The organism is Methylomonas sp. LWB (assembly GCF_001856095.1).
Taxonomy (GTDB): domain Bacteria; phylum Pseudomonadota; class Gammaproteobacteria; order Methylococcales; family Methylomonadaceae; genus Methylomonas; species Methylomonas koyamae_A.
Window position 1 is genome coordinate 230,687 of record NZ_MKMC01000045.1, and the last position, 57,671, is coordinate 288,357.

A 57,671-nucleotide genomic window follows, 5' to 3' on the forward strand; every position below is an offset into this window, starting at 1 on the left:
GCGAACCACGTCGATGAAATACATCAGCCGATAGGGACTGACCGACTGGCAGCTCTGGGCGCGGAACGACGAAAAATCGTGCTCGCCGAGTAAATGTTGGGCGGCGCGGTGCATACGCTCGGCGTCGAGCGTTTGATAACACCAGGTCGCCTGGTCGCGCAGCAACGCCGACTTCATCGCCCGGTTCAGAATCACGTAGCGGTAAAAACGGGCGATGGCGCTGTAGCGGGCATGAAAATCATCGACGGCCGGCTTGGCCCAGGTGATGCGGATATCGTCCGGCAGATGGCTGTTGCCACCCATGACCCAGCCGCGCAAATCCCGCTCGACCGGGCAATCGAAATGCACGACTTGCTCCAGGGCATGCACGCCGGCGTCGGTGCGGCCGGCGCACAACACCGTCACCGGTTGCGCGGCAATGTTGGTCAGCGCCCGTTCCAACTCGCCTTGCACGGTGGCTTTACCAGCCTGAATCTGCCAACCGGCGTAGCGGCTACCGTCGTATTCGACACCGAGAACGATGCGGCTCACGCGCTACCGCTCAGGCGTGAATAAACACCCGGCAGCCGGGCGACACCATGTCGAACAATTCGATCATATCGGCATTGCGCATCCGGATGCAGCCGTGAGAAGCCGGCACCGCCTGCATCGCTTCGTCCGGACAGCCGTGGATGTAAATGTACCGCCAGGCGGTATCGACCTCGCCGTAGCGGTTCTTGCCCGGCTCCAGACCGCCCAGCCACAATATCCGGCTGAGTATCCAGTCGCGCTCGGGTTGGGTCAGTGCCAGTTCCGGCGTATAGATTTCGCCGGTCGGTCGCCGGCCGACGAACACGGTGTTGACCGGGGCCTCGGCGCCGATTTTGGCGCGAATCCGGTGCCAGCCGGTCGGCGTGCATTCGCTGCCTTTCAGCTCGCCGGGCCCATTCTTGGCGGTGGAGACCGCAAACACCCGCATCACGCTGTCGTCTTCGATCAACAGCAAACGCTGGTCGGCAAGCGATACGTCGATGTAACAATGTGGACTCATGGTTTGACGAATAATGCGATGGACTCGACATGGGCGGTCTGCGGGAACATATCCATCACGCCCGCCTTGACCAGTTGGTAACCCAATTCGTTGACCAGAATACCGGCATCGCGCGCCAATGTCGATGGATTGCAGGACACGTAGACGATGCGTTCAGGCCGCCAATGCTTGAAGTTGTGCAACACCTCGGATGCGCCGGCCCGCGACGGATCGAGCAACACCTTGGTGAATTTTTGCTGGCTCCAGGGCTGATCCCGAACGTCCTTGGTCAAATCGGCGACGTGAAATTCGACATTGTCCAGCCGGTTCAAGCGGGCATTTTCGCGGGCATGATTGACCAGCGGCGTGTCGCCTTCGATGCCGACCACGTAACCGGCGCGGGTCGCCAGCGGTAGCGTGAAATTGCCCAGCCCGCAAAACAAATCCAATACCCGGTCGGCCTTGGTCAATTCCAGCGCGGCCAACGCGCGGGCGATCATTTGCCGATTGATGTCGTAATTGACCTGGGTAAACATCGCCGGGCGAAAGTTGAATTTGACGCCGTATTCCGGCAAGGCGTAGCTTGGAATCACCTCCGGCTCGCCATCCAGCGGCACGATGCTGTCCGGTCCCTTGGGCTGCAGGCAAATGCTGATCTGGTGACGATGAGCAAATTCGCGCATCCGCTGCTTGTCCTCGGTAGTCGGCATTTCCAACACCCGAAACGCCAGCACGCATTCGCTATCGCCGATCGCGACTTCGATTTGCGGAATCTTGTCCTTGATGGTCAGGCCGGCGATCATGTCGCCGAGCAAGGTCAGTTTTTCGCCGACAATCGGGTGCATCACTTTACAGGCATCGATTTCAGCCAAATAGGGATTGCGGCGCTCGCGAAAACCGACCAGCACCCTGCCCTTTTTGGCGACCCATTTCACGCCCATCCGCGCCTTGGTGCGATAGCCCCAGTGCGGTCCGGTCAACGCTTCCCAAATCTGTGGAATCTCGACCTTGCCGATGCGGCGAAACTGCTCGCGCAGCAAATCTTCCTTGAAATGAATCTGCTCGGCGTCGTCGACATGCTGAAAACTGCAACCGCCACAACTGCCGAAGTGCGGACAGGCCGGATCGACGCGGTGTGGGTTGCGGTCGTGCAGTTTCACGACCATGCCTTCGGCGTAATCGCGGCGGCTGTCGGTATAGACGAAGTCCACGCTCTCGCCGGGCAAGGCTTCGTCGATGAACACCACCTTGCCGTTGACGTGGCTGATGCCGCGGCCGTCGTGGGACAAGGATTCGATGGTAACGGTAACCGGGTCTAACGGAAGTTTTTTCTTGTAAGCCATTATTCAATTAACGTGGGTCGGATCGGCGCATCGCGATCCGACGGGACGGCGGGGAACTTTGAGGTCGGGCGATTTAACCGACGCCTTGCGAATTTCAGGTCGGGAAGATCCCTGTGGACAAATAACGATCGCCTCGATCGCAGACTATCGCCACGATCAACGCATTTTCTACTTGCTGGGACAATTGCAGCGCCGCGTAAACCGCGCCGCCGGACGACACGCCGGCGAAAATGCCTTCCTCGGCGGCCAACGCGCGGGTGGTGTTCTCGGCGTTGATTTGGTTGACTTCGATAATTCTATCCACCCGGCTGTCGTCATAAATCTTCGGCAGGTATTCCTTAGGCCAGCGGCGAATGCCGGGAATCTTGGACTCGCCTTCCGGCTGCACCCCGACAATTTCAATGGCCGGATTTTGTTCCTTCAAATATTTGGAGGTCCCCATGATGGTGCCGGTGGTACCCATTGAGCTGACGAAATGAGTAATGGTGCCTTGAGTGTCGCGCCAAATTTCCGGGCCGGTGCCTTCGTAATGCGCCAGCGGATTGTCCGGATTGGCGAACTGATCGAGGATGCGGCCCTCGCCACGCGCTTCCATGGCCCGCGCCAGGTCTATCGCGCCCTCCATGCTGCCCTTGGCCGGAGTCAGGATGATTTCGGCGCCGTACGCCTTCATCGATGCGATCCTTTCCGCGCTCATATTATCCGGCATGATCAGCGTCATTTTATAACCCTTGATCGCCGCCGCCATCGCCAGCGCGATGCCGGTATTGCCGCTGGTGGCTTCGATCAGGCGGTCGCCCGGCTTGATCTCGCCGCGCGCTTCGGCGTGCTGAATCATGCTCAAGGCCGGCCTGTCCTTGACCGAGCCGGCCGGATTGTTGCCTTCCAGCTTGACCAAAATCGTGCAAGCATTCGCCACCGGCAATCGTTGCAACCGTACCAATGGCGTGTTTCCGACAAAAGCTTCTATCGTTGGAAAATTCATGAATCAAACATCCGATTAACGTTGGGCGGCGATTATAACAACTTCGGACGCTTAAACGCCGCCGTAACCTAAGGCCGAAGCATTTGCCTTATAATCGGCGCCAGACCGCCCCTTCCAGGACCGCCATGCAGCCAATCGAACTTAATAGCCCGGAGCTTTACATCAACCGCGAACTCAGCCTGTTGGAATTCAACGCCAGGGTCTTGGCGCAAGCGCTGGACGACAGCCTGCCGCTACTGGAGCGCCTCAACTATTTATGCATTTCCTGTTCCAATCTCGACGAATTCTACGAAGTGCGAGTGGCCAGCTTGCTGCAAATGGCCGAAATGGACGCCAATGTCATCAGCCCGGACGGACTGACGATCAACGAGCAACTGGATCGGCTGTCGGTCAAGGCCCACGATCTGGTCGCCGAACAATACCGGGTGCTCAACGAAGTCCTGATTCCCCGCTTGGAGGCCGACCATATCCGCTTCCTACGCCGCGACCGCTGGAGCGCGTCGCAAAAAGCCTGGCTGGAAAAATACTTTAACGAGGAGTTGCTACCGATTCTGACCCCGGTCGGGCTGGATTCCGCCCATCCGTTTCCGCGCATCCTCAACAAGAGTTTGAATTTCATCATCTCGCTGACCGGCAAGGACGCCTTCGGCCGGAATAGCGGCCGCGCCGTGCTGCAGGCGCCGCGCGCCTTGCCCCGCATCGTGCAACTGCCGCCGGCCGACACCGACAGCGGTCCGCACGATTTCGTGTTCCTGTCCTCGATTATCCACGCCTTCGTCAACGACTTGTTCAACGGCATGACCGTCAAGGGTTGCTACCAATTCCGGGTCACTCGCAACAGCGACTTCTTCGTCGACGACGATGCCATAGACGACTTGATGCTGGCTGTCGAAGGCGAATTGGCGATGCGCAATTACGGCGACGAGGTTCGCTTGGAGATCGACGCAAACTGTCCGGAAGAAACCGTCAACTTCCTGATGGCCCGCTTCGACCTGACCGCCGACCGGCTGTTTCTGGCCAACGGCCCGGTCAATCTGAGCCGGATTCAAGCGATTTACAGTCTGATCGAACGGCCCGAACTGAAGTTTCCGCCGTTCAAACCCAGCGTGCCCAGCGCCTTCGGCCGGAATAAGGATTTCTTCGCCAGCATCCGCAAACAAGATGTACTGCTGCATCACCCCTACGAATCGTTCACGCCGGTCGTCGACTTCATCAAGCAAGCTGCGGCCGATCCGGACGTGTTGGCGATCAAGCAAACCTTGTACCGTACCGGTGTCGATTCGCCGATCGTTGCCGCGCTGATCAAGGGCGCTCGCGCCGGCAAGGAAGTCACCGTGGTCATCGAGCTGCGCGCCCGCTTCGACGAAAAGGACAACATCGGCCTGGCCGCCAAGTTGCAGGAAGCCGGCGCCCACGTGGTGTACGGGGTGGTCGGCTACAAGACTCACGCCAAGATGTGCATGGTGTTGCGTAAGGAAAACAACACGCTGCGCAACTACGTGCATCTGGGTACCGGCAACTACCATCCCAAAACCGCCCGGCTGTACACCGACTACGGCTTATTCACGTGCGACAAGGAACTGGCCGAGGACGTGCGCCGGGTGTTCATGCAATTGACCAGTCTGGGCAAGGTCAGCAAATTGAACAAACTACTGCAATCGCCGTTTACGCTGCATCCCGGCCTGATGAAGATGATCGAAAAGGAGATAGACCAGGCCAAGAAGGGGAAGTCCGCCAAGATCATCATCAAGGTCAACGCGGTGGTCGAGGAACAAGCGATCCGCGCGCTGTACCGCGCTTCCCAGGCCGGTGTCGAAATCAAAATGATCGTGCGCGGCATGTGCTGTCTGAAGCCCGGCGTGCCGGGGGTTTCCGAAAACATCGAAGTCCGCTCCATCGTCGGCCGTTTTCTGGAACACACCCGGATTTACGCGTTCTACAACGGCGGCGATTGGGCGGTATACGCTTCCAGCGCGGATTTGATGAATCGCAATATGTTCCGGCGAGTGGAAGTGTGTTTCCCAATCGGCGACCGAAAAAACATCGACCGGATTCTGGCCGATCTGGAAGGCTATTTGAGCGACACGGCTCAAGCGTGGTTGCTTCAGAGCGACGGCCAGTACCGCCGCGCCGAACGTGGCGAACAAGCGGCTTACCAAGTGCAAACCGAATTGTTGAAAGCCTTCTGCGGCTAAGGAGCAACGATGAGCTCGCGCCAACACCGGCAAATCGTACTGGATACCGAAACCACCGGCATCAATCCCAAGGAAGGTCACAAGATTATCGAAATCGGTTGCGTCGAGCTAATCAACCGCCGGCTGACCCGCAACCACTTTCACGTCTATTTAAACCCGGACCGGGAAATCGATGCCGGCGCCATCGAAGTCCATGGCATCACCAACGAGTTCTTGCGAGACAAACCGCGCTTCGCCGACGTCGTCGAGGATTTCATGGCCTTTACCGCCGGCGCCGAGTTGATTATCCACAACGCGCCGTTCGACGTCGGCTTTTTAAATCACGAGCTGAGTTTGCTGCCGGGCGAGACCCGCACCGTCGAATCCAACAGCAGCGTATTCGACACCCTGCCCTTCGCTCGCAAAAAACACCCCGGCGCCCGCGCCAGCCTGGACGCCCTCTGCAAGCGCTACGGCATCGACAACAGCCACCGGGAACTGCACGGCGCGCTGTTGGACGCCGAGATTCTGGCCGACGTTTATCTATTGATGACCGGCGGCCAGTTTTCGTTGCTGGAAGACACCGAAACAGAGCGTAGCGGCGAACAAGCCATCGTCCAGCTCTCCGCCGACCGGCCGCACCTGAAAGTCATCGCCTGCAACGACGAAGAACAAACCGCCCACGAGCAGCGCCTAGCCAAAATCGCCAAAGTGTCCGGCAACTGCCTGTGGCTAGCGGAGCCGCCCGAGACCACTTAGGCTACGCAGCCCTACCCAACGAACTGCCTAAAACCGGCAATTTGCAAGAGCGATAACAATCAATAAGCTCACCCGCCACCCTTGAGTCGAAGGGCGGGGATTATTCATTCATGCGGTGATGGCGTTTGGGATAGAACGGCCACGAGCGGACCATCTCGCTTCCGCTTCTATGACCGCAGTGAAATGGATAGCCGCCTGAGGCTGTTTGAGATTGCACTACAGGGGCAGGTTTTGCGTAGCCTCGATGCAGCGTTAGCGGAATCGAGGATGTCGGCCATCCTTCATCAGACTAACATCGGCAATCTGTAATGGTGTTGGCCTTCGAATCCTCGATTCCATCGAGGCTACTTACTAAAGTCGTGCATCGCGTTTTGGTGAGGTCAAAGCTGTCGACCTTACCAAGCCGATTTTCGACAAAAAGAAATTAAGGCTTGGCGAAGAAGACAGCATCTACGAAGAAATTGTTAAGTTTGGGATAGATGCCTTAGGAAATCTTTTCCGCAAACGTTTTGCTACCATTCCAAGTTCCCAATCCATTTCTAAGCAATGCTCAACAAGTATTGCCGCCGTTCGGCTTGGTTTGCCGCCTTTGGCAAAGCAGGCTGACCAAGCATCTTCTGCCGCTTTGGGTTCCAGCATAGAAAGAATTCGGGTTAATCCCTCAGGCACATATTGTTCTAAAGTGCGAAGAAAAATATCTGCATCATCGAGAATGTTAGTTTGCTTTGATTGCAAAGATTCCGCAGCTTTTGACTCGTGAGGCGCAAGCAAATAAGGAACCAACTCTGGTCTCAGCTCACCAAATTGATGGATAACATAAACTGCGACTTTCCAGTTCAAAGACATATCTTCCCCTATGGCGATTTTCCCTCCCCGTTCTACTAGAGAGCAAGCAAGGCCAGGTGCCAAGATGGCTATTCGTGAAGGTAAAACTGTAATTTCATCTATATGGGACTGTATGACAGAAACAGCCTTCTTTCGTGACTCTTCATCCATAGATACTTGACAGATAAAAACTGTAGAATCGTGATCTAAAATCCCCCAATTATCTCCAATTGCTTTATCTATAGAATCCCAGTCAAGATGACGACACAAAATTGCAAATTGTTTTTTATTCAAGTTCCTGAAAATAGCGAGGAAATGCGCTGCGCTCTGGAATTCTCTTCGGGATACATTTGATATTTTTTCTGCTGCCTTTTTACAATCAATTTTCTTACACAATTCACGGGCAATTTCAACTCGTTGACGATCAGTTCTGTGCTTTCCCTTATTTACTCCGAGGGGATCAAAAACACGAAGAAAGCACATAAAAATGTCGTATTCAATCTGTCTAAAACTATTAACAGGATCAGCAGCTATAGTAACTTGTAGCCATGGTAAAGCGCACTTAATAATCTCAAAAGCAAAATCAAAATCATAAAAAGACAATGAGTAACAATATTTTCCGAAATCGCCAATATATTCATTTTCAGGCCATTTCTGAATAGTCTCTAAAATCCGACTCCGTTGCAACGCGGTATTGAACGAAGATTTCCATTCGTCACTACATACCAAAGCTACCCGATTAATCATTTCACCGATGGTATAAGCATTTTCAGGTGTAACTTCGCTGACTAACCAAGCAACCTTAATTGGATTGGCTGCTGATACGATTTGGGCAGCAAGTGTTTTGTCATTATTGTAAATATCGTTCAATAAACGACTTAAGCCAAAACCCATTGGATGAGTTGCCTCTGACAACCATTGTCCAAGTAGCTTAATCTCGCTGTCTTTTATCAGATGCTCCCAAGGTTCACCTATTTCTGCTATTAACAAACATGCAAACGTCTTGTCTTCTGCTGTAGATGCGTTCCAGCATCGTTGCATTAACGCTGTTCGGGTTTCCTCGTTAATCCATCGGCTGGGCCGTAGCTCATAGTACCAACGTAAGTCGAAACCAGTAAATCTCAGCTCATGAATCAAAATTCGCACACCAGCTAACGTTGTTGTCGAGCCTAAGACTATTTCTCTACAAACTTTGATAAATGAATTACGCTCAGACGCTTCTAAATTTGAGTAAATTCTGCCGATAATGGCGCTAGAAAAGCGTTGATGTGGACATCGCAAGTCACTCTCTGAAAGCAGAAGACGCTCAATTACCAACCAAGCCAATCCATTCTCGATTTTTTCAATAGTTAAACCAGCCAATATACCCAAGCGGAGCATGGTATCTTTTATTGTCGGTGAATCACGCGATGCCAATTGTTGAGCCGCAGCGATAGCAAAAATCAGGTCTGATTCATGCACTCGACTCGCGTCAGCAACTTCATTTGCCCGCCGCCAGCCACCACCTAAAATGAAGCAGAATTGCCAAGGAAATTCTGACGATGATTCTGCCGAATCAATGCGGCGTATCAAATCTTCATCAAATGATCCTTCTCCAACTCTATCATCGGCTCGCTTTACTGCTGCAAGGGTATTACTGAGATTCGTTTTTAGTTGTGCGGCAATTGTTTGAACTGCACGTTTTTGGTTAATTCGGATAGACCCACGATGCGTCTCTGTGCGATCCAACAACGTATGAATCGTAAGTAAAAATTTGCTTGGGCTCGTTTTATCTTCAATTTCCCTCAATACAGAAGCCTTCAACAGATGTGCATCATCGATTAAATATAATGTGTTGCGTTCATCGGCGAAATCTAAGCCCAAAAAATCAATATTAGGATTTGTGTCGTCAAGGCGCACAACAAACCAGCCTTCACATGCTAATGCGTATGCTGCTTGGTAGGCGCATACAGATTTACCGGAGCCTGGGTCACCAACAAGCCTTGTCGAATAAGCGCACTTTAGCTGCTGAATGATTATGCTAGTTTCAATTAATTTCGGGCAGGCAACCGCATCACTCGGGCCAAGTCCGCGCCCCATTAAGGCAGGCCCAAGATCACGGCTATTTGAAAAGCTAATAGAGTGCCATTTGTATTGTTTGATGTATGACGGTGTAATGGCTTGTATGATTGGAAGAATGCCTTTCGGTTGGATAACCTCTTCGGTAATTTGCTCAGATTGAGAATGTAATCCCACCTTTGCAAACGTATCATTTTGTTGCAACGTGGAAGTGGCTTTTCGATTAATCTCAAGTCTTTTTTAGAATGCGCTCAGCTACCATCTGCGAACTAAGACCTTTATATTCGATGTCGATATATCCGTCTCCTGATATTATTCCAAACTCAGATAAATCACCTGGGTTACCAAAGCTTAGAAAAAAAACTCGGTCACTATCTAATGTGGCTATCAATTGGCGTATATGCCGCCATTCCAGTCTGCACCAGCGTTTTTGAGGATATACAGGACACAGAAACAATACAATTAACTCTGATTCTGTTCGGTATAGATTCGGCAGGTAAACATCTAAATCTGGTCTAGCGAACTCAGCATCATGATAATCGTCATAGAGCACCCCGTCTTCGCCGAATTTTTCAGCCAAGATGTCGGCTACTTGTTTAACAAAAGTTCTATGTTCACCGGGAAAAGACAGGGCAATCGAAAAGCGGTGACTTTTGTTGAGAAAATTCATTGGTATTTTAGTAAAACTGGTTGGCGGGGTACTACGATAAGCCTAGATTTTAACTGATAATTTTCATTTAAATGCTGGGTATCGACTCTCTCAACCCAATCCACCGAAGCCATTCTCAATTTGCCGTCCGGTATGGCATTTCAACCGGACATTTTGGATAACTAAACGAACTACCGCAACGGGTCGTTCGCGTCAATTCGCCATTTCCAAAAGCCGTCATTCACTACTGGCGTAATGGTATCAGAATCGATGGCTAACTTTGGGTTGGAAAAGGCGGCCGCTTTGCGACCGGAATGCCTGGCGGTTTTGAAGTCGGAATCGCTGGGTGGTTTGACCGGAATATGCAAGAGTCCTATCGAAGCCTGAACGGCAACATACTTGCCGCTGTAAATGAAAATCCCCGTCCGTCCCGCTTTTTGCCTTGCGTTTATTGCTCGGAGCGTTGCGCGCAACTCTTTTAGTGTTGCGGGAATCACTATTTGCCTTGCCCGCAAGGCTTTTAGTGTTACGCACAAGGCTCGGAGCCTTGCGTATATTGCTCGGAGAATTGCGCGCAACTCTTTTAGCGTTGCGGGAATCACTATTTGCCTTGCGCGCAAGGCTATTAGTGTTACGCACAAGGCTCGGAGCCTTGCGTTTATTGCTCGGAGAATTGCGCGCAACTCTTTTAGTGTTGCGGGAATCACTATTTGCCTTGTGCGCAAGGCTTTTAGTGTTATGCGCAAGGCTTGGAGCCTTGCGTGTATTGCTCGAAGCGTTGCGAGAATCACTTTTAGTGTTGCGGGATAGACTTTTTGCGTTGCGATCGAGACTGGGAACCGCGTTAATTGCCGGATTTGCGTTGAAAGCGCTGCTCCGGCGGCCAGCCGGATATCCCATTAGCGGTCGCGGTGGGTTAGAGCGGTTTGCGGCGAGTCGCGGATACCCAGTTGATCTTTGGTTTGCCCCATAATCCATGCGCGAATCCTTTCGGCATGCTTGGCGCGAACGAATTCTTGATAAAGAAAGCGATCTTTATCCTGATCTGAAAGTTTGGCGACCTTTGCTTTGTAGTCAGGGCCGCTTTGCCCAGAGAAAAGCACCTGCTCACAAAAATCAGTGAACCCCGATTCAGGTTTTACTCTAGCATTGAACTCATCTTTAGGTGACCAACATCCCCATGTCGTGAAAGTAGACAGCAAGTACAATCATCAACCAATCGGCATCGCTCATCACCTTTTTAGTTTGTTCAGGAATAATCCAATCCAGATTTTTTAACATCTCATCAATCCGGGAATCTCCCTAGAAGTTCCGGGAATGACCCCGGCGACGTTTTAAGCATTTATTTTTCCGTCGGGAACGGTAAAAATGCCGGCTAGAGGACAACCAACGCCAAGACGCGCATCTGATTCGCGGCCGCGCGCACCCTCGGCCAGTCAGTCTCTTTCCCTTTCGGAGTGGCGAGCGCGTATGCGCCGAACCGGTGCAATTCATCGGCCGGGGCAGTTCGGTTCAGAATGTCTAGGACCGATCGATTAGGGACGTCGAGCTAAATTCCGATAGCCCTAACTGATCACTGATTTTAGAGCTGTAAGAAAACGGCGTGGTTTAATGGTAAGCGTCCTTTAAACAACGTCGTTGATTTTTTGAATAAAGCCGTACGAGCTTGATTAGACCGTTGGGTTGACGAGATGCCAAGGCAGCAGGGCTTCGAAGTCTTCGATGTTTTTTGCCAATGGCAATTGACGGAACAACGCGACAAGATAGATGCGCGGCTCGATGTCCACCTCATTATAAATGGGCACTATCTTCGCTTCTTTCGACCTATTGATATAGATGCTGTTAATAGACTGCTTACCAAACAGAGGCTAGAAATTTTGAATTTTAATTCAACGAGAATTTAGCGATCATATCTTGCTGGATGTTGCGGACTCGGGCATTGAACTGGTCGGAATTCAAATCAACGAATCTCAACGGATCGTTTTTACAAAGCACGAATTCGCGTATCGTGTCGCGATTCCAGCACTGATAATTATCATGCACGGCTCTTAATACCGACTTTAATTTATTCACCGCATACAGCATGTCATCTTCCCTATCCGCGAAAGAAAACGTCATTAACTCCGCGATGGCTGACCTGACTTGAGTAAACGCATTATTCGAGTCAAATTCGATACTTTGTTTCATTCGGTTTATCCCTCTAATCGTTAGAAATTTGAATTCGGTTCTATTAGAGAAAAATATCGCATCGGGCTCTTAACTCAAACTTAACGGCAAGCCATGCCTAGGTTGCTTGTTTTGCGGAAGACGGGCTTGAGGAGGGGCTTGATTCGCCATCCAACCAGTCGGGCTGTCTCGACATTCTGGCTACCCCGAACCTACCCCTGTCTGAACCGCTCGCATTCGGTCTGCTCGCACGGCTGTGCATTCACCGCCAAGAAGGCCGAATTCACTACGCCGGGCCGCCGGCCAAGCCGTTCGCGAAGCCCAATTTTTTAACGACTCGAGGACAGCTTTAGCAACGCGGGCTTGGAAGCCGCTGGCAAGCGGCTTGGAATCGGTTTAGTATTCAAGCAACGGTGACGATCGCGCCAATCGTTTCAACCACGACAGTCTGCTCTGCGCTGCAAACAGCAGCTGGACAAACCCGATTCGGAAGGTAGAAATGATCGCTCCCGACCTGATTTCCCAAACCGTATCAGGGTCGGACGGCCTTTCTACGATTCGCTCCGAACTATCCCGGTAAGATTCCGGCTCCGTTTTTTATGCATCAGACGTACGCCATTTGCCATTTTCACCATCAGTCAGTTTCTCAACCAATTTTAAAATGGACGTAATTCCCTTGGACGACCTGGACCGCATCGACCGGGCGGTCTGGAACGAACTGACCGGCGACGGCTACCCGTTTTTATGCCACGAGTTTCTGACGGCATTGGAACACAGCGGCTCGGTTAGCCCGCGCGGAGGCTGGCGGCCGCAGCATTTGTTGGCGCTGGAGAATGGCCGGCCGGTCGGCTTGTTGCCGCTGTATCGCAAATCGCATTCCTGGGGCGAATACGTATTCGACCAACAGTGGGCCGATGCCTATCGCCAACACGGGCTGGCCTATTATCCCAAATGGTTGACCGCGATTCCGTTCACGCCCTGTCAAGGGCCGCGTTGGGCCGTAGCGCCCGGTGTCGGAAACGAAACGGTGCTGACAAGCTGGATTGAATACCTGCAAGACCGAGCCGAACGGGAAGCGGTCTCGTCCTGGCATTGTTTGTTCCCGCGGCCCGACGAGGCCGACAGGTTGCGTGCGTTGGGCATGAGCATTCGAGAAGGTGTGCAATTTCAGTGGTTCAATCGCGAGTACCGCGATTTCGCCGACTTTCTCGATACGATGACCGCCGCCAAGCGCAAGATGGTCAAACGCGAGCGCCGTAAGGTAGAAGAGCAAGGCATCGTCATGCAACGCGTCGCCGGCGCCGACGTCACCGACGAGCAATGGCAAGCCTTTTACCGCTTCTACGCGGCGACCTACATCAAGCACCACTCGCAACCCTATTTGAATCTGGATTTCTTTCGAGAAATCGCGCTGACCATGCCGCAGCGAATATTGCTGATCCTGGCGATCAACGACGACCGCTATGTCGGCGCCGCGCTGAGCTTGATCGGCACCGATACCTTATACGGCCGTTATTGGGGTTGCGACGAAGAATTCAGCGGACTGCATTTCGAAGCCTGCTATTACCAGGGCATCGACTATTGCATCGCCAACGGCCTGAGCCGTTTCGATTCCGGCGCCCAGGGCGAACACAAGATTGCCAGAGGCTTCGAACCGATTACCACCTATTCCGCCCATTGGCTGCGCGATCCCGGCTTCGCGGACGCGGTGGAACGTTTTCTGGAACGGGAGAAGATCGGCATGCAGCGCTACAAACTCACCGCCCAAGGCTATCTGCCGTTCAAACACGCTGATCCGGATCGGCAGTAAACCTCCCCGCTGATCCAGCCTCGCTAGCCGAGCCATTGACCGCTTAGATTCGAATCGGCGATACTGCCTTTAACCGTGCAATTGTTATGGGAAATAGGTGCGCCGAGTGCGTTTTCCGATGGTTGCACTCGATTCGATATCAACAGAGGCATTCAAACTATGACAGATAAACTGATAGCCATCGCCGTGGACACCGATGGCCGCGTCGCTTCTCACGCGGGCAGAGCGTCGCGCTGGCTGGTCTACGTCGTCACCAAGGAGTCCCGCGCCGATCTGGCCTGGACGCTGGATTTGACCGACATCGGCAGTCTGCACGAATGGCATGTGCGTGGCGACGGCAATCGCCATCCCTTGCACACTGTCGATATCGCGATTGCCGGATCGGCCGGCGACGGCGTGATCCGCAATCTGGCGACCCGCTCTACCGAGTTGCTTACCACCGGCGAGACCTCGCCCGATCAAGCCTTGGCAGCCTATCTGGCCGGCACGCTGAGCGAAGGCCCGGCCCATGATGAACAACATTGCCTGAAAGATAACCATTGAGCCGGCGATTGCAAACCGCCCCGCTGGCCGCCAGCACGCCGCGACTTGCAAAGCCATCGCGGAAAAAACATGGCTTATTGCATTCGCGGGCCGGGTCCGCATCACTCGAATCCGCCCGGATTGCCGGCGGCCGCTGGGGCTGGCGTCGCTAGCCCGCGCCGGAATCGCTCTCCGTCAAACCTTGAATCGGTAGCCAACGCCCGATTCGGTTAACAGATGTTGCGGCTGAGTGGGATCGGCCTCCAGTTTTTGGCGCAATTGACTCATGTAGATCCGCAAGTAATGCGCGTTTTCTTGAGAGGACGGTCCCCAAACCTCTTTCAATATCTGCCGATGAGTCAGAACTTTACCGGCATGCTTGATCAATACCGCCAGCAAACGGTACTGAATAGGCGTCAGATGCACGTCCTCGTCCGCGACGCTAACCAGACGGTTTTGCAAATCCACCCGCAGGTTGCCGGCCGTAAACACTGCTTCTCCGGCACCTTCCGCGCCGCGATTAGCGTGTCTGAGCGCAACTCGAATCCTGGCCAACAACTCGCCGAAACCGAACGGTTTGGTCAGATAATCGTCGGCGCCGGCGTCCAACGCGTCGATCTTGTGTTGCTCGTTGCTGCGCGCCGACAACACGATGATAGGCACCGCCGACCAAGCCCGTAGCGCGCGAATCACGTCAACCCCGTCCATATCCGGCAGGCCCAAGTCCAAAATCAATAGATCCGGCTTGCGCACGCCAGCCTCGACCAGGCCTTGCTTGCCGGTCTCGGCCTCGAACACCGCGAAACCGTGCGTGGTCAAACCGGTGCGCAAAAACCGCCGTATCGACGGATCGTCCTCGACGACGATGATGACCGGCTCGATTTTAGCCATGCCGGCTTACGGTCGCTTCGACCATCATTCTTCTAACTCCAGGCTGGGCGGTGGTTGGTCCAGCGGCAGTATAAAGGTAAAAATCGCGCCGCCGCCAGACCGATTGCGGGCGAAAATCCGGCCGCCATGGACTTCGACGATGGCTCGACAAATCGCCAAACCCAAGCCGGCTCCGCTCTGGGCGGCTTCGTGGCGAACCTGGAAGAACTTTTCGAACAGCCGCTCTTCCTTGCCGGCCGGAATACCGGGCCCACGATCGGCGACGCTGAGCTCGACAGCCTGATCGCTGGTTTCCACGCGGATATCCAAATCGCTACCCACCGGCGTATAGCGCGCCGCGTTTTCCAGCAGATTGATCAACACTTGCTCGATCATCACCGCATCGGCGTAAACCATCGGAATACCGGCCGGCAGCGATACCCGCACCGGTCTGCCGGCCAGGCGTTTTTGCAGCACGGTCAATGCGGTGCCGACGATTTCCTCTAACGGATGCCATTGCCTGTTCAGTTCCAGCACGCCGGAATCCAGGCGGGCCATGTCCAGGATATTGTTAACCAAAGTCGACATCCGTTCGGCTTCGTCGACGATGGCCCGGCTTAATTCCAATTTATCCGACGGCTGCAACTGGCCGGCGTCTTCGGCCAATGTGGTCGCGGAGCCGATGATAGTCGCCAGCGGCGTGCGCAAATCGTGGGAAATCGCGCTCAGCAAGGAGTTGCGCAAACGTTCGGCCTCGACTTGCAACAGGGTCACGCGGGCCGTTTCCGCGAAGCGAATGCGGGCCACGGATTGGCCGATTTGGCGTAAAAAGGTTTCCAGCAACTTCTGCTGCTCCGGCAAAAACACCCGCCGCAGATTGACCGGCCGCATCGCCAGCACGCCGACGACTTTATCGTCGTTTTGAATCGGAAAATAAATCGCCTCGGCGCCGGCCAAGGTGTTGGTGCCCTGTCCGGCCATTTCGTTGTGATCGAAGACCCACTGCGCGATGCCCAGATCGGCGCCCGGCAGAGACTCCGCCAATGCGGCGCCGCGCGGATGCTCGATTCTATCCTCGGCGTTGGCAAACAAAATCGCGTTGCGGCTGCTGAATTCGGAATACAACTGGCGGACCGCGATTTTGACGACATCCGCTTCGTTCTGGGCGCCGGATAGTTCCTTGCTCATCGCGTATAAGGCCGCCGCCCGCCGTTCCCGGTGTGCCGCCACCTTAGCCTGCGAACGCACATTGACCATCAGATTGCTGATCACGATGCCGACCACCAGCATCGCCAGCAAAGTAATCAAATATTGGCTATCCGATACCGAAAAACTGTAAAACGGTTGAACGAACAAAATATCGAACACGCCGACACCCAGCACCGAAGCTAAAATCGATGGTCCCCGGCCGAAGCACGTGGCAACGAACACCACCCCCAATAGAAACACCATGACCAAGTTTGCCAGTTCGACGCTGCCGAACAATAAATAACCGACCGCGGTACTGAACGCCGTCACGCCGACCGCCCAGGCGTAACCCAGATAGCGCCGGCGCGTCTTGGCCGGGATGCGCTGCTTGAGTCCCGGCAGCGGGCTTTTTCTGAACAGCGACGGCTCCGCTTCCGGCGCATCCATCTCGCCGCGACGCGGACTACCCAACAAATAAATATTGATATTATGGGCTTGAGCGATCAACACATCGACGACCGACCCCAATAACCAGCGCCGCCAACCGCGCCGACTGGGCTTGCCCACGACGATTTTGTTGATATTGCGTTCCCGGGCAAAGCGGATGATCGCCTCGCTCATTGCCGGCGCGCTAAGCGTGACGGTTTCCGCGCCCAATTGCTCGGCTAGTCGCAAGATCCGTAACACCCCGTCGCGCTTGACCGCCGGCAGCCGGGCCAGCTCGGGCGTCTCGACATAAGCGACGATCCATTCGGCTCGCAACCCGGCCGCGAGGCGCTTGCCGGCCCGTACCAGCCGTTCGGCCAACGGATTGGGCCCTATGCACACCAGCAAGCGCTCGCCAACCTGCCAGACTTCACGGATCGCATTATCTTCTCGGTAATCCAGCATCTGCGCATCGACACGGCTCGCGGTCTGGCGGAGCGCCAGTTCGCGCAACGCAATCAAATTGCCTTTGCGGAAAAAATGCTGTATTGCCTGTTGCGCTTGTTGCGGCAGATAAATTTTGCCTTCCTTCAATCGGAGCAATAGCTCGTCCGGCGGTAAATCCACCAGTTCGACTTCATCGGCATCTTCGAATACCGTGTCCGGCACGGTTTCCCAAACCCGAATCCCGGAAATCTGACCGATGTCGTCGTTCAGGCTTTCCAGATGCTGCACGTTCAACGCGGTGTACACATCGATGCCGGCTTCCAGCAATTCATGAATGTCCTGCCAACGTTTCGGATGGCGGGAACCGGGCGCGTTGGTGTGGGCCAGTTCGTCGACCAAAATGATGGCCGGCCGCCGCTTCAGGGCCGCGTCGATATCGAATTCACGTAGAACCGTGCCCTTGTATGGTACCGGCCGGGTCGGCAAACGCTCCAAGCCGTCCAGCAAGGCCTCGGTTTCCTTCCGTCCGTGGGTTTCCACCAAGCCGACGATCACATCCAACTGCTCCGCGCGCCGCTCCCTGGCCGCCAACAGCATCGCGTAAGTCTTGCCAACTCCGGCCGCCGCGCCGAAGAATATCTTCAATCGGCCGCGCTTGGCCTTGGCCCGGTCGCGAGCAACGCGGGCCAGCAATTGGTCGGGATCCGGGCGTTCTGGATTCATTTGAAAATGTAGCGGATCTTGATTTGGGAGACAGCAATCAGTGTACGGACTAGCGGATAAAAATGCCGTAAAGATTCACGCCGCGCGCCGTTCACGACCCGCCACCCGCGCGATCCCCGCCGATATCGAACAAGTAGAGGGAGAAGCACCAACTAAATAGCGTTACCTCAACGCCCCCGGAGCAAAATCAAGCCCATCTTCACCTTATCGCGCAGCGTCTTTTGACTAAGACAGGTATGTAGGCATAACTTCTGGCAAACGATGGTTTCCTTCCTAATTTTACGGGCCACCGGACCGCGCCAGATCTGCTCGGCGCTCTGTTGCGTCAAATTTCCGATCACCGGGAAGTAGAAGCAGGTTTGGACATCGCCATTGGTCCGAATAAAAAAGTCGCGCATACCGACTCGGCAAGGCATGGCCTCGGGTGGCGCTTTTTCCTCGCGAAAATGTTTGACCATCTGGTCGATGACGGTTTCGCTATTCATGATCGGTTCTCCGGCGCGCTTGAGCTCGATCAGCGTGTTCTGCACCCGCGCGAGTTCCGGCCAGTCTGATTCTTCGATCCACAGTTCGTCGTAGGTTTCCGGGGTCCAGCGATCCAGAGGTTGCAAGTTCAGCGCGGTGGCGCCGACTTCTTTGACCCATTTCACCATTTCCGGCAACAAGCGGAAGTTTTTGGCATTCACCGTGGTTTTAATGACGATAGGAAAATTCAGCCCGGCCTTGTCGCGGGCATCGCGAACGTATCGAATACCGTTGACCAGCCTCTCGAATAGCGAGGGATAGCCGCGCAAGTAGTCGTGCAGTTCCGCACTCGGCGCGTCGCAGGAGATATTCAAATTGAACGGCTGGGTTTCCACCAGTCGGGCGGCGTTCTTCCGGTTCAGCGTCGATCCGTTAGTGGTTACTCCGCTATGAATCCCGTTTTTGCGGCAGAAATCCATCAAGTCCAGAAAGCCCGGCTTTAAAAAGGGTTCGCCGCCGCTGAAGTTGATGGAGTAGGTGCCGACGAACGCTCGAATACTCAACAACGCGGTTTGCCATTGCTCAATCGTCATTTCCGGCTTGTAGTCGGGCAAGCGCCAAAATTTGCAATAGCGACACTTCACGTTGCAGCGTTCGTTGATCAACGCGTAGAAGCTAACCGGCTTGGTCAAATCGGCGCCGCTCGAAAGGTACAAGGCCTCGGCCAAGTGGTTATAACCGTGTTTGATGGCCATATGGGCCAGCGAGGTCGTTTTCATCGTTCAAGCTCCAATTTGAACCGACCGGCAAATGGCACGAGCCGCCAGCGGGACCGAGAGATGCGTGTCGCCAAACGCGCGTCTAACGCCCTGACGGATTCACCACAGACTATAACTTGTTTAAGACAAACTCGCTATTTTCAGCCTACGTCCGGCGTATCTCGCCACCGCGATTAATGTCTAATTTTGTAGCCGCTCTTAAAGACCCACCAGACGAAGCTCAGACAAATCACCAGTAAACCGCAAATCATCCCGATACTGACCCCCACGTTGAGGTCGGCAACACCATAGAAACTCCAGCGAAAACCGCTGATCAAGTAGACCACGGGGTTGAACAAGGAAATCTTCTGCCACAGCGGCGGCAGCATGTTAATCGAGTAAAACGCGCCACCCAGAAAGGTCAACGGCGTGACGACCAACATCGGCACCACTTGCAATTTCTGAAAACTGTCGGCCCACAGACCGATGATAAAGCCGAACAAGCTAAAGGTAATCGCCGTCAGTAACAGAAATCCGACCATCCACAGCGGGTGAGCGATGTCGTAAGGCACGAAACAACGGGCCGTCGCCAAAATCAGCAAACCCAGCATCACCGATTTGGTCGCTGCCGCGCCGACGTAGCCGAGCAATACTTCGATCCAGGACACCGGCGCCGACAGCAATTCGTAAATCGTACCCGCCCATTTAGGCATGAAAATACCGAATGAAGCGTTGGAAATGCTCTCGTTCAGCAAATTCAGCATCACCAGACCCGGAATGATGAAGGCAGCGTAACTGACGCTGTCGATGTCGCCCATCCGCGACGCGATCGCCTTGCCGAACACGATGAAGTACAGCGACGTGGTGAGCACCGGCGCGGCGACGCTCTGGGCCAGTGTGCGAAACGTGCGCGCCATTTCAAAACGGTAAATCGCGCGAATGCCGTAAACGTTCATGCGCTAGCCTCCTTGGGCTGGTGAACCAGACTGACGAAGATATCTTCCAGCGAGCTTTCGCTGGAGCGCAGATCCCTGAATTCGATGCCGTGCTCGGCCAACGCGTTGAGCAGTTCGGCAATCCCGGTCTCCTCGGTCTGACTATCGAAGCTGTAAACCAAAGCCAGGCCGCTGTCGGCGATTTCCAGCGGCCAGTGACTCAAGCCGGCGGGAAGCTCGTCTATCGGCAAGCGTAGCGTTAACGTCAATTGTTTTTTGCCGAGCTTGCGCATCAACACGGCTTTATCCTCGACCACGATCAGTTCGCCCTTGCTGATAACACCAATGCGGTCGGCCATGTCTTCGGCCTCTTCGATGTAATGGGTGGTCAAAATGATGGTGGTGCCGCGCTCGCGCAATGCGCGCACCATGCGCCACATATCGTGCCTGAGCTCGACATCGACACCGGCGCTAGGCTCGTCCAGAAACAGAATCGACGGCTCGTGGGACAACGCCTTGGCGATCAGCACCCGCCGTTTCATGCCGCCGGATAAGGCCATGATTTTTTCGTTACGCTTATCCCACAACGACAGATCACGCAAGATCTTTTCTATGTAACCGGGGTCGGGCGGCTTGCCGAACAAGCCGCGACTGAAGGAGACCGTGGCCCACACCGACTCGAAGGCGTCGGTATGCAGTTCTTGCGGCACCAGGCCAATACTGGCCCGCGCCGCCCGATAATCGCGGGCGATATCGTGACCGTCGGCGACGACGCTGCCGGCCGAGGCTTTAACGATACCGCAAATGATGCCGATCAGCGTGGTTTTGCCGGCCCCGTTCGGACCGAGCAACGCGAATATTTCGCCGCGGCGGATATCCAGATCGACATTCTTTAAGGCTTGAAAACCCCCGGCATAGACTTTATTGACGCCGCGCACGGCCACGATAACGTTGGGGGACAGGGCTTCCGGCGGCGGGATGTTGGGCAAGGTCCGTGGCATGGATCGGTTCGATGGAAAGTGGTTGGGAAGGCAATCGACCAGTGATTCCGCTTCCGGGTTCCGGCAATTTAGCGAAGCGGCGGTCAACCGATCAGATCGAAGGAAGAGGTTGCAGCGAATTCAACACCTTAGGCTGCCTGACGATTCGCACCGCAACCGGCGCGTCTTGGGAAGAAAACAGACCGCAACTCATCGAGAGACAAGCGGAACGATGATGTTGGCCGTCGAGCGGCGCTCGACGGCCAACGTTACGAATCAGAGTTTTTTGTCGATCAAGACTTGGTCGTCGATAATCAGCTTGGAAACGCCGCCCAGCGACAAGTGCAAGGTGCAGGACGCGGTTTTAAAATTGGAGTCTTTCTCGCCGACCCATTCCATCGTCACGTAAGTAGCCTTATCCGTGGAGGTCTTGGACGGAAAGAACACTTGCGTGCCGGTTTTGTTCTCGATCAGTTTCGGGCATTTTTGGTTGGCCATTTCCTGCATCGCCACCAGGGCGCGGATTTGCGCCGCCGCCTCTTTTTCTTCGTTGGATTGATCCTTGCTGACGCCGACCAATATGAAGCCGACCACGAATACGCCTACCATAGCGATCATCAATTTCTGTGTCTCACCCATTGTAGCTCTCCTCTCTCTATTGTAATTATTTTCGGCGAATCCGAAGTATTGCCCTTCGGATTCTATGCTAAATGGCTGGCAGCGGCAATCGAAGTCGACCGCCGTTATTGCGGGTCGACCTGTTCTATCCAATTGCCCAGGTTATAGTAGTTGGTGATACGGGCGACCTTACCGTCGCGAATGTCGAAAAATGCGCCGGCCGGCAAGCGATAGGTCTGGCCGTTGGCTTCCGGCAGACCTTCGTCGGTGTTCAGGTATTCGCCCAAAACGACGAACTCGGCCGCGCCGCGGGTACCCGTTTCATTGGCCATCACCACCATGTCCACCAGTTGCTCTTTGTAGTGGTGATTCATTTTTTGCATGAACTGACCGAAGGCTTCCTTACCGGTTTCGCGATCGCCTTGGTTGATGTCGTGCACGACATCGTCGGTCAGCAGGCTCAGAAAGCGGTCCATGTCGCCATTGTTGAACGCTTGGTAGTAGTTCTGAATCAATTCGATCGCTTGCTTTTGCATGGCATTACCCGTCGGGAAAGGTGTTGAAAAGCCGGCGATTCTGCCAGAAAACCGCTTTTTTTTCAGCTTAAAATTCGACGCCCTGCTCGGCTTTGATGCCGGTTTCGTAAGCATGCTTGATCCGGGTCATTTCAGTGACGGTATCGGCGACCGCAATCACTTCCGGGGCCGCGTTGCGGCCGGTCAACACCAAATGCAGCCAAGCCGGTTTTTGGTTTTTTATGAAATCGGCGATTTCCGGGCCGCCGATCCAGCCGTAGCCGCAGCAATAATTAATTTCGTCGAGAATGACCAAATCGAACTCTTCCGAAAGGATTTTTTGCTTGGCGAATTCCCAAATGTCGCGGCTAGTCTTGATGTCCTGCTCGGGATTTTTGGTATCCCAGGTGAAGCCGTCGCCCAACGCGTGCCACTCGATATTGTCGAAACGTTCGGCCGCGCGTTGCTCGCCGGTCTGCCATTGCCCCTTGATGAATTGAATCACGCAAACCTTCATGCCCCAACCGGCCGCGCGGAACACCATCCCGAACGCGCTGGAGGATTTGCCCTTGCCCTCGCCGGTGTGAACCAACACCACACCCTGTCTTCTATCTCTGGTTTTCATGGTCTCTGCTTCGTGATCTCCCGGCGACGCCAGGGTTCACGTGCATTGTAACAATTAAACGGCGCGGGACGGACTGAGCTACCGGCTAACGCTTGAGCTGCTCACGAATGGAAACCGAACAAAACCAACGCCAAACATCCAGCAGAGAAACCCATCTAGCAAGCGACCGCCGGATCTCTAAAGTGCCTGGGTGGCTCGTCGTTTGTCGCTGACCAAGGTTCCGAATAGAGCCAATCCGCCGGCAAACAGCCAAGCCGCGGCCGGTAGCGGCACCGGCGCATAACCGTATCCGCTGTCGGTCAGCAACTGATAACGATTGTCGGCAATCCCCAAATACACCAATCCGGTGCTCCCGAAATTGGCGGACGATTGGGTCGCCGTGGGTTTGAAGTAGCTGCTGGCGCTCGCGCCCACTTCCAGGAAGGCATCCAGCGAAATCAAGGTATTCACCGGCACCGAAAACGTAGCGACGCCGGTGCAAGACGGCGTCCAAGAGCAGTTGAAACTGCGCGGCGTGTATCCATTCTCGGAGAACGAGATGCTATCGCCGGTACCGAGTTGGACGCTGCCGCGAGCGGTCGCGGAGCCGGACAATCCCCCGGATACCAGATAAGTTAAGGTCAAATCGATATTGCGGCCGCTCGGTCCCGCCACGCTAAAATGATCGGAAAACGACACCTTGCTGCTGCCGCTGGCGACATTGGCGGCATAAGCGGTCGCGCTGGCGCTGGCGGTGGCTTTCAAGATACCGGCGCTGACGAAGCCGCTGGCGGACGAGCGATAAGTTTCAAGGTTCGCGCCCGGACCGCTCCTCGGATCGGGTACTTGATACAGCGCATCGACCGCGTACGCGGAGGGGCCGTTAACGTTGTCTATCGCCTTGAAATCGGAATCGTAGGACGGGCTGCCATAGGCGGCATTGGCGCTAGCCGTCACGGTTAACGAGGTGTTGTAGGCATTGGCGGCCGGCGCGTAAAGCAATGGGGCGCACAACGGCAACAAGAGAACTAAGCGATTCATAAAAGACCTCGATATTGATGGTTAGTAATTGGAGATGGGATGACCGACAGGGCTTATGCGAGCAACGATTTCGGGAGCATCAAATCCGCACGGATGTAGAACGCTGCCGGAGACGAAGCCAGCCCGGCGCCAATAGTGCCGATCCGAACAGCCAGGCCGAGGCCGGTAGCGGCACTTGAGAAACGCCCGAGACGTTCGCATAGGCGTGGCTAGTCACCTTAAAGGAGATGCGGCCGATACTCGTGGTCGGTAGGGTGACCGATAAGGTCCCCGACGCCTGGGTCGGCACGTGTCCGACCAGATTGGCGTTCAGGAATAGATCCTTACGGCTGGACATAGCCTGGTTGGGGTCGCCGAAATCGTTGACCACCAGCAACACCCAAGCCGCCGCGACATCATTCATCCCGCTGCCCGGCACCAAGCCGATACTCATGCTGTAATCGACCGAAAAGGTGGTCGCCCCCGTTCCCGAACCGGTGAAACTGCCGGTGCGATAGCTCTCGGTCGTCACCGCGTCGCCATAGGCCGGATCGCTGTCCTGGGAATAGGCATGCAGCAAGTCCGGATCGACATCGGCTTTCGAGATCAGGGAACGAATCCCGCTCCCTGTTTGCAGGCTGGTTAACGGCGTCACCCAATCGGATGAATAGGTGCCATCGCCGTAAGGGGTGTCCAGGCGAGTATCGACGCGTGACGACCTGTCGTACCAAGCGATTCCGGCGTTGACATCGGTGCCGGACGTCACGCGAAAACTACGCCAGTCCACGCTGACCTCCGCGGTCGAGCTGGCGCTGCCGGCCGCGGCGCCGTGATTGAAGGCCATCAAACTCAGGATGGAAATTGCGAGTACGGTCTGTTTGAGTCTCATCGTATTGCCCTTGGTATAACCGTTAACGGTTGAATGGAAGCGAAAAGCCACCGCGCGATTAAGCGCTACGAATTTGGCATATCGTCGCGACTTTATCACTCAATTTGGTATCTATTTTAGATACCATAGAAATACCAGTTACAAATTTCGGTGTCAATCGTGGATTATTGATTTCGATCCGGTAATATTTCATGGATTCTTTTGCTGCTGGGGAGTAAGCGTGTCCATCCTGGTGTTAGGCAGTTACGTCCATGCCCATTGCCTGAACGTCGAACATTTGCCGGCGCCCGGCCAATCCCTGGCGGCCGAGAGCTTGCTTTCCGAACACGGCGGCAAGGGTTTGAACGTCGGCGTCGGCTTACATAGACTCGGCGCCGAAGTAAGTCTGCTACTGCCGCTAGGGCGCGACGCAGCAGCGGACAGCGCGTCGCGATGCTTGATCGCCGAAGGCATGAATGTGGACTGGCTATTGCGGATTGGCGACCAATCCGGATTTGGCGTGGGCTTTATCGGCCCGAGCGGCGAGAATTTTCTAGCGGTCTATCCCGGCGCCAACGCGCTGTTGGACGCCGGCCATGTCCGGCAAGCCATCGTCGCCCTGCCCGGTTTGGCGTTGATGTATGCCCAATTCGAAATTCAGGACGCGCCGATCCGCGCGGGATTCGAAATCGCCCGCCAACGCGGCATGGCAACGATGTTGAATCCGTCACCGTGGCGAGCGCTGGATCCTGAAATATTGGCGTTGACCGACATTCTGGTGCTGAACCAAACCGAAGCCGCCCATTTGTTTAATCTCAACAATGACGGGATAGAGCCGGCGCAATGCCTACTTGAATTGGCGACCAGGGCAAAACGAATCGGCTGGTCCGGCAAGTTGCTGATCGTGACCTTGGGCGACCAGGGTTGCGTGGCTTTGAGTGACGGCCGCATCTACCGGCAAGCGGCCTGGCCTATCGTTGCAGTGGATACCACCGGAGCCGGCGACGCCTTCAATGCCGGATTGGCGATCGGTTGGTTGGAAACGCATCGGGCGGAGGACGCGCTGTTCAAGGCTAGCGCGTGCGGCGCTTGGGTCGCGGCCCGCCCAGGCGTCCTGAAGAGTTTGCCGACCGGCGCTCAGATCGAGCGCTTTATCGCGACCAATCCGATACCAATAAACTAATTAGTCCGGCCGAATTTTTAGATTGACCCGATAGGTGTAGGCGTCGCCGCGAAAAGTGCCTTCGACATATTCAACGATCTGGCCGTTGTCGGCGTGGGTTTTCCGTTTCAACAGCAAACAGGGTGCCGGCTCGGCGAACCCGAACACCGCCGCTTCGACATCGTCGCAAAGCACCGCCTCAATGGTTTGCTCGGCGTGCACCAAACCCAAATCGCAAGCGGACTCCAAATACTGGTAGGCTGAACCTTCGCCATCCCAATCGGCCAACGCCGGCGCCACGGTTAAATCGTACCAGGCCACTTCGCGCGACAGCGGCATGCCGTCACCGAGGCGCACCCGTACCAAACGTAGAAACCGCGCCGATGCCGGCCGATTGAATAGCGAGGCGATGGTCCGATCGACAACGACCCGGTGTTCCAGGATTTGGGTGGACGGCGTGATGCCGAGCTCGCGCATTTCCTCGGTAAAGCCTTTCAACTTCCCCATCTCCGGATTGATACGCGCCGGCGCCTTGACTTTGGCGCCGGAACGGCCGTGACTGGCGATGCGATCCTGCGCCCGCAATTCTTCATAGCAGCGTCTGACCGTGGTCCGACTCAGCGCCAAGGCTTCGGCCAACGCGCGTTCGGACGGCAAACTGAAGCCGTCCGCCAATTCGCCGGACTGAATCATGTCGGCGATGCGTTTTTGCAATTGCTTGTATACCGGCTCCGATACGCCGGCATTCGGACGAATTTTCTCGATGAAGGCCGCACTGTCGTTGGCGGCCAAAGAACCGGTGCTGATGTCGCTGGACGCGATTGCCGCCATTCAGGCCTCCCGATACTTAGCGCTTGCCCGCCAGGTTTTGCAATTTGACCAACAATATCGACGCCGCCAAGACTAAGGTCACCGCATTGGCGGCAATAATCGCCACATTGCGCAAGTACACACCATAAATCAACCACATCAATACGCCCAGCGTGAACATGCTGTACATCCCCAACGATAGCGAGCCTGTATCGCGGGTTTTAATCGTCATGATCGCTTGCGGTAAAAACGACAGCGTGGTTAGCATCGCGGCCAGATAGCCGATGAATTCGTAGGAAAATGCCATGGAAACTTACGGTTTAAAACTTAGTGGAGTGTTGGTTGGAAAACGCGGCTTGAATCCTTCGACGGACAGACAAACTCGGGCGTGAATTTAAAGCTCGAACGCCGCCGCCACGATCTTGAATTTAAATGGGCGGCGGGAAAACGAACTGAAAACCTGTCGTGCGAAATATTACAGATATTCCCGGAGATAATAAGCACCGGCCAGCAGCACCAGCAGCGAAAACGCCACCAACCAGAAATAGCCGAAAAACATCATGACTTTAACCGGGGTTTCGACGGATTTGCGCCGGACAATCAACCAGCCCGCCAAACCGGCAAAGCCGGCCACGCCCAGAAAGCCGGCGATGGCGGGACTCATCGCGGCGGCGGCGCCAGCACTTCGCGGCTACCGTTGGTTTCCGGCGGCGTCACCACGCCGGCGTTCTCCATCTCCTCAATAATCCGCGCCGCCCGGTTGTAACCGATTTTGAAGCGGCGTTGCACGCTGGAAATCGACGCCTTGCGCGAATCGGTAACAAAAGCCACCGCTTCATCGTACAGCGGATCGGTTTCGCCGCCCTCGCCGTCCACGCCGGCGATTTCGCCGCTGTCGGTGCGTTCCTGGGTGATTTCGTCCAGATAATTGGTCGGCCCGGTTTTCTTCAAAAACTCGACGACGGCATGGACTTCGTGGTCGTCGACGAAGGCGCCGTGCGCCCGCAGCGGAATGCTGGTACCCGACGGCAGGAACAGCATGTCGCCGTTACCCAGCAAGGCTTCGGCGCCGCCTTGGTCGATGATGGTCCGCGAATCGATCCGCGACGACACCTGGAACGAGATCCGGGTCGGCACGTTGGCCTTGATCAAGCCGGTCAACACGTCCACCGACGGCCTTTGAGTCGCCAGAATCAAATGAATACCGGCGGCCCGAGCTTTTTGCGCCAGCCGGGCGATCAATTCCTCGACCTTTTTACCGACCACCATCATCATATCGGCCAGCTCGTCGATGACGATGACGATGCTGGGCAAGGTGGTCAACAACGGATAGTCGTCGGCTGGAATCGGCGTTTGCGGGTAAAACAGCGGATCGCGCAGCGGTTGGCCGGCGGCGTCGGCTTCCCGAACCGCATGATTGTAGCCGGCCAGATTGCGCACGCCGACCTTGGACATCAATTTGTAACGGCGCTCCATCTCGGCGACAGCCCAACGCAAGGCGTTTTGCGCGTCCTTCATATCGGTGACGACCGGCGTCAGCAAATGCGGAATGCCTTCGTAAACCGATAATTCCAGCATTTTCGGGTCGATCATAATCAAGCGCACATCTTCCGGCTTGGCTTTGTAGACCAGGCTCAAAATCATCGTATTGATCGCCACCGACTTACCGGAACCGGTGGTACCGGCCACCAGCGCATGCGGCATTTTGCCCAAATCGGCGACCACCGGCGTGCCGGAAATGTCCTTACCCATCGCCAGCGTCAATTTGGATTTGGCGCGGTCGAATTCGTCGGACACCAGCAAATCGCGCAAGGACACCATCTCGCGTTCCTGATTCGGAATCTCCAAGCCGATCACCGACTTGCCCTCGATCACTTCGACGATACGCACGCTGGTCACCGACAGGCCACGCGCCAAGTCCTTGGCCAGACTGCTGATCCGGCTGACCTTAACGCCGGCCGCCAAACGCAGTTCGAAACGGGTAATCACCGGGCCGGGCAACACGGCCTCGACCTCGGCGGCGATGCCGTAATCCTGCAATACATCCTCGACCTGGCGGGAAATTTCTTCCAACTCGACTTTGGAATAGCGCTTAACCTTGATGTCGCGTTTTTCCAGCAAGGATAGCGGCGGTAAGGCATTCAAAAATTCGCCGGGTTCGTAATTCTCCAGCGGCTTGGCGTCCTTGCGGCGAACCGGTTTAGTGGTCGCGGGCGCCGGAAGCGGGGTTTCGACCACCTGAATCTGCGGTTTGCGGGCGGTACGTTCTTCGGCTTTGCCGACGTCGGCGGGTTTGGCTTTGCGCTGAATTTCCGGACGATCCGGACGCTCGGTCGCCGGCCGTCCGCCACGATAGCGGCCGGGCGCGGCCACCGCCTGACGGCCCACCACCGAACAAGCGGCCATCGCACCCTTGCCGATCAAGGTCATCATCATCAGCCAGGACAAGCCGGTGAACAGGGTCACGCCGGTCATGAAGATCGCCAGCAGCAACAAGGTCGAACCGGAATTGCCTAGCAGATGCACCAGCGCGTCGCCGATTTCCCTGCCCAGAATACCGCCGGGACTTTCCGGCAGATCGACCTTGGTGCGCAGGAAATGCAGATGCAAGAATAAAATCGCGGAACCGGACAGCATCGTCGCCAGAAACCCGCTCCACCGCATCGCAATCAGCCACTGGCCGCCCGGCTGCTGTTTGCCGCCATGAAACAGGATGAAGCCGTACCAAAAAATCATCACCGGAATCAGGTAGGCCATCAAGCCGAGAAAACTCAACACGAAATCGGCCAACCACGCGCCGAACAGGCCGCAGGCATTGGCGATTTGTTGATAAGACGTGCTATGGCTCCAGCCGGGATCGTTGGAACTAAACGTCAATAGTGCAATCAGGAAAAACAACGCGCAACTGGTGCAGCCCAGCAAGGCGATTTCGCGATAACCTCGCGCGGCTTTTTCTTCAACAACGGCAACCATGACTAAAAGCTCTCAATAAAAGCGTCCCAAAACAGGATTATAGATGATAAACGTCGAGACCACATTAGATTGCCGGCAACCGCCCCAAGCAACCGGCCCCGAAACGGACTAACCACGCGGAAGTCTCTCCGAGCGATTTCAGTATACGCCGAGTTTCGCGAAAACCTAACGGCCGATAGCCGCCGCTGACCCCGCGTCGGTTCCGCCCGCTACAAACCCAGCAAAACCGCGGTTTCGCCACCTGCCAATAACCCTTATAATCCAATCATCCCCCACCCGACTCAATGGAGACCGTTAACATGGCCGAAGCCAAACATTGCAAATTGTTAATCCTGGGCTCAGGCCCCGCCGGCTACACCGCCGCCGTCTACGCCGCCCGCGCCAACCTGAATCCGGTGATGATCACCGGCATGCAACAAGGCGGCCAGCTAACCACGACCACCGAGGTCGACAACTGGCCCGGCGACGTAGACGGCGTGCAAGGACCGGAATTGATGGATCGGATGCTGCGCCATGCCGAACGCTTTAATACCGAAGTGATCTTCGACCACATCCACACCGCCGACCTGTCGAAAAAACCGTACACGCTGACCGGCGACTCCGGCGTTTACACCTGCGACGCACTGATCGTAGCTACCGGCGCCTCTGCAAAATATCTGGGCCTGCCGTCCGAGGAAGACTTCAAGGGCCGCGGCGTCTCGGCCTGCGCGACCTGCGACGGTTTCTTCTACCGCAACAAACCGGTCGCGGTGATCGGCGGCGGCAATACCGCGGTCGAGGAAGCCTTGTATCTGGCCAACATCGCCTCGGAGGTGATCGTGGTTCACCGCCGCGACAAGTTCCGCTCCGAGAAAATTCTGTCGGACAAACTGATCGAGAAATCCAAATCCGGCAACGTCAAAATCGAATGGAATTACCAGCTCGACGAAGTCCTGGGCGACGACATGGGCGTGACCGGCATTCGCATCAAAAGCACGGCCGACGGCAGCACCAAAGATATCGACGTACACGGCGTATTCATCGCGATCGGCCATACGCCGAATACCGACATCTTTACCGGTCAACTGGAGATGGACCACGGCTACATCGTCGTCAAGAGCGGCATACACGGCAACGCCACCGCGACCAACGTACCGGGCGTATTCGCGGCCGGCGACGTGATGGATTCGCACTACAAACAGGCGATCACCTCGGCCGGTGCCGGCTGCATGGCCGCGCTGGATGCCGAAAAGTACCTGGACGAACTAACCGGCTAAAGCCACTTCCGATCGCCCCGCTTTGAAAAGCACACCGTTCCGGCAGGGATAGCCGGAACTTGGCCTCCGACTTAGGCGCCCGAAGACCACTCACCCTGGCATTATTGGCGACTGGTATCATGGGGGACAGGCCGAAAATGGCAACGTAACTACTGGCTGTCGCACATTTTGGGATTACCGCTGGCAGCAGCAAATCATTCGCTGAAAATCTTGGAAACGGAGCGAAGGCGAAGTGAAGATTTTTAGTTCTCAATAGGCATAGCATCAGGCGGGTTTTCGCAATGAAGCGGAGAAAAGCCTCGCGAAACGCCGTCAAGTCATGCGAGAACCTATGTTTCGACCCCTTGTCGGGTCGAAACGACGCGACGAACGAATCGAGGCCGTAGCAGGCATAAGCGGTCGCGTCATTTTTACCTGATTTTTCGACCCAGGATACCCGAAAAATCTTTCGCAAAAATAGCGACTCCCCGGCAACAGAGGTTCGTCAGAAAAACCATCCATCCGAAATTGTCCAATTTTACCTTCAGTATAAAATCGCCGGCATCAATGCGATTACATTCAGTCGCGGTAACTGACGTTGTTGGCGATGTTAACCAGTAAAGGAGTAACGGCGTGTCCGGTGTAAACGGCGTCGGTTTCATCACGTTGGCGGTCGTGCAGCCAAAACCGTTGAGCGATCAAGCACCCTGCTCATTCGAAAGTATCCTTTCTGAGATTGCGGTAGGCCGCGACGGCATAGCCAGCCTCCAATGCGGCCGCCGCGGGGCTATCGGCGCTGACGCCGCCGGCGCCGGGCACCGGCGTAATCCGGCCGGCGTTCAGCCGATACACCATCGCCACCGAGATGCCATGATCCGGCGCGATCAGGCTGTAGCAGGTGTTCAGCCAATGCGGCTCGGTTGGCGGGCGGCCGTTCAGCAAATCGACCACGGCGCGCGCACAGACCTTGGCTTCGGAATTAGCGGCGAAGGCCGACTTAGGTATCGGTGCGTAGTCGGCGGCATCGCCGATTACGTGAATGAATTCGTTGAAGCGCGACCGGTTGGTCCAGGGATCGACCGGGCACCAGCCGCCGCCGTCGGTCAAGCCGGCTTGGGCGGCGATGCGGCCGGCGCGTTGCGGCGGGATGATGTTCAGCACGTCGCCGGTATAACGGTCGCCGAAATCGGTGACCACCGCTCGGCCGGCGGCCTCCAAGCGCACCACCGGATTGTTGGCGATCGACAGCCACTCGATGCTGGCGGCCGGCGTGCCGTAGCCGAAATGCCGGCGCCAGCCGGACTCGAACAATTTTTGTTTGGAGAAGCCGGTTTTGGGATCGAGTATCACCACCTTGGCGCGCGGCTTGTGTTGCTTCAGCCAGAACGCGATCAGGCTGGCCCGCTCGTAGGGGCCGGGCGGACAGCGGTAGGGATCGGGCGGCGCGCAAATCAGCACCCGGCCGCCGTCGGGCAGCGCCTGGATTTGGCGAATCAACAATTCGGTCTGCAGGCCGGCTTGCCAGGCGTGCGGAAAACGCTCGGCCATTTCGGCATCGTAACCAGCGATGGCTTGCCAGTCGAAATCGATGCCGGGCGCCAACACTAACCGGTCGTAGCGCAAGCTATCGCCATCGGCCAGCACCAGTTCACGCCGGTCGGCGTCGATCGCGGCCACTCGGTCACCGATCAGGCGAACTTGGTAATGATCGACCAAGGCCCGATAATCGACTTGCAACTGCGCCGGTTTCAACAGTCCGGCCAAAGTCCAGTTACTGGCCGGACAGGTGATATAAGCAGATTTGGGTTCGATTAACGTGACGTCGATCGTCGGGTCGTAGCAACGAATGAATTTGGCGGCGGTGGCGCCGGCAAAGCCGCCGCCCACGACCACGACATGCGCCCTTGCCGCGCCGCCGATCGTCCATGTTTGACAGGCGCTCAGCGAGCCGGCCGTCGCGACGGCACCAGTTCGCAGAAATCGTCGGCGCGACCAGTCCGCCATCTAGCGTTTTCCCAGGTAATCGGCCACCACCGCTAATTCGGTGTCGCTGTAGCCTTTGGCGATCCGATTCATCAAAGTCGCGGTTTTGCGGTCGTATTTGAAATCCAGCAAAGACTGACGAAGTTTTTCAGCCGACTGGTCCGCCAGCGCGGGCATGCCGGCGTCGCCGTCCTCTCGCGGATGGCAGATCGTGCAATTGGCGGCGATCGCCTCGGCGGCGAAATCGGCGCGCGCGGCGGTGGTCAACACTAGCAGCAGTAAGCCGACAGCCGCCCGCATTCGCTTAGTTCGCGGCTTTTTGCCGGAAAACCTCGTACAGCAACACGCCGGTCGCGACCGATACATTCAGGCTTTCCACTTGGCCCACCATCGGTATCTTTACCAGAAAGTCGCAATGCTGGCGGGTCAGATGGCGCAAACCGCTGCCTTCCGCGCCCATCACCAAAGCCAGCGGCATATCCAGTTTCATCTGGTAGACGGTTTGCTCGGCTTCGCCGGCCGCACCCATGATCCAAACATTTTGGTCCTTGAACCAGCGCAGCACCCGAGCCAGATTGGTAACCTGATAGACCGGCACCGTCTCGGCCGCGCCGCTGGCTACCTTGCACACGGTCGGCGTGATGCCGGCGGCATTGTCTTTGGTAACTACAACGCCATGCACGCCCACCGCGTCGGCGGTACGCAAGCACGCTCCGAGATTATGCGGGTCCTGAACTTGATCCAGAATCAAATAAAACGGCGTTTCGGTCAGCGCGTCGAAATCCTGTTTTAGCTGATCTTCGCTGCGCATCGCCGGCAATTCGACCGCGACCACGATGCCTTGGTGATTTTTGCCGTCGGCCATCCGCTCCAGCTTTTTGCGCTCGGTTTTCTCGGGATTGACACCCAACTCCGCCAACGCGTCGAGCAGCGGTTTCAAGCGGGCATCCTGGCGTTGGCCGTCGATCCAGGCGCGGCGGATTTTGTCTGGAGAATGTTCCAAGGCGGCCTGCACGGCGTGCACGCCGAAAAGCTGAGTCAAACTCATGATTTACGGCGCCGTCTGGATCGGGTGGATTTTTTGGCGGGCTCGGACTTGGCGGACTTGCCTTTGCCCTCGGTCGTTTTGGCTTTGCTGGATTTGGCCTTTTTGGGTTTGGCGTTCTCGGCCTTCTTGCCGGCCTGAATCAATTCGAAGTCGATCTTTTTGTCGTCCAAATTGACCCGTACCACACGGATGCGCACCGCGTCGCCCAGCCGATAGCGCACGCCGGTTCGTTCGCCGTAAAGCTGATGCTTGCCGGAATCGAACTGGAAATAGTCGTTGTGCAAGGAGGCGATATGCACCAGGCCTTCGACGTAAACGGTCTGCAATTCGACGAAAAACCCAAAACCGGTGACCGACGAAATCACTCCGGCGAATTCCTCGCCGATCTTGTCCATCATGTACTCGCACTTCAACCAACTAATCACGTCGCGGGTGGCGTCGTCGGCCCGGCGCTCGTTAGCGGAACAATGCTCGCCCAAGGCCATCATGTCGGCGTAATTGTACGCAAAGCTATCCGGCGCCTTGCCGGCCAGTGCGTGGCGTATCGCCCGGTGCACCAGCAAATCCGGATAACGGCGGATCGGCGATGTGAAATGCGCGTAAGCGTCCAGCGCCAAGCCGAAATGACCCTTGGTTTCCGGGCTGTACACCGCTTGCGACATCGAGCGCAGCAAGATGGTCTGAATCAGGTGGGCATCCGTGCGGCCGGCCACCGATTCCAGCAAGTGCATGTAATCCAGCGGGGTCGGTTGAGCGTGGCCGCCGAGATGCAGACCGAGCTCGTTCAAAAAGGTCTTCAGCGCCAGTAATTTCTCTGGGCCTGGGCCGTCGTGTATCCTCAGCAGGCGCGGCAACTTTTTGCGGGTTAGGAATTTGGCCGCCGCGGTGTTGGCGGTAATCATGAATTCTTCGATCAATTTATGCGCGTCGTTGCGGACCAGCGGCACGATCTCGGCGATTTTGCGCTCGGGCCCGAACACGATCTTGGTTTCCTGCGTGTCGAAATCCATCGCCCCGCGCAGTTCCCGTTGCCGGCGCATGGCCTGGTACAGGCTGTACAGCGTTTGCAGATGCGGCACCAAATCCGCGTATTTCTTGGCCAGTTTTTGATCGCCGTCGACCAGTATTTTTGCGACTTCGCTGTAGGTTAGCCGGGCATGGGAACGCATCACGGCCTCGAAAAACCGCGAACGCACCACTAGGCCGTCCTCGCCGATCAGCAACTCGCAAACCATGCATAGCCGATCCACCTTGGGATTCAGCGAACACAAGCCGTTGGACAAAATCTCCGGCAGCATCGGGATGACTTTTTCCGGGAAATACACCGAGGTGCTGCGGTTTTTGGCTTCGTCGTCCAGCGCGGTACCCACCTTGACGTAGTGCGATACGTCGGCGATCGCCACCAATAACTTCCAGCCTTTCTTGGTTTTTTGGGCATACACCGCGTCGTCGAAATCGCGGGCGTCCTCGCCGTCTATCGTCACCAACGGCAGGTGGCGGACGTCTTCCCTGCCCTGCTTGGCCGATTCCGGCACTTCCGCCTGCAAGCCGCCAATCTCGGCCAGCAAAGCCTCCGGCCAATGGTTGGGTAGCTCGTGCGAACGGATCGCCATTTCGATTTCCATGCCGGGTGCCATATGCATGCCCAACACTTCGACAACCCGCCCCAAGGGCTGGTAGTGCGCGCTGGGTTGCTGGACGATTTCGGCGACGACGATCTGGCCGTTTTTGGCGCCACCGACATCCTCCTTGGCGATCAGAACCTCGTGAATGATTTTCTTGTTATCCGGCACCACATAAGCGACGCGGCCCTCGGTGAAGAACCGGCCGACCACTTGGTGGGTATTGCGTTCCAGAATATCAACGACGGCGGCTTCGCGGCGCCCCTTGCGATCGATGCCGGTTACCCTAACCGCGACCCTGTCGTTGTGCATCAGCGGCTTCATTTCCCTGGGCGACAAAAACAAATCGTCGCTGCCGTCTTCCGGTTTCAGAAAGCCGAAACCCTCGGGATGACCGAGTACCCGCCCGTTAATCAAGTTTTGACCGTTGCCGATCATGTATTTTTGCCGGCTGTTGAATACCAACTGGCCGTCGCGTTCCATCGCGCGCAAGCGCCGGCGCAGGGCTTCGAGAGCGTCGGCGGACTCTAACCCGAATTGTTGAGCGATTTGTTGACGCCGCAACGGCTTGCCGGTTTGCTGAACCAGCTGCAGTATCAGTTCGCGGCTGGGAATGGGATGTTCGTATTTTTCGGCTTCGCGCTCGGCGTAAGGATCGACGAACGTTTTGGAATCAGTGGGCTGATCGGAATTGGATGTCATTGAGTAGTCGTTTCGGTGTCGGGTCATGCGGCCGGGGTCGCGCATGGGGCGCCCGGCAAACGGATGTTTCAAATAAAGTCATAGCCTTTCTTCTTGCCGTGGGCCGACGGGATATTTTCAAGTATCTGCCGACATTCGAATTGCCAATAGCCCAAGCCTATATTCTTCCGGCCATTCAAAATAATTGGAAAATTCTCGCTCCCCATGTACATCCGTAACAAGTCGCCATCCTTGAGCATGAAAGAATCCATGATAATAAAGCTTTTTTCGCCTTCTTGGTCCTTTGTACCATAAATCAGGGCTTTTTTGCGTTCGGTGTCGGGTTCGGCATCCAGCGCGTGATAAGCCACCGGAAACGCTTGATGGGCAATCACGACCAACTCGAACACCACTTTGCTGTCTTGCTTGGGCAGCAGAATCTTGCAGACCACGCCCAAGGCCCGCAGATGCGGCAAGCTATCGGTTTTTCTAAAACTGACCAAACTGCCGATCGACAACAAGCCTTCCTGCTGCAATACGCAGGACAACGCCCGCTCGGATTCGCTGTGTGCCGGAATTTCCGGTGTCGCTTCATAGCCGGCGGCAATCCGGCCGGTATCCAGTAAATCGTGCGTCGCGTCCAGGCCAATGACTACGTAACGATCCAGCCGATCGGCGAAATACACGGTCCCTTGCGGTTCCCTGCCCTGCCAGCGCTGTATCAGATACTCGAACAGTTCCGGCGACAATTTGTTATGGCTGCCTGGATCGATGTCCAGCGAACTGAATCTGGCTTCGTCCTTGCCGCAGTATTTATCGGTCAACTTGTAGATCTTAGCCAATTTGGTCAGATCCAAATACAATAGGGCCGCCTCGCCGCGTCGGTCCGCCGTCTTGGCGGCCGGCTGAAAGGCCGGGGCAAGGTCTTCGTCGATCGAAATCAGACATTGCACGGCTTGTCCGGCAACCGGTTTGGCTTCTATGTTTACCAAATCGCTAATCTTATCGATGAACTCGTAAACCAGTTGGAATTCCTTCTGCATCAGGCCGGACGGGTAGGCCAGACTGAGCAGCAAAATCTGCTTGTAACTGTCGGCGACCGAGGAATGCTTGGTAAACAGGCCGCGCTGGTCGGCGACCTTGGTATCGTCTTTGCCCAACTTCACCGCCAGTTTGTACAGCGAATGCAGATCTATCCAAATCCAGTCCGGAATCGGGTAACTCATCATGTACTGGCTGACGACGATGCGGCTCAAGCCCTTGATGGTCCGCTGTATCGCCAAGGCCACGGTCTTGCCCTGCAGCCAGCCGACATCGCGCCGGGTCAGGTCCCTGACCACGCTCCAATAACCGATCGTAAACTGGCGCTCGACGACGCACACCAGCCCGAAAATTTTTTTCTCGATATCGCCTTTCGGAAAGCCGAATTTGATCAGACGCGACCGCAAATAATCGTCGATCAGAAAAAAACTGTCCCTGAGCTGCTCCAACGCTTGCAAGCGCTTGGCAGCCGGCATTTCCACCGAAATCAATTCGGACAGCAATTCCTGAAACAAACGAGCGGCCAGACCCGGATTGGCGGCGGGCAACTCGGCGATCCATTGTTGCAGGGCGGTTTCCGAGAAAGTCGCCAGCAAGCGGGGATCGTTTTTTTGTTCGGGTATGACCAGAAAAAAAGAGTTCTTCACGCAAAGTCCAAATTCAATACAACGGCGCTTCCAACCGTTGTCCGGCGAAACTCCGGCCGCCCGCGGTTGCTGACGGCCGCGCCGGCGGCACCAATCAGTACCATTCCAGGCGGGCCGATCGCGGCGAGCGCGAAGCCGACCGGGCGCGACATGGGTTCATTAGAACAAACCTTCGTCGTCTAGCATTAAGTTCTGTAACGCGCCGATTTCCCTTCTCAGTTGTTTACGGGCCAGCAGCTTCTGTTGCACGGCGTCCGGCAACTCGGTAAATATCACCAATTGTTTGGCCACCAAAACATCCACCAGATCGTCGATAACCCTAACCATATCGACATCGGTTTCGGTCAGCGCGCGCTTGGCCCGCATGCCCGCGTCGCGGTAAAACGCGGCCAGTTCGGGATCGTCATCCGCCAGCCAATCGCCAGCGGCCCCGGTATCGTCGAGGCGCCGGATCGCCCCGGCGGCGTCTCGGGTGACGAACGGCATGTGCCGGTAAAAACGGCCTAGCGCGGCGAAATCGTCAGCGCGCCCAGCGTGACGCCGATGTCGATGCCTCGCCCCTTGCCGGATAAGGCCAGCGAAATTTCGCCGCGCGTCAAGACTTGCGCGTCCACGGATTTAGTAGCGCCGGCGTGCCCTTCCAAGGCCACGAAGTTGCCGTAGATCTCATTGAGATTTTTGACTTCCGAAAATACCCCGGTGCCTTCGATTTCCGATTTGCCTATCGTGAAGCCGATGCTCTTGGACGCCAAGGCGACTTGGGCGCGCTGGCCGTTGCTGCAACTGATATTGCCGATACCGTCGTATTGTTTGTAGACCAGCGACCAGCCGCTCAATTTGTAGGTCATCGTGCAAGAGGTCAGCGGTCCCGCCGCGGCCGAGGCCGATAGCGCCGCGCATGCGATGCCAAGCACTAGCGGTAAATAGTTGAACGTTCCGATTTTCATTGTTTTCTCCACGTGTTAAACCCCAATTTCCAGCCGGCCAGCCGCCGTCGAGTCAGCCGATTATAGTACAAAGCCGTTTCGCGCTCGGTCAGGGCAAGGCCCCCAACGACAACACCGAGTTCAGGCCGTCGGCGGTTTCCGCTTGACTCAATTCCGGCGCCAAGATGTAAACCCGCCCTCGTTCGACCTTGCCCTGCATGGTGACGTATTGGGCGATGTGATTGGCCCGGTCCACCGCCAACTCGGTCAAGCGCTGCGGATCGGGATGAAAGATACCTTCCAGGCGCTGTTGAGCGACGCTGTAAAAATCTACATTCGGATCGCTTTTCAAGCGTGGCTTGCCGAACAGGCCGCGATCCAATTCCTCGGGAAACACTTCGCCGAAAAACTTGGCCAGCAGACGCCGGTATTCGTCGTCCGACAACTCGAGATACTCATGGCGGATTTTCTGGCCCTGATCGCGCAACTCGCCGGATTTCATTTTTTTCAGAACATCCTTGACCGCATCGTAACGCATCGCCGGCCAATCCTGGGTTTCATAAGCCTTGCCCTTGATTTCCAGCGTCAATTCCGGTTTGGTGGTCAAGGCCTGCCCAAGTTGATCGAGTTTGGCGGACTCCTCGGCCGCCAATTTGGCGCTACCCGGACCGAACTTTACGACACTGTAATCCTTATCCTCGCCGAGCAGTGCCCCAAACATCTTGAACGGCGAAGCCACCGCCTTGGCAATCAGATTGACCAATACGTCGCTAACTAGTGCCCCAAGGCTGAATTTCGGATCTTCCAGACTGCCGGAAATCGGGAAATCCAGATTGATCCGACCGTCGGCGTCTTTCAGTAAAGCAATGGCCAGATGTAAGGGTAGCGACATCGCTTTCGGATTCTCGACGTGGTCGCCCAGCGCCAACTGATCGATGAACAATTTGTTCTGGACCTCCAATTGGCCCTTGCTGATTTTGTACTGCAAATCCAGCGCCATCTGGCCTTTTTCGATTTTATAGCCGGCGAATTCGGCCATGTAAGGCGTAATCAGCGGCAAGGGCATGTGGGTAAACTTCAGGCCGACATCGGTATTGCCGGTTTGGAATTGGTATTTGCCCTTGATATCGACCGACGCCAGATCGTAAACCTTGCCTTGCAAATCCAGTTGCGCGTAGGCGTCTTTCTCGGTCGAAAAACCGCTGACTTCGCCATTCAGGTGTTTCATTTCCGCGACGAAAGGCAAGATCAGCGAATAATCGGCGAAATCGGAGCGACCGTTTTTCATCTCGATTTTGCCGATGACCAATTTCGGTTCCGGGGATTTCACGTCCGGCTTGGTCGGTGCTTCCGCCACTTTTGACCCGTTTTGCTGAGCCGGCGACTTGACGACGCTAAGTTCGTCAACATTGGTCGTACCGTCTTTCTTGATGTTGAAGCGAAAATAGGGCCGTTCGAACACCACCCGGTCGATTTTAAAATCCTGCTGGTTCAGATCGATGTCGATGCCGGCTAGGGTCAGGTCCGACCACTTCAAGAAATCCTTATTCTTGATTTGATCGCGGGTTACCAGATTGTCGATGTTGGCGTTACCGGTAAAGGTAAGTTGAAATTGATCAGTGGTTGTCAGTTGCAGATTGCCATCCAGATTGACGGCGCCATCCACCAGTTCCAGATTCAAATAGGGATCGAGATAAGCCTGAAACGGCTTGATCAGCAAGTTATCGAGCGTTACCTGCCACGCGGCACCGAAGGGCTGCAAAACGGTATCGCCGGCCAGTTTCAAGGACGCCTTTTGGTTAATACGGGTAGCGAAGGTCAACGGTAACTTGCCTGGATTGGCGCTATCGAACCCGCGCACCGCCAAGGCCAGTTCGGTCAACTCCAGCGTCACCGGCTTGGTCAGACTGTAATCGGTGAACTCGATGCGGTGATTGCTTAATGCCACGTCGTCGACCTTAAGTCGCCAAGGTTTGGCGGGCTCCGCGGGCGTCGGCGGAGCGGCGGCCGGATTGGACGCGTTGGCGCTTGATTGGCCGGGCTCGGCAAACAAGGCTTGGTAGTTCACCACGCCATCGGCTTGCAGCCAAACTTGGATCGCCGAATCGTCGGCGGCGACTTTAGCGATGGTCAACTGCCGGTCCTGAAGATCGACGGCCACGCCGCTAAGCGTCAACGACGGCAAGTCCAGTAACGAGCGATGCTGGGCCGGCTCGCTGATCGCCCACTTTTTAAGGTCGATAACTCCGTTGTTTAGCGCCAAATTGACACCGCCGTCGTGCTGGCTCAGATGATAATCGGCGGTGACCGACAACTGGCCGGCGTCGATCGTAACCGGCAGCACGTCCTTCGGCGCCAATTTCAGCAATTTCGGGACGACGATACCCTCCAGCCTTAGGCTGCCGGTCGAGACCAACGGCATCAACGTCAATTGTCCTTGCCAATTCAGCGTACCGCCGGACGCCAAGCCCACCGCCAAACGCCCGCTAGCGCCATTCTTTCCGTTGACGGTACCCAACTCGGCGACTTCCAACTGCAGCGGCATCAGCGTTTCGGCGGCATCCTCGCCCGCCAACGCGTCGCGCCAACGGATTTCGCCGGCATCGATCGCCAGCCGGTGAATCAACAGTGGCGGCGGCGAGTCTTCTTTAGCGGGCTCGGACGAAGGGTCCGGCTCGGCTTCGGCAGGCCGCAGATCGGCCAAATTCAAGCGGCCGTCGGCGCGGCGCTCCAGGTTGATGGTCGGCTTGCCGAATTCGATCGCCGTTACCGCCAAACCGCGCATGCCTAGCGACTCCATCGCCTGAATATCCAGAACCAGACTCTCCAAACCGAGTAAATCCTTGCCGTCGGCACCCGTCAAACGTATCCCTCGCAACTCGGCCCGCCATTCGAAAGGATCGAAGGCCACCGTCTCGATGCCGAACTGAGCGCCGGTGGCCTGGTGAACGATTTCGGGCAAGCGGGTTCTCGCCCAATAGGGCAAAACATAGTATCCGGCCGCCGCATACAAACCGACCAAGCCGACCAGCGTGCCGCCTATCCAATACCCGGTGGAGCGTTTCAGGACCATGGCACCCCCGTGTTAATGCAGTCGATTCAGAAATTCGGCGTCGATGCGACAGCCGCCGAGATCGGGATAATCGGCCAGATTCTGTTCGAAATCGCGAAACGACGGATGCTGAAACGCCAAACGCACGATGCGGCCCTGAGCCAGTTCGAATTCGAGCGCGCCGCCTTTGTCGCGAGGACTGCCCGGCTTGGTGGCGAACAATAGAATGCCGATATGGGCCAGCGGCTGACCTTGTTCCTGGGCCGGCCTAGCGCAACTGTAACTATCGACGTTCAGACCGGCGAACACGCCGGCCAATTGCGCGGCACTAACGACCACGCCTTCGTCGGGAATCGGCGGTAGTTGCAGCAAGGTTTCCAGGCCGAAATTACTCAAATGGTTTTGCAGCAATACGCTACCGTTGCCGGCCTTTTCGGTATTCAATAGCGGATACAGTTGACGGGCCACTTCATCCTTATCCGGGCTTTTCAGGGCCGCCAGCAATTGTCGGCCCGCCGACTGCACCGGATTCAAGATGCCTTCCTTCTTTTGCCTAGAACTGGCCAGCGCATCCCAGTCCTGCTCGGTATTGACCGCCAGACGCATGCTCTTCATGACCCAATAATCTTCCGGCGCCAAACAGCCGGAAAAGTTGGTGGAACGGTATTGCTCCAACAATTTGGGTCGGATTTCATCGGTCATCGCCCGCTGCATCGAGATATTGAAATTCTTCCAATCCGGCGATTTATTCAGAAAGTAGTAGAGCAAGGCGTTGCGGTCGAATTTATTGAACCCCAAGTCCTTCATGACCAGTTTCAGCCGCCGGCACTGAGTCTCGACATCGCTGTAATCCCGCCAATCCGGTTGCAGATTCGGCCGATCGGCGGCATCGATTTGAGCCAGCAATTGCTGGAGACGCTGTTCGCCGTTGGCTGTTTGTATCGGCGCCCGCCACAGTTCTTCCAGAGACAGGTCGTGAGCGTCCGGCGTCGCGTCGCCAACGGTTTTCAGCAGCAGGGACGACACCAATTCCGGATAAATCCGCAATTCGCCCAGCATCTTGGTTTCCGACGACCAAATGTTCCAACCGCCTTCGAGCACTTCGTAAACCGGCAAGCGGGTTTGATTGAGACCTGCGCTGTCGGCGTTAAGTACGACGCCGGCCGGCAGCGTGTGGGTCTCGGAACTGAGCTTGCCGGCCGGCGTCGGCGCTTTCGCGACGACGGGCGGATTGCTTTCCACCCAATTGCCGGCCAACTTCCCCATCACCGCCATGCCGGTACCGACGCCGGTCAACGCGAACAAACCGCTGGCGGTGTTCAGATCCTCGACCAGCTGCGACAGATTAGACTCGTGGCTGTTACTGGTCAGAAAGCGGTATTCAATCTGGGTGTCCTTGGCCGAATCCAAGCGTAACCACGGCGTCAAATTGGCCTTTTTGGTCTCCAGTTTGAAATTGCACCGCCCGGTCGTCGCCTGATAAAGAAATCCGCTGGCTTCGCGCTGCAGCTTCAAGGCGTCGTTATGCACCGCGAACACGACGGCGGCCGACAAATCGCCGTTTTCGTAATGACCGCCCATTTCATTGCAACCGCCTTTCAATGCGCTGTCGCCCTTGAACTCGAACTCAGACAGCCACTGCACGTAGTAATCGTCGCCGGAAACCGTCGTTTGCCCTCGCAACGGCTTGACGGCTACCGATTCGGTTTTCGGATAATCCACCGCCAATTGCCGAGTGGTGGCGCAACCGACCAGCAATCCACTGGCCAGCACCGCTTGCGCGATTATGAAAAAACAGCGTTGCGACATTCAAAAACCTTTTGGAATCTTGCGTGGGTGAAAGCGTACCGGAAAACTAAACGCCGGTTCTTAGGCCGAACTTAACGCCCGGCCGCCGTTTGACAAACACCGGCTTATTCCGGCGCGCGCACAACGCTGGAATAATAAAGTCTTGCGGGAAGTGTGGCTATCGTTTTGTTGAACGCGGTCCGGTCAAGCCGAACTCTCTTTGAAACGATGAATTTGCCGGCGCTGTTTTTTGTTGGGCTTGAAGGGTCGCTCCGAGACGGGGAACGCAGCTTGCTGCTGTTTGTGCAATTCCGCCAGTTGTTGCCGTTTGGCGGCGCTGGCCGCGTCTTCGACATACAATTGGGCCGCCTCTTGGGCCGGACGGCGTTGCCGATTCAAACCGGTGACAAGAATATCCCAAGTATATTGATCCTTGGTGATGCTGATGCGATCGCCAAGCCGAACATCCCGGCTGGGCTTGCAGCGCTGGCCGTTGACATGCACCTTTCCGCCGCTGACCGCGTCGGACGCCAAGCCGCGGGTCTTGAAAAACCGTGCGGCCCATAGCCATTTATCGATACGGAGTTCGTCTTGCTCACTCAACGGGCAAACCGCTCTCCGCCCAAGCCTTGAAACCGCCGGCCATGCTGACCGTCGCCGAATAACCCATCTGCTGCAATACCTGAGTCGCCAACGCCGACCTGCCGCCTCCCTGGCAATACACCACGGTCGGGGCTTGTTGCCGACCTTGGAAAGCGGGATGTCCGCAAATTTGGAATTCAAGTACGCCACGTGGAATATTGACCGCGCCCGGCAAATGGCCGGCGGCAAATTCGTTGGGCTCGCGGACATCCAGAATCAAATTTGTCGTCAAGCGTTCGCGAGCGGCGGCGACGTCGATCTCCGAAATCTGCTGCTTGGCGGCGGCGACTAAATCTTGCGCGTTAATAGCCATACGGTTCCTCGTTGGGCTGATTAAGTTAGGCTTCCATGTGCTTCTTCAATTCCTTGGGAATAGAGAATACCACTTTTTCCTCTATACCTTTATTCTCGCGGACCAGGGTGTCGGCGCCGCCCCAGGCTTTCAATTGATCGATCACTTCCTGTACCAACACTTCCGGCGCCGACGCGCCGGCTGTGACGCCGACGACATCCACGCCCGACAACCATTCCTGTTTCAGGTCGCGATAGGTATCGATCAAGTGCGCGGATTTGCCGAGCTGTTCGGCGATTTCCCGCAAACGGTTGGAATTCGAACTGTTGGGGGAGCCAACTACCAAAATCAGATCGGAAATTTTCGCCAGATCGTGCACCGCATCCTGACGGTTTTGGGTGGCATAGCATATGTCGTCTTTTTTCTGCTCCTTGATCGACGGAAAATGCTCGCGTAGCGCGTCGACCATCACCTTGGTGTCGGTCATCGACAACGTCGTTTGCGTGACATAGGCCAGATTATCCGGATTATTGACTTTGAGGTTTTTAACGTCATCCGGCGTTTCCACCAAATAGATATTGCCGTGCTCGGTGCATTTTTCGTACTGCCCCATCGTGCCTTCCACCTCCGGATGTCCGGCGTGGCCGATCAGAATCACTTCCCGGTCCTGCTTGGCATGCTTGGCGACCTGCATGTGAACTTTGGTCACCAACGGGCAGGTGGCATCGAACACCGTCAATTGTCGCTCGTCGGCTTCGCGCTGCACCTGCTTGGAAACCCCGTGCGCGCTGAACACCAGATAGGAGCCGACCGGCACATCGCTCAAATCCTCGATAAACACCGCGCCTTTTTCCTTTAATCCGTCGACCACGGTCCGGTTGTGCACGACCTCATGACGCACATAAATTGGTGCGCCGAAGGTATCGATGGCTTGATCGACGATTTCAATGGCCCGGTCCACGCCGGCACAGAATCCACGAGGGTTTGCGAGTACGATTTGCATATTCTTGAGTGTTTTACTAGGTTAAGGCATTGGAATTCTAATCCAATTTTGTCTCGGCGACGATAATTCCGTCGCTATCGGCATACAGGTAATGGTCTTTTTTGAAATTGACCCCGGCAAACGTAATCATCACGTCGCGGTCGCCTTGGCCGTGCGTGCTTACGGCTACGCATCGGATGGGTGTTCAGGGCCATTACGCCGATCGGCAGTCGTGCCAACAGTTCCGCGCCGCGCACGCAACCGTAGACGATAATACCGCTCCAGCCGTTTTCGATCGCCAGAGCTGCCAAGGTATCACCGAACAAGGCACAACGCTTGCCGCCACCGCCATCGATCACCAACACCTTCTCGTTGCCATCTTCCTCCAATGCGCTACGCACCAAGGAATTGTCCTCGAAAACCTTCAGCGTGGCGATTCGCCCGCAAAACCGTTGGCGCCCGCCGAAATGGCGCAGCATGGGTTCGGCGACCTGGAAATTCTCCGCATCGCCGAAGCGATCGCATAAATCGGCGGTCAGAAATGCCAAATCGGCCTCCAAGTCCATCAAAAATAACGCGCCAACAAGCCGTAGCGACAGTCTTCGCTAGGCAAGGGAATTCGCACTTCGTAACCGCCGCCCAAGGCCTCTTGCATCGGATTGCCGTATTTATCCAACATCCGATCAACAACGATATCCCGATTGCCGCCCGGCAAAATCATTTCCAACCGATCGCCAACCGCGAATTTGTTTTTGACGCTGACATCGGCCAGACCGGTGTCGGAATCGTAGGCGGTGATTTCGCCGCAAAACTGTTGCTGATGGCTCTTGGAATAACCGGACAGATAATTCTGATGCTCGTGCGTATGATGACGCTGATAAAAACCATCGGTGTAACCCCGACTGGCCAGATTGTCCAGAACACCCAGCAATTGCGGCTGAAACGGCCGGCCGGCCAGCGCGTCGTCGATCGCCTGACGGTAGGTCTGCGCGGTGCGCGCCACGTAAAAATGCGATTTGGTCCGCCCTTCGATTTTCAGGCTATCCACGCCGATCTCCACCAAACGCTGCACGTGTTCGATAGCGCGCAGGTCCTTGGAGTTCATGATGTAAGTGCCGTTCTCGTCCTCCATGACCGGCAACAACTCGCCGGGCCGACCTTCTTCCTCGAGAAAATAAATCTGATCGGCCAGCGGATGACGCTCGGCACCACCGCAGCTCGCGCTACTCAAGCCCTGGCTGAGATCGTTCATCGACAACACCGGCCTGTCCGCCAACACGTAATCGCCTTCGGCGGTTTCGTCGGCCGGCTTGGTGTCGTATTTCCAACGGCAGGAATTGGTACAAGTCCCCTGATTGGGATCTCGATGGTTGAAATAGCCGGACAACAGGCAACGCCCGGAATAGGCGATGCACAACGCACCGTGCACGAACACCTCCAACTCCATGTCGGGACATTGCTGGCGAATCTCGGCGATTTCGTCCAACGACAATTCCCGCGACAGAATGATCCGCTCCACGCCCATGCGTTGCCAAAATTTGACGCTGGCATAGTTCACGGTATTTGCCTGGACCGACAAGTGCACCGGCACGTCAGGCCATTGTTCGCGGGTCATCATGATCAGGCCTGGATCGGCCATGATCAGCGCGTCCGGCCCCATCGCGATAATCGGTTGCATGTCCTTGACGAAAGTCTTCACCTTGGCGTTATGCGGAATGACGTTCGCCGCCAAATAAAATTTCTTGCCGATCGCATGTGCCTCGGCTATCCCCTTCGCCAGATTGTCCGCTAGGAAATCGTTATTGCGCACCCGCAAGCTGTAACGCGGCTGCCCGGCATAAACCGCGTCGGCGCCGAACGCGAACGCATAACGCATGTTCCGAATCGTACCGGCCGGGGAAAGAAGTTCGACGTGTTTCATTGATGGTCAATTGAGAATAAACGGCCCTCATTCTACCAAAATAACCCAGAGAAATATCGATACAACCGGGCACACAAGAGCCGACCGAACTCACTATGCCGCTACTCAAGCAAACCATCACCCATCCAGGGTTAATTCCGGCTAGCGCGGCAAATCTTCTTTATCTAACTTGAAAACCCGCGGGGTGAAATTTAAATGTCGCGTCGCTTCCGAATGATCGAAAACCAAATCCTGTCCCATGCGCTCCACCATTGAAAAAGTCCAATTGCGATACCGCGGCAAAAGTCGTAGCAGGCGCAGCATACCGCGTAACACCGCTGTTGGCACCTTGATGAAGCGCGGCGTACAATCAATAAACCGGAACAAACGCTCCACCATTTGACAGTAGCTCAAAGTCTCGCCACCTGATAGGTTAAAATCCTTATTTGTCGCTTCGAAAGAAGCTAACGCATTACAACATGCAATCGCGACATCCCTGCAATGTATTGGCTGACGCAACCCTTGGGCATCTCCGAACAATGGAAAAAAACGGAAACGACGAATCAGTCGAATAATCTCACAAACATTCTTATCTCTTCCCAAGCCATAAATTAATGTAGGTCGCAAAATTACCCACTCAATATTATTTTGTTCAGCCCAAAATCGAAGCTTTTGCTCTGAATCAATAAAGCTTTGCGCTAACTGACGATCCCCGAGCGACGACGATTCAGCCTTACTGAAACGGCTAGTGGACGACAACACCACAATGCGCCTCACACCACAACCCATTAACGCATCAAAATAACCAGGAAGAACTGCGATAGGCGCGAGACTAACCCAGTAAGGAATGATGCACTCGCGAGCGTCAGAAAGCTGTGAAATATTTTCCCAGCGCACATTACTATCACAAGCATTAGAAACCCGGCGGGAAAAGGCGAACACGGGAAAACCTAGTTCAACTAACTCATATAACAAAGCCTTACCAACGTGACTCGTCGCCCCCAAAACACCGACAGAAACACTGTTTGCCAAAATTGTCACAGCTTATCCAACATTCGCTTGGCTAAATAATACCCTGCTACCAGAAAAAACCTAAACCATACACCGAATGTAACCAACCACATTAAAATCCCAGGATACTGATGCCGGAAGAATTTTCGGTAAAAACGCAGCATACCTTTGTGCTTATGCCATTCGACAAAAAACGGCCGAGAGCGACTACAAGCACCCTGCTGATGGATTATTTTTGCATCAGGAATAAAAAGTATCTTCCAACCTTTCTGACGAAAGCGCATACACCAATCCAGATCTTCACAATGCAGAAAATAACCTTCATCCCAAAGACCGACATCGTCGATTGCCTCCCGCTTAACCAACATACAAGCACCGGAAATCGCCTCCACTGCAACCGGGGCGCCCGGCAGCAGCTCATCGTGCAAGCAAAAATCATAAAACAGGCGAGGCCAACGATTGGCATACCGGTGCAAACCAAATGCCCTGACAAATGAGCGCCATGGAGTGGGAATCGCTCGCCGCCCACCCGCCTGTTCCGTGCCGTCCCCCGGATTAATCAAAACGCCGCCAGCCATGCCAATGGCACTATCAGCACGCATATGCTCTACTATTCGCGACATAGTACCAGGCAAAAATGAGCAGTCGGGATTTAGAAATAACAAATAATCCGCATCGGTTTTCTCAATGCCCATATTACAGGCTGCGGCAAAACCAAAGTTTTTATTATTCTTAATTATTTGCACACCGGGTAAATGCTGAATGGCCCTCAGGCTATCGTCATGGGAAAAGTTATCAACCACGATAACTTTAGAAACCACCGGGCAGACATTCAAAGACGCTATACAAGTCTGCAATAGGTTACCTGCATTGTAATTGACGACAATCGCGTCAATGGATTCTGTCATTAGTTTATCTTTTACTTAAAAGGTAAAATACGCTTATCCAAGACCCGCCAAATATCGGCTAGCGAGGCAATACGCCTGCTTTGAATAATTTGTCTTTTTTGCCACATCTTAGACACACCTTTCAAAGCATCATATTTTGCACGGAGAATCACTCCCCCTTGTCCGACGATTGAAAAATAAACGACGGATATTAAATTAAGCGCAAGATGGACTGGTAACAACAACCAAAACAACAACCCCGGCATATTTTTAACGAATGTCCAAACCAAATTACGGTGGCCATGATATACACAAAAATCACTGCGTTGTCTTCCGGTGGATGCAGCCCCCACATGGCGCACAACAGCATCCCCTACCAACATCGCCTGATGTCCGGCTAAACGCAATCGAAATCCTAAATCCACATCCTCGACATAACAGAAAAAATCTTCATCGAACCCTCCAACATCGATCAAGGCTTGCCGTCTATATAATGCGGCTGCAGCACAAGGACTAAAAACGGGCTTATTCTCTCGATCCATTGGAGAAATCAATCCACCATGATGATCGCGCCAAACCAACCCGCTAACATGATAACTATCTCCTGCACCGTCAATAACCTCCGCATTATCATCGCACATTTGCAGAGAGGCAAATACAGAAACCTCAGGATAGGAATCGGCCGCAGCTAACAGACGTTCCAGCCAATCTGGATTAGGAAACGCATCCGGGTTAAGTAAAGCAATCCACTCCGAGTCAGGACTGATGATGTTGATAGCTAAATTATTCCCACGAGCAAAACCTAGGTTTTCATTTTGCGGTAATAATTTAACCGTCGAAAAATACTGTACAATGTTAAGTGAAGCGTCGGAACTGGCGTTGTCGACCAAGATAATCTCGTGCGGCATAATTGACTGAACCAGCAATGTCGACAAGCAGCGTTCGAGAAAACGGTCTCCGTTCCAATTGACAATGATTACTGAAACTTTATGGCTCATCTTTTATTGAGGATTAAGCAGTATAGCTTCATTCAGCCATCCAATATCTATACGACATACCCTTTTGGCTCACTTTTTAAGGTCTCTTTACTTGATGAATCAAAGAAAACTCCCCATCGTTTAATAGGTATCCTTCATTAACAAGGGATAACATGGGTATATCGCCGCTACTGTCACCATACGCATACGAATACGAAAATTCTTTGTTCGCCAGCCAATCTCTAATGCGATGCACTTTCTTTTCGCCAAAGCAATTACCGCCATTCAATCTTCCAATTATTCGCTCTGCATCATCAATTTCCAAACTGGAAGTAATCCAGTCATCAAAACCAATTTTACTAGCCCAAGGTGTCAAATAAACGTCGAGTGAGGCACTAACCAAAACACATGTGTGACCTTGATCTTGATGCCAACGTAACCGCTCAACACCTGCCAGACGCAACATGTCCGGCAATCGCTCATTCGCAAAATTCGCACCTAAGCGCTGTAGTGATTTTTGCTCCATGCCTTCAAGGAAATAAGAAAGAACCCGTTCTTTAGCCACATCATTTCTTATCAAATTGATTGCGTAAGCTGCTAACACAGGGCTTAATAACGCCATACGTCCGACAAAGCGGGGGGTACCAGCTACCAATCGCAAAAATGGAAGCAAAGAATCGCGCCGAGTAAGAGTCCCATCGAAATCAAAAAAAGCAACCTTAGCCATCACAAACTCATTTTATTAAACATGCGCGATGGAATATGCCGAATTACCAACATAATGAAGCGCCAAAAACCAGGTAAATATACTTCGCCGCTCCCTTTTTCCATGGCAATAACAATGCCGCGAGCAATGATTTCTGGATTCGACCAGAGAACACCATTTTTATCAAACGAAGCCGTCATTGGAGTATCAACGAAGCCAGGTTTTATAGTCACTACACTAACTCCGACTTTGGTTAGCCGATTGCGCAATCCCTCCATAAAAATAGTGAGTGCTCCTTTAGCTGCGCCATAAACATAGTTACTCTGCCTCCCCCTATCCCCCGCCACTGAACTAATCGCCGCTAAAACCCCGGCCTTTTGGGCTTCCATCTTATTAGCGGCCAAGGTCAAAATAGAAATAGCACTCAATGCATTAGTATTGAATTCTCGCACGGTTAAGTCCGGAGAGACCTCGCACGACTTCTGATCTGAGAGACTACCTTGTGCAACAAGCAGCGCATCTAAACCACCTAATGCTTTTTCTGCGGATAACAATAAACTCTCGTGTCTTGTAAGATCATTCAAATCAGCCTCTTCACCTCCAATAACTTGCCCTGATCCGGCCCGCACACGCAGATCCGCGAGCAATGCATCCAACTTAGCAGAATTACGACCGATGCAATAAAGAGCCCCCCCTCTAACAACAAGTTGCCGTGCAACCTCTTGCGCAATAGCTGAGGTTGCACCAAAAATGACTGTGCGTTGCATAGGAATCATGAATTTACTCTTCTCCAAAAGCTGGATGAAAAACCGGGATCAACAAAAGTACTGAATTTTTCCCAAAGCGGGTAACCAGCGCGAAATAAATCAGAAGGCATACGTGCATCTTTAGCTGGATAGAGCGCTCCACCTGCATCTCGTACAACTGCATCAAGTTCCTGAAATAAGCGATGGGTTGCCTCTCCCAAGTTTGGAAAGTCTAACGCTAGCGTCGCCCCTTCGCGAGGAAATGACAACATACCAGCAGAAGGTTTAGAGCCAAATGTCTTCAAAACAGCCAAGAACGATCCTTGCCCGCTCGCTCCAATTCGACGCAGAAGCTTCGATATCCCATCTCTGCTACTTTCTAGTGGAAGCACGCATTGATATTGAAAAAAACCTCTACGTCCATAAACACGATTCCAGTCCAACAATCCATCTAATGGATAGAAATAGGGTACAAAGTGATCTAAAGTTATCCCTGATTTGATAGGCTGATGGTAATAAAAGGCATTGAAGGCACGTAGACTCAACGAATTAACCAAAGACAGCGGAGGAGTTAAAGGCATGTGGCGTGATTTTTCCTTGAAACAAGGTAATTCAGCCTGAGCAGGCGCATGTGCACCACCACTTAAAATTCCTCGCACATTATCCTTAGTACCGGACAAACAATCTATCCATGCTACGGTATAAGGCCAACGCTGTTCAGCTTCTTCATTGATAGCCCAAAACTCACTCAAACTAGAAAAACGACGAGGCTGAACCCACATAAAAGCGTTGGAGATTGGCATCAACTGTAATTCTGCCCATGTTATCAATCCGGTTAGACCAAGCCCTCCAACTGTAGCAGCGAACCATTGCTTATTTTCCTCTTGACCACAAAGCAAACGCTGACCGTCTGATCTAAGTAACTCCAGACTACATACATAATGGCCGAATGTCCCAGCTGAATGATGATTTTTGCCATGCACATCATTGGCAATTGCCCCACCGACCGTAACAAAACGGGTGCCAGGTGTTACTGGAAGAAACCAACCCTGCGGAACTACTAGATCCAGTATTTCTTTGAGCAAAACACCTGACTCACATTGTAAACGCCCAGTTGTCCGGTCGAAAACCATAAAGCGATTAAGCCCGCGAGTCATCAACAAATTACCTGCTTCGTTTAAACAAACATCGCCATAACTTCTACCATTACCATGAGCGAGCAAGCTTCCTTCACAAAATGGCAAGGGAACCGACCTATCATTGACAGAAATGATTTTGCGATGATCAACCCTAGGCCAGCGGTTCCAGGATAATGGAATCATATAACTTTCTCTTCGTGACGGCTCATCACAAGTGCAATTGCACCAAGAATGACGGCAAACCAAAGAGTCGTCAGTCGAATCAAAACGGTAGCGGCCACCGCTTCAGGGAATCCGGCCCCTTTCCAGATCAATAAACCCACCATCACTGTCTCTGTACCACCCAATCCACCTGGCAAAAAACTCAGTGCCCCGGCAAGCATCGCAACTGCGTAGACAAAAATCGCAAAAACTATCGGCACATCAAATCCCAACTGAATTAACATCCAATTAAAAGCTAAAGCTTCCGCCATCCAAGCAACAATACTCAGTAAAGTTGCAGCCATGAGCATTTTCAGTGTATGGCAAGCCCTAGCATCATTCAGCATCCTGGAAAGATGTAAAGCGAATCTCCGAAAATACCCCTCTCCCCTTTTCGCCCAGCATGCTAACCATCTGATAGGTGCAGGCAACAATAAAAAAAGGAATCCAACCATAACCCCGCTAGCTCCAACTACAATAATGCCCTGCATTTGAGGATATAGGCTAAGGCCAAGCAAAGCTAATAATAGGATAGCTACCAGATCAGATAATCGTTCACTTAAAAATGCCGACAAACTGTGGATATAAGGAACTCCCCACCTTTTTAAAAAAACTCCTCGCAATGCCTCACCTGCTTTGCCAGGGGTTGTGGTTAACGCAAAACCGGCGAGATAAATACGCCAACTGACCAGCCAAGGCACTTGGTAACCCAATGAACGCAAATACAACTGCCATCGCAAAAAACGCAAGAAATAGTTAGTGAGAGATAATCCCAACATCAATAATACGCCGACCGCACCAACCTGTAACAATGCAGCCATGACATCATTAAAGCCTGCCCATAAGGAAAACCCCAAATAAGCTAAAGCTGCTATAACAATAGAGATGATAACGGCCCGGTAACGCCAACCAGAAAGTAGTAACTCACTCATATAAGAGCTACAACACAGGTGACAAACCAACCCAAAACGGTAAATAGTAAATGCCGATCCGTTAAAAGATCTTTTGCCGTATCATTGCCTTGTTGGCGATGATGTAACAAAAACAGATAGCGAAAAATACCATAAACCACAAAAGGTACGGTATAAACCAGTTTATCTGAACCGTGTAGGGCTATTGTACTGTCACTTACCGTATACAAGCCATAACTCAAAATCGTACAAGCCGCGCTCACGGCAATATATTGTTCTAGCATGATCGGACTGTAATCATCTAATACGCGCCTGGTAGTCGCTCGACTGTACTCTCCGAAGGATTCTAGCATTAACAACTCCGCTCGCCTCTTAGCAAAGCCTAAAAACAGAGTCAGCATCAAACCGCATAGTAAAAGCCAATGGGACGGAGCAATACCTAATCCCAATGTGCCGCCCAAAATTCGCAACATAAAACCGGTCGAAATAACAAAAACATCCAAGATCACCACATGTTTAAGCCGTAGCGAATAGGCCAAATTTAGAACAAGGTATATGCTTAACATTACCGGCATTAATTTGCCCGCACCAATCCCTAGCAAAATCGACGCTGCGGTCAGTATAGAGAACAGTCCCCATGCGGTTGGCACCGCAATGGTGCCATTGGCAATCGGTCGATAGCGTTTCTTTGGATGCTGACGATCCTCCTCGACATCCAATATATCGTTCAAAACATAAACAGCGCTTGCCATGCAGCAAAAGGCAAAAAAAGCCAGCGCCGCCAAAATCAATGTAGCATTATCCCATTGATGTGAAAATACTACACCGAGCAAGACAAATGAATTCTTGACGTATTGATGAGGTCGCAACAAAAGGATTAGTTGGGTCATCAAATTTAAATTAGCTTTGAGGAGCAAATGCAGCATGATAAATCTTCGACAAGGATGTCCGCAAATACTCCCTTACAGGAACCTCGAAAAATCTCCATATGATAAAAGAAAACATCAAGCACAACAACCAATAAATAAAAACTCTAAATAAATCAGGAACATTATAAAACAACCCAATATTACTCACATAAAATCTAATTAAAACCTGATGGATTAAATAAAGAGAAAATGAAATCTCACCAAAAACCACAAACAACCTATATTTAAGAAAACTAGATATAAGACCCTTTTGCATCGATATTACAGCAATCAAAACGGCGAAAAATATCGCACCAGAACTATGCATCACCCAGGTAACCAGCGGCGTTTCCAGTTTACCACCAAACGCTCCAGCAACACGACTTAAGTATGTCGCCATATATAAAGCCAACAACAAGGCCAACACTTCAAATAAAGTATAAATCACCCATTTATTATTAAATTTGCAAATAATATTTATCCAACGACATTCAATCACAAAACTCGCAGCAGCCATACCTATAATAAATTCCAATATTCTTGTCAATGGACTGATATATATCATGCCATGAGATGTAACATCCAAAAACTTATCAGGCGAAAAAGACGGCAAATCAAACAAGCAAGACACAGACAAAATAATTAAAACAATGCTCATTGATAACAGCAGCTTTCGCAACCATGTACTAGAAAAATTAATAATCAAGTACGGAAACGCAACATAGAAAAAAACCTCTGTTGAAACACTCCAAGACACACCATTGTAAGAAAAATAATATTCTGGTATAGGAATAATTGATTGTAATAAAAAGAGATTTGACATAGTGACAGCAGGAACATTTGCCCCATCCCAAGTCCACTGTTCAGAGGGAATCAACAGTAGAAACAAACATAATGCGAAAATATGCGCAGGCCAAATACGGGCAATTCTAGCAATCCAGAAATCAACCCTAGCAACTGGCTGCAAATCACGATAAACATAAGTTAGAATAAAACCTGAAAGTACGAAAAAAAAAGTAACGCCATAATGCAGCGGCGCTTCTGCGTACAAATTCTTGGTTGTCTCAAAAAATGGTCTTGAATGCAAAAACACGACAGCGGCGGATGCGAAGAACCGCATAGAAGTTAGCGCTTCAAGCCGAACTGGTTTCACAATCATTTTTGCAACCCTTCATTTTTTTCGATCCAATTAGCAAATCGTCTCAAACCATCTGCAAAATTAATGCGAGGGACCCACTCTAACTCGTCTTCCGCACTCTGAATCGACAGAACGCTTTTAGGTACATCAAATGGCCTGCCCGGCAAATAATGGCGATTCGCAGTTCGCCTAGTCACTCGTTCAATTGCATCCAACACTTCATTAAGGCTGTGACCACAACCAGATCCGATATTGAACGTATTTTGACTGGTAGAATGATTCAAAGCCGCCAGCAAAGCATCAATGACGTCGTCAATATGGATGTAATCGCGAATCACCGAACCATCGCCCCAAATTTCCACTGGCTCACCGCGTAAAACTTTACCTAAGAAAACTGCAATTGCACCTTGACTCGCGTGCGTCCGCTGTCGTTCGCCAAATGGGTTGGCGATACGTAATACCGTGTAATCAAGTCCATGCAATTCCTTGAACAATCCAAGATATTTTTCAATCGTCAATTTAGTGATGCCGTAGGAACACATCGGGTTAGTAGAATGCGTTTCCAGAATTGGCAATTGGGTTGGCATCCCATACACCGTGCCACCAGAAGATACAAAAATAATTTTTTTGGTGCCCGACCGAACCAAATGGGATAGTAAGCGTAACGAGCCGACAACATTGCTCTCGACGTCGAATATAGGATCGGCATTGGAAGATTTAGGCAAAGTCGTGGAAATTAGGTGAAAACAAACTTCGCAGCTATCAACAGCTTCGGAGATATCGGCGTCACTGACGAAATCGCCTTCAAACAGTTCAAAATTGGCATCCGAAATCTGTGCTTCTGGAAGAGGTGCTATATGCGGCCTATCGAAACAACGTACAAAGTGACCACGAACCAACAAGGCATCAACCAAATGAGACCCAATAAAACCACGACCACCAAGGACCAGGCAACGCTTAGGATTATTCATGTTATGCCTTAATGAATTGAAAGCAACAGCCAATCGGTATCGGCTCCACCGTTATTATCTACGGCGAACAACAAAAATTGGCCCTCAGCGATTGGAAAATTACGCTGAATCGGTTCACCCACTTTAATAATGTCGTCAACTAGAGGTTTTTCATTCTGCAGGATACGAATATGAACATTACCAGCCCCCCTCTTTATTGCGGCCTCTGGGATATTAGGTGCAATACCGGCACGAATATAAAGCTCTTTTTTCTCGACATCCCTCAAGTAACCACTTGCGTCGAATTGAAAACTTGTTGCTGTCACAGCCCCAGGATGCACAAATAATGTCTCAAGGCCTTGTGGCTTTAAAATACCGAACTGGTCACCGAGTTGAATATTACTCACAAATGGCATCAAATCGCGTGGTGGATCGATATTGCGAACCTTGCCCAAAACATCCTCACGCACGAGCACAACAAAAAAATAATCCATCCCAGCCGAATAAGTCTTATCAAATACCTTTACAACTCTATAATTTTCCCCTTTGGTCGCGGCAAATACTGGATTCATCGGTGTACTGCCGGGATTATTTTG

53 protein-coding genes and 1 pseudogene (2 of these 54 running past the window's edge) are annotated in these 57,671 nt (G+C 53.9%); 6 read left to right on the forward strand and 48 right to left on the reverse strand.

The window, feature by feature from the left end:
* The 4 genes from truA to cysM all read right to left on the reverse strand — a co-directional run.
* Positions 1-531 carry the 5' portion of a tRNA pseudouridine(38-40) synthase TruA gene (gene truA / locus BJL95_RS17290; RefSeq protein ID WP_071159699.1) on the reverse strand. The gene continues 273 nt to the left of window position 1, outside the view, so the window shows 531 of its 804 coding nt (coding positions 1-531); the start codon lies at positions 529-531; the stop codon falls past the left edge of the window.
* Between the two features lie 10 nt (positions 532-541).
* Positions 542-1,030, reverse strand: a complete 489-nt coding sequence (locus BJL95_RS17295) for a L,D-transpeptidase (RefSeq protein WP_071159701.1) — start codon at positions 1,028-1,030, stop codon at positions 542-544.
* Complete coding sequence (gene rlmD / locus BJL95_RS17300) at positions 1,027-2,352, reverse strand: 23S rRNA (uracil(1939)-C(5))-methyltransferase RlmD (RefSeq protein WP_071159703.1); 1,326 nt, start codon at positions 2,350-2,352, stop codon at positions 1,027-1,029. The genes BJL95_RS17295 and rlmD overlap by 4 nt, the downstream gene beginning before the upstream one ends.
* Before the next feature lie 94 nt (positions 2,353-2,446).
* Positions 2,447-3,337, reverse strand: coding sequence for a cysteine synthase CysM (cysM, locus tag BJL95_RS17305; RefSeq protein ID WP_064027120.1), 891 nt, complete (start codon positions 3,335-3,337; stop codon positions 2,447-2,449).
* Positions 3,338-3,420: 83 nt separating this feature from the next.
* Here cysM and ppk1 point away from each other — a divergent pair, with 83 nt between their 5' ends.
* Entirely contained in the window at positions 3,421-5,532 is a 2,112-nt protein-coding gene (gene ppk1 / locus BJL95_RS17310; protein ID WP_269454749.1) for a polyphosphate kinase 1, read from the forward strand.
* Between the two features lie 9 nt (positions 5,533-5,541).
* Positions 5,542-6,270, forward strand: coding sequence for a DNA polymerase III subunit epsilon (gene dnaQ, locus BJL95_RS17315; protein WP_071159705.1), 729 nt, complete (start codon positions 5,542-5,544; stop codon positions 6,268-6,270).
* Between the two features lie 450 nt (positions 6,271-6,720).
* Here the strand turns inward: dnaQ and BJL95_RS17320 are convergent, their stop codons facing one another.
* From BJL95_RS17320 to BJL95_RS17340, 5 genes are all read right to left on the reverse strand, one after another.
* The gene (locus BJL95_RS17320) at positions 6,721-9,357 is read right to left on the reverse strand and encodes a hypothetical protein (RefSeq protein WP_139306302.1); all 2,637 of its coding nucleotides are present in this window, start codon (positions 9,355-9,357) and stop codon (positions 6,721-6,723) included.
* 25 nt (positions 9,358-9,382) lie between these two features.
* Complete coding sequence (locus BJL95_RS17325) at positions 9,383-9,823, reverse strand: TIR domain-containing protein (protein WP_071159709.1); 441 nt, start codon at positions 9,821-9,823, stop codon at positions 9,383-9,385.
* Positions 9,824-10,701: 878 nt separating this feature from the next.
* Positions 10,702-11,004 (reverse strand): hypothetical protein, encoded by a 303-nt coding sequence (locus BJL95_RS17335; protein WP_139306303.1) that lies wholly within the window; start codon positions 11,002-11,004, stop codon positions 10,702-10,704.
* Between the two features lie 468 nt (positions 11,005-11,472).
* The gene (locus BJL95_RS24805) at positions 11,473-11,607 is read right to left on the reverse strand and encodes a transposase domain-containing protein (RefSeq protein WP_231883724.1); all 135 of its coding nucleotides are present in this window, start codon (positions 11,605-11,607) and stop codon (positions 11,473-11,475) included.
* Between the two features lie 79 nt (positions 11,608-11,686).
* Entirely contained in the window at positions 11,687-11,989 is a 303-nt protein-coding gene (locus tag BJL95_RS17340) for a hypothetical protein (protein WP_064030776.1), read from the reverse strand.
* 640 nt (positions 11,990-12,629) lie between these two features.
* Between BJL95_RS17340 and BJL95_RS17345 the strand changes: the two genes are divergently transcribed.
* Positions 12,630-13,778 carry a GNAT family N-acetyltransferase gene (locus tag BJL95_RS17345; protein ID WP_071159712.1) on the forward strand — a complete coding sequence of 383 codons (1,149 nt, stop codon included), beginning with the start codon at positions 12,630-12,632 and terminating at the stop codon, positions 13,776-13,778.
* A gap of 159 nt (positions 13,779-13,937) precedes the next feature.
* Entirely contained in the window at positions 13,938-14,321 is a 384-nt protein-coding gene (locus tag BJL95_RS17350) for a hypothetical protein (RefSeq protein WP_064030778.1), read from the forward strand.
* 174 nt (positions 14,322-14,495) lie between these two features.
* Here the strand turns inward: BJL95_RS17350 and kdpE are convergent, their stop codons facing one another.
* The 10 genes from kdpE to BJL95_RS17405 all read right to left on the reverse strand — a co-directional run bounded on the left by kdpE (position 14,496) and on the right by BJL95_RS17405 (position 24,738).
* Entirely contained in the window at positions 14,496-15,191 is a 696-nt protein-coding gene (kdpE, locus tag BJL95_RS17355; protein ID WP_071159714.1) for a two-component system response regulator KdpE, read from the reverse strand.
* A 24-nt stretch (positions 15,192-15,215) separates the two neighbouring features.
* Positions 15,216-17,954 (reverse strand): sensor histidine kinase KdpD, encoded by a 2,739-nt coding sequence (locus BJL95_RS17360; protein ID WP_071159716.1) that lies wholly within the window; start codon positions 17,952-17,954, stop codon positions 15,216-15,218.
* A gap of 167 nt (positions 17,955-18,121) precedes the next feature.
* A complete protein-coding gene (locus tag BJL95_RS17365; protein WP_071159718.1) occupies positions 18,122-19,198 on the reverse strand; it encodes a radical SAM protein in 1,077 nt (358 codons plus the stop codon).
* Positions 19,199-19,371: 173 nt separating this feature from the next.
* The gene (locus tag BJL95_RS17370; RefSeq protein WP_064030782.1) at positions 19,372-20,133 is read right to left on the reverse strand and encodes an ABC transporter permease; all 762 of its coding nucleotides are present in this window, start codon (positions 20,131-20,133) and stop codon (positions 19,372-19,374) included.
* Entirely contained in the window at positions 20,130-21,113 is a 984-nt protein-coding gene (locus BJL95_RS17375; protein ID WP_071159720.1) for an ABC transporter ATP-binding protein, read from the reverse strand. Before BJL95_RS17375 ends, BJL95_RS17370 begins: the two co-directional genes overlap by 4 nt.
* Before the next feature lie 255 nt (positions 21,114-21,368).
* On the reverse strand, positions 21,369-21,731 hold the full coding sequence (locus BJL95_RS17385) for a hypothetical protein (protein ID WP_064030784.1): 363 nt from the start codon (positions 21,729-21,731) through the stop codon (positions 21,369-21,371).
* Positions 21,732-21,835: 104 nt separating this feature from the next.
* On the reverse strand, positions 21,836-22,246 hold the full coding sequence (locus BJL95_RS17390) for a ketosteroid isomerase-related protein (RefSeq protein WP_064030785.1): 411 nt from the start codon (positions 22,244-22,246) through the stop codon (positions 21,836-21,838).
* 67 nt (positions 22,247-22,313) lie between these two features.
* Entirely contained in the window at positions 22,314-22,850 is a 537-nt protein-coding gene (cobO, locus tag BJL95_RS17395) for a cob(I)yrinic acid a,c-diamide adenosyltransferase (RefSeq protein ID WP_071159725.1), read from the reverse strand.
* 177 nt (positions 22,851-23,027) lie between these two features.
* Positions 23,028-23,870 (reverse strand): hypothetical protein, encoded by an 843-nt coding sequence (locus tag BJL95_RS17400; protein ID WP_071159727.1) that lies wholly within the window; start codon positions 23,868-23,870, stop codon positions 23,028-23,030.
* 79 nt (positions 23,871-23,949) lie between these two features.
* Positions 23,950-24,738 carry a hypothetical protein gene (locus tag BJL95_RS17405; RefSeq protein WP_139306304.1) on the reverse strand — a complete coding sequence of 263 codons (789 nt, stop codon included), beginning with the start codon at positions 24,736-24,738 and terminating at the stop codon, positions 23,950-23,952.
* 220 nt (positions 24,739-24,958) lie between these two features.
* Here BJL95_RS17405 and BJL95_RS17410 point away from each other — a divergent pair, with 220 nt between their 5' ends.
* Positions 24,959-25,900, forward strand: coding sequence for a ribokinase (locus BJL95_RS17410; RefSeq protein ID WP_175463743.1), 942 nt, complete (start codon positions 24,959-24,961; stop codon positions 25,898-25,900).
* On the opposite strand, the gene BJL95_RS17415 is transcribed toward BJL95_RS17410, so the two are convergent.
* The 4 genes from BJL95_RS17415 to BJL95_RS17430 form a co-directional block, all read right to left on the reverse strand.
* Positions 25,901-26,710 carry a GntR family transcriptional regulator gene (locus BJL95_RS17415; RefSeq protein ID WP_071159731.1) on the reverse strand — a complete coding sequence of 270 codons (810 nt, stop codon included), beginning with the start codon at positions 26,708-26,710 and terminating at the stop codon, positions 25,901-25,903.
* Between the two features lie 16 nt (positions 26,711-26,726).
* Positions 26,727-26,996 (reverse strand): SemiSWEET transporter, encoded by a 270-nt coding sequence (locus BJL95_RS17420; protein ID WP_071159733.1) that lies wholly within the window; start codon positions 26,994-26,996, stop codon positions 26,727-26,729.
* Between the two features lie 168 nt (positions 26,997-27,164).
* Positions 27,165-27,353, reverse strand: coding sequence for a hypothetical protein (locus BJL95_RS17425; protein ID WP_064030790.1), 189 nt, complete (start codon positions 27,351-27,353; stop codon positions 27,165-27,167).
* The gene (locus BJL95_RS17430) at positions 27,350-29,662 is read right to left on the reverse strand and encodes a DNA translocase FtsK (protein WP_071159735.1); all 2,313 of its coding nucleotides are present in this window, start codon (positions 29,660-29,662) and stop codon (positions 27,350-27,352) included. The genes BJL95_RS17425 and BJL95_RS17430 overlap by 4 nt, the downstream gene beginning before the upstream one ends.
* A gap of 299 nt (positions 29,663-29,961) precedes the next feature.
* On the opposite strand from BJL95_RS17430, the gene trxB reads away from it, so the two are divergent.
* Complete coding sequence (trxB, locus tag BJL95_RS17435) at positions 29,962-30,918, forward strand: thioredoxin-disulfide reductase (protein WP_064030885.1); 957 nt, start codon at positions 29,962-29,964, stop codon at positions 30,916-30,918.
* Positions 30,919-31,608: 690 nt separating this feature from the next.
* Here the strand turns inward: trxB and BJL95_RS17440 are convergent.
* The 25 genes and pseudogenes from BJL95_RS17440 to BJL95_RS17555 all read right to left on the reverse strand — a co-directional run.
* On the reverse strand, positions 31,609-32,901 hold the full coding sequence (locus BJL95_RS17440) for an FAD/NAD(P)-binding oxidoreductase (RefSeq protein ID WP_071159737.1): 1,293 nt from the start codon (positions 32,899-32,901) through the stop codon (positions 31,609-31,611).
* Entirely contained in the window at positions 32,902-33,180 is a 279-nt protein-coding gene (locus tag BJL95_RS17445) for a hypothetical protein (RefSeq protein WP_071159739.1), read from the reverse strand.
* A 4-nt stretch (positions 33,181-33,184) separates the two neighbouring features.
* Entirely contained in the window at positions 33,185-33,928 is a 744-nt protein-coding gene (rlmB, locus tag BJL95_RS17450; protein ID WP_064030794.1) for a 23S rRNA (guanosine(2251)-2'-O)-methyltransferase RlmB, read from the reverse strand.
* Positions 33,925-36,252, reverse strand: a complete 2,328-nt coding sequence (rnr, locus tag BJL95_RS17455) for a ribonuclease R (RefSeq protein WP_071159920.1) — start codon at positions 36,250-36,252, stop codon at positions 33,925-33,927. The genes rlmB and rnr overlap by 4 nt, the downstream gene beginning before the upstream one ends.
* 68 nt (positions 36,253-36,320) lie before the next feature.
* Positions 36,321-37,919 carry a hypothetical protein gene (locus tag BJL95_RS17460; protein ID WP_071159741.1) on the reverse strand — a complete coding sequence of 533 codons (1,599 nt, stop codon included), beginning with the start codon at positions 37,917-37,919 and terminating at the stop codon, positions 36,321-36,323.
* A 159-nt stretch (positions 37,920-38,078) separates the two neighbouring features.
* On the reverse strand, positions 38,079-38,405 hold the full coding sequence (locus BJL95_RS17465) for a hypothetical protein (RefSeq protein WP_071159743.1): 327 nt from the start codon (positions 38,403-38,405) through the stop codon (positions 38,079-38,081).
* 17 nt (positions 38,406-38,422) lie between these two features.
* Positions 38,423-38,866 carry a DUF1134 domain-containing protein gene (locus tag BJL95_RS17470; RefSeq protein WP_064030798.1) on the reverse strand — a complete coding sequence of 148 codons (444 nt, stop codon included), beginning with the start codon at positions 38,864-38,866 and terminating at the stop codon, positions 38,423-38,425.
* 88 nt (positions 38,867-38,954) lie between these two features.
* Positions 38,955-41,918, reverse strand: a complete 2,964-nt coding sequence (locus BJL95_RS17475) for a DUF748 domain-containing protein (protein ID WP_071159745.1) — start codon at positions 41,916-41,918, stop codon at positions 38,955-38,957.
* A gap of 12 nt (positions 41,919-41,930) precedes the next feature.
* Positions 41,931-43,706, reverse strand: a complete 1,776-nt coding sequence (locus tag BJL95_RS17480) for a hypothetical protein (protein ID WP_064030800.1) — start codon at positions 43,704-43,706, stop codon at positions 41,931-41,933.
* Positions 43,707-43,889: 183 nt separating this feature from the next.
* On the reverse strand, positions 43,890-44,288 hold the full coding sequence (locus BJL95_RS25515) for an RNA-binding S4 domain-containing protein (RefSeq protein WP_071159747.1): 399 nt from the start codon (positions 44,286-44,288) through the stop codon (positions 43,890-43,892).
* Positions 44,281-44,640, reverse strand: coding sequence for a rhodanese-like domain-containing protein (locus tag BJL95_RS25520; RefSeq protein WP_071159748.1), 360 nt, complete (start codon positions 44,638-44,640; stop codon positions 44,281-44,283). Before BJL95_RS25520 ends, BJL95_RS25515 begins: the two co-directional genes overlap by 8 nt.
* A gap of 25 nt (positions 44,641-44,665) precedes the next feature.
* A complete protein-coding gene (ispH, locus tag BJL95_RS17495; RefSeq protein WP_064030803.1) occupies positions 44,666-45,622 on the reverse strand; it encodes a 4-hydroxy-3-methylbut-2-enyl diphosphate reductase in 957 nt (318 codons plus the stop codon).
* A 37-nt stretch (positions 45,623-45,659) separates the two neighbouring features.
* A pseudogene (gene rraA, locus BJL95_RS17500) lies at positions 45,660-46,149 on the reverse strand (ribonuclease E activity regulator RraA).
* 17 nt (positions 46,150-46,166) lie between these two features.
* Positions 46,167-47,522: a tRNA 5-hydroxyuridine modification protein YegQ gene (gene yegQ, locus BJL95_RS17505; RefSeq protein WP_071159750.1), complete on the reverse strand. Its 1,356-nt coding sequence runs from the start codon at positions 47,520-47,522 to the stop codon at positions 46,167-46,169.
* A 141-nt stretch (positions 47,523-47,663) separates the two neighbouring features.
* Positions 47,664-48,542, reverse strand: a complete 879-nt coding sequence (locus BJL95_RS17510; RefSeq protein ID WP_071159753.1) for an SDR family oxidoreductase — start codon at positions 48,540-48,542, stop codon at positions 47,664-47,666.
* The gene (locus BJL95_RS17515) at positions 48,539-49,420 is read right to left on the reverse strand and encodes a glycosyltransferase family 2 protein (protein WP_071159755.1); all 882 of its coding nucleotides are present in this window, start codon (positions 49,418-49,420) and stop codon (positions 48,539-48,541) included. Before BJL95_RS17515 ends, BJL95_RS17510 begins: the two co-directional genes overlap by 4 nt.
* A gap of 11 nt (positions 49,421-49,431) precedes the next feature.
* Positions 49,432-50,397, reverse strand: a complete 966-nt coding sequence (locus BJL95_RS17520) for a glycosyltransferase family 2 protein (protein WP_071159757.1) — start codon at positions 50,395-50,397, stop codon at positions 49,432-49,434.
* Positions 50,398-50,473: 76 nt separating this feature from the next.
* Complete coding sequence (locus BJL95_RS17525; RefSeq protein ID WP_071159759.1) at positions 50,474-51,103, reverse strand: HAD-IB family hydrolase; 630 nt, start codon at positions 51,101-51,103, stop codon at positions 50,474-50,476.
* On the reverse strand, positions 51,103-51,858 hold the full coding sequence (locus BJL95_RS17530) for an SDR family oxidoreductase (protein ID WP_175463744.1): 756 nt from the start codon (positions 51,856-51,858) through the stop codon (positions 51,103-51,105). The genes BJL95_RS17525 and BJL95_RS17530 overlap by 1 nt, the downstream gene beginning before the upstream one ends.
* Entirely contained in the window at positions 51,855-53,150 is a 1,296-nt protein-coding gene (locus BJL95_RS24165; RefSeq protein ID WP_083386133.1) for an FAD-binding oxidoreductase, read from the reverse strand. Before BJL95_RS24165 ends, BJL95_RS17530 begins: the two co-directional genes overlap by 4 nt.
* The gene (locus tag BJL95_RS17535; RefSeq protein ID WP_071159760.1) at positions 53,147-54,100 is read right to left on the reverse strand and encodes a lysylphosphatidylglycerol synthase transmembrane domain-containing protein; all 954 of its coding nucleotides are present in this window, start codon (positions 54,098-54,100) and stop codon (positions 53,147-53,149) included. The genes BJL95_RS24165 and BJL95_RS17535 overlap by 4 nt, the downstream gene beginning before the upstream one ends.
* Positions 54,097-55,005, reverse strand: coding sequence for a decaprenyl-phosphate phosphoribosyltransferase (locus tag BJL95_RS17540; protein ID WP_217631701.1), 909 nt, complete (start codon positions 55,003-55,005; stop codon positions 54,097-54,099). Before BJL95_RS17540 ends, BJL95_RS17535 begins: the two co-directional genes overlap by 4 nt.
* Positions 54,980-56,146 carry an acyltransferase gene (locus BJL95_RS17545; RefSeq protein WP_071159762.1) on the reverse strand — a complete coding sequence of 389 codons (1,167 nt, stop codon included), beginning with the start codon at positions 56,144-56,146 and terminating at the stop codon, positions 54,980-54,982. The genes BJL95_RS17540 and BJL95_RS17545 overlap by 26 nt, the downstream gene beginning before the upstream one ends.
* Positions 56,143-57,096: an NAD-dependent epimerase/dehydratase family protein gene (locus BJL95_RS17550; RefSeq protein ID WP_071159764.1), complete on the reverse strand. Its 954-nt coding sequence runs from the start codon at positions 57,094-57,096 to the stop codon at positions 56,143-56,145. The genes BJL95_RS17545 and BJL95_RS17550 overlap by 4 nt, the downstream gene beginning before the upstream one ends.
* A gap of 8 nt (positions 57,097-57,104) precedes the next feature.
* Positions 57,105-57,671: the end of a hypothetical protein gene (locus BJL95_RS17555; protein ID WP_071159766.1), read on the reverse strand. The gene runs 1,302 nt beyond the window's last position; 567 of the gene's 1,869 nt are visible here — the last part of the coding sequence; the start codon falls outside the window, past its right edge — the gene reads right to left on this strand; its stop codon occupies positions 57,105-57,107.

What these genes read in the sequence shown, in the direction of transcription:
- BJL95_RS17530 (WP_175463744.1), bottom strand. Translation starts at nt 51,858, where the DNA reads ATGATTCCTATGCAACGCACAGTCATTTTTGGTGCAACCTCAGCTATT.
- rnr (WP_071159920.1), bottom strand. Translation starts at nt 36,252, where the DNA reads ATGACATCCAATTCCGATCAGCCCACTGATTCCAAAACGTTCGTCGAT.
- BJL95_RS17550 (WP_071159764.1), bottom strand. Translation starts at nt 57,096, where the DNA reads ATGAATAATCCTAAGCGTTGCCTGGTCCTTGGTGGTCGTGGTTTTATT.
- rlmD (WP_071159703.1), bottom strand. Translation starts at nt 2,352, where the DNA reads ATGGCTTACAAGAAAAAACTTCCGTTAGACCCGGTTACCGTTACCATC.
- BJL95_RS17465 (WP_071159743.1), bottom strand. Translation starts at nt 38,405, where the DNA reads ATGCCGTTCGTCACCCGAGACGCCGCCGGGGCGATCCGGCGCCTCGAC.
- BJL95_RS17345 (WP_071159712.1), top strand. Translation starts at nt 12,630, where the DNA reads ATGGACGTAATTCCCTTGGACGACCTGGACCGCATCGACCGGGCGGTC.
- BJL95_RS17385 (WP_064030784.1), bottom strand. Translation starts at nt 21,731, where the DNA reads ATGGGTGAGACACAGAAATTGATGATCGCTATGGTAGGCGTATTCGTG.
- BJL95_RS17370 (WP_064030782.1), bottom strand. Translation starts at nt 20,133, where the DNA reads ATGAACGTTTACGGCATTCGCGCGATTTACCGTTTTGAAATGGCGCGC.
- BJL95_RS17535 (WP_071159760.1), bottom strand. Translation starts at nt 54,100, where the DNA reads ATGAGTGAGTTACTACTTTCTGGTTGGCGTTACCGGGCCGTTATCATC.
- BJL95_RS17420 (WP_071159733.1), bottom strand. Translation starts at nt 26,996, where the DNA reads ATGGCATTTTCCTACGAATTCATCGGCTATCTGGCCGCGATGCTAACC.
- rlmB (WP_064030794.1), bottom strand. Translation starts at nt 33,928, where the DNA reads ATGAGTTTGACTCAGCTTTTCGGCGTGCACGCCGTGCAGGCCGCCTTG.
- BJL95_RS17390 (WP_064030785.1), bottom strand. Translation starts at nt 22,246, where the DNA reads ATGCAAAAGCAAGCGATCGAATTGATTCAGAACTACTACCAAGCGTTC.
- BJL95_RS17365 (WP_071159718.1), bottom strand. Translation starts at nt 19,198, where the DNA reads ATGAAAACGACCTCGCTGGCCCATATGGCCATCAAACACGGTTATAAC.
- BJL95_RS17415 (WP_071159731.1), bottom strand. Translation starts at nt 26,710, where the DNA reads ATGGCGGCAATCGCGTCCAGCGACATCAGCACCGGTTCTTTGGCCGCC.
- BJL95_RS17545 (WP_071159762.1), bottom strand. Translation starts at nt 56,146, where the DNA reads ATGATTGTGAAACCAGTTCGGCTTGAAGCGCTAACTTCTATGCGGTTC.
- BJL95_RS17480 (WP_064030800.1), bottom strand. Translation starts at nt 43,706, where the DNA reads ATGTCGCAACGCTGTTTTTTCATAATCGCGCAAGCGGTGCTGGCCAGT.
- BJL95_RS17540 (WP_217631701.1), bottom strand. Translation starts at nt 55,005, where the DNA reads ATGCTGCATTTGCTCCTCAAAGCTAATTTAAATTTGATGACCCAACTA.
- BJL95_RS17475 (WP_071159745.1), bottom strand. Translation starts at nt 41,918, where the DNA reads ATGGTCCTGAAACGCTCCACCGGGTATTGGATAGGCGGCACGCTGGTC.
- BJL95_RS17295 (WP_071159701.1), bottom strand. Translation starts at nt 1,030, where the DNA reads ATGAGTCCACATTGTTACATCGACGTATCGCTTGCCGACCAGCGTTTG.
- BJL95_RS25520 (WP_071159748.1), bottom strand. Translation starts at nt 44,640, where the DNA reads ATGGCTATTAACGCGCAAGATTTAGTCGCCGCCGCCAAGCAGCAGATT.
- BJL95_RS17360 (WP_071159716.1), bottom strand. Translation starts at nt 17,954, where the DNA reads ATGAATCCAGAACGCCCGGATCCCGACCAATTGCTGGCCCGCGTTGCT.
- yegQ (WP_071159750.1), bottom strand. Translation starts at nt 47,522, where the DNA reads ATGAAACACGTCGAACTTCTTTCCCCGGCCGGTACGATTCGGAACATG.
- cysM (WP_064027120.1), bottom strand. Translation starts at nt 3,337, where the DNA reads ATGAATTTTCCAACGATAGAAGCTTTTGTCGGAAACACGCCATTGGTA.
- BJL95_RS17445 (WP_071159739.1), bottom strand. Translation starts at nt 33,180, where the DNA reads ATGCGGGCGGCTGTCGGCTTACTGCTGCTAGTGTTGACCACCGCCGCG.
- BJL95_RS17440 (WP_071159737.1), bottom strand. Translation starts at nt 32,901, where the DNA reads ATGGCGGACTGGTCGCGCCGACGATTTCTGCGAACTGGTGCCGTCGCG.
- BJL95_RS17400 (WP_071159727.1), bottom strand. Translation starts at nt 23,870, where the DNA reads ATGAATCGCTTAGTTCTCTTGTTGCCGTTGTGCGCCCCATTGCTTTAC.
- BJL95_RS17375 (WP_071159720.1), bottom strand. Translation starts at nt 21,113, where the DNA reads ATGCCACGGACCTTGCCCAACATCCCGCCGCCGGAAGCCCTGTCCCCC.
- BJL95_RS24165 (WP_083386133.1), bottom strand. Translation starts at nt 53,150, where the DNA reads ATGATTCCATTATCCTGGAACCGCTGGCCTAGGGTTGATCATCGCAAA.
- trxB (WP_064030885.1), top strand. Translation starts at nt 29,962, where the DNA reads ATGGCCGAAGCCAAACATTGCAAATTGTTAATCCTGGGCTCAGGCCCC.
- ispH (WP_064030803.1), bottom strand. Translation starts at nt 45,622, where the DNA reads ATGCAAATCGTACTCGCAAACCCTCGTGGATTCTGTGCCGGCGTGGAC.
- BJL95_RS17340 (WP_064030776.1), bottom strand. Translation starts at nt 11,989, where the DNA reads ATGAAACAAAGTATCGAATTTGACTCGAATAATGCGTTTACTCAAGTC.
- kdpE (WP_071159714.1), bottom strand. Translation starts at nt 15,191, where the DNA reads ATGGCTAAAATCGAGCCGGTCATCATCGTCGTCGAGGACGATCCGTCG.
- dnaQ (WP_071159705.1), top strand. Translation starts at nt 5,542, where the DNA reads ATGAGCTCGCGCCAACACCGGCAAATCGTACTGGATACCGAAACCACC.
- BJL95_RS17325 (WP_071159709.1), bottom strand. Translation starts at nt 9,823, where the DNA reads ATGAATTTTCTCAACAAAAGTCACCGCTTTTCGATTGCCCTGTCTTTT.
- BJL95_RS17425 (WP_064030790.1), bottom strand. Translation starts at nt 27,353, where the DNA reads ATGAGTCCCGCCATCGCCGGCTTTCTGGGCGTGGCCGGCTTTGCCGGT.
- BJL95_RS17470 (WP_064030798.1), bottom strand. Translation starts at nt 38,866, where the DNA reads ATGAAAATCGGAACGTTCAACTATTTACCGCTAGTGCTTGGCATCGCA.
- cobO (WP_071159725.1), bottom strand. Translation starts at nt 22,850, where the DNA reads ATGAAAACCAGAGATAGAAGACAGGGTGTGGTGTTGGTTCACACCGGC.
- BJL95_RS17515 (WP_071159755.1), bottom strand. Translation starts at nt 49,420, where the DNA reads ATGACAGAATCCATTGACGCGATTGTCGTCAATTACAATGCAGGTAAC.
- BJL95_RS17405 (WP_139306304.1), bottom strand. Translation starts at nt 24,738, where the DNA reads ATGAGACTCAAACAGACCGTACTCGCAATTTCCATCCTGAGTTTGATG.
- BJL95_RS17350 (WP_064030778.1), top strand. Translation starts at nt 13,938, where the DNA reads ATGACAGATAAACTGATAGCCATCGCCGTGGACACCGATGGCCGCGTC.
- BJL95_RS17525 (WP_071159759.1), bottom strand. Translation starts at nt 51,103, where the DNA reads ATGGCTAAGGTTGCTTTTTTTGATTTCGATGGGACTCTTACTCGGCGC.
- BJL95_RS17430 (WP_071159735.1), bottom strand. Translation starts at nt 29,662, where the DNA reads ATGGTTGCCGTTGTTGAAGAAAAAGCCGCGCGAGGTTATCGCGAAATC.
- BJL95_RS17520 (WP_071159757.1), bottom strand. Translation starts at nt 50,397, where the DNA reads ATGAGCCATAAAGTTTCAGTAATCATTGTCAATTGGAACGGAGACCGT.